This is a genomic window from Nocardia ignorata NBRC 108230 (assembly GCF_001612905.1).
Lineage (GTDB): Bacteria > Actinomycetota > Actinomycetes > Mycobacteriales > Mycobacteriaceae > Nocardia > Nocardia ignorata.
Genome location: NZ_BDBI01000026.1, coordinates 57,672 through 115,158, shown reverse-complemented (window position 1 = coordinate 115,158; position 57,487 = coordinate 57,672). Strand labels below are relative to the sequence as shown.

56 protein-coding genes and 1 pseudogene (2 of these 57 only partly in view) are annotated in these 57,487 nt (G+C 69.3%); 19 read left to right on the top strand and 38 right to left on the bottom strand.

From position 1 onward, the window contains the following. From NI2_RS22190 to NI2_RS22160, 7 genes are all read right to left on the bottom strand, one after another. Window positions 1-497, bottom strand: the 5' portion of a protein-coding gene (locus NI2_RS22190; protein WP_243749798.1) for an RsmB/NOP family class I SAM-dependent RNA methyltransferase. The gene continues 862 nt to the left of window position 1, outside the view; the window shows 497 of its 1,359 coding nt (coding positions 1-497); the start codon lies at window positions 495-497; its stop codon lies off the left edge, out of view. A 527-nt stretch (window positions 498-1,024) separates the two neighbouring features. Beyond that, on the bottom strand, window positions 1,025-1,948 hold the full coding sequence (gene fmt, locus NI2_RS22185; protein WP_067493636.1) for a methionyl-tRNA formyltransferase: 924 nt from the start codon (window positions 1,946-1,948) through the stop codon (window positions 1,025-1,027). Continuing rightward, entirely contained in the window at window positions 1,948-2,487 is a 540-nt protein-coding gene (def, locus tag NI2_RS22180) for a peptide deformylase (protein WP_067493859.1), read from the bottom strand. The genes fmt and def overlap by 1 nt, the downstream gene beginning before the upstream one ends. Window positions 2,488-2,562: 75 nt before the next feature. Further along, the gene (locus tag NI2_RS22175) at window positions 2,563-3,579 is read right to left on the bottom strand and encodes an esterase/lipase family protein (RefSeq protein ID WP_371851996.1); all 1,017 of its coding nucleotides are present in this window, start codon (window positions 3,577-3,579) and stop codon (window positions 2,563-2,565) included. A gap of 62 nt (window positions 3,580-3,641) precedes the next feature. Continuing rightward, a complete protein-coding gene (locus NI2_RS22170) occupies window positions 3,642-4,319 on the bottom strand; it encodes a PadR family transcriptional regulator (RefSeq protein WP_067493635.1) in 678 nt (225 codons plus the stop codon). A gap of 156 nt (window positions 4,320-4,475) precedes the next feature. Then, window positions 4,476-5,273 (bottom strand): thioesterase family protein, encoded by a 798-nt coding sequence (locus NI2_RS22165; protein ID WP_067493855.1) that lies wholly within the window; start codon window positions 5,271-5,273, stop codon window positions 4,476-4,478. A 145-nt stretch (window positions 5,274-5,418) separates the two neighbouring features. Continuing rightward, entirely contained in the window at window positions 5,419-6,009 is a 591-nt protein-coding gene (locus tag NI2_RS22160) for a TetR/AcrR family transcriptional regulator (RefSeq protein WP_067493633.1), read from the bottom strand. A 74-nt stretch (window positions 6,010-6,083) separates the two neighbouring features. On the opposite strand from NI2_RS22160, the gene NI2_RS22155 reads away from it, so the two are divergent. After that, complete coding sequence (locus NI2_RS22155) at window positions 6,084-6,929, top strand: SDR family oxidoreductase (protein ID WP_067493631.1); 846 nt, start codon at window positions 6,084-6,086, stop codon at window positions 6,927-6,929. 56 nt (window positions 6,930-6,985) lie between these two features. Here NI2_RS22155 and NI2_RS22150 read toward each other — a convergent pair whose 3' ends face one another. The 8 genes from NI2_RS22150 to NI2_RS35260 form a co-directional block, all read right to left on the bottom strand. Then, entirely contained in the window at window positions 6,986-9,196 is a 2,211-nt protein-coding gene (locus NI2_RS22150; protein ID WP_067493629.1) for a primosomal protein N', read from the bottom strand. A gap of 14 nt (window positions 9,197-9,210) precedes the next feature. After that, complete coding sequence (metK, locus tag NI2_RS22145; protein ID WP_084476608.1) at window positions 9,211-10,422, bottom strand: methionine adenosyltransferase; 1,212 nt, start codon at window positions 10,420-10,422, stop codon at window positions 9,211-9,213. Window positions 10,423-10,590: 168 nt separating this feature from the next. After that, entirely contained in the window at window positions 10,591-11,808 is a 1,218-nt protein-coding gene (coaBC, locus tag NI2_RS22140) for a bifunctional phosphopantothenoylcysteine decarboxylase/phosphopantothenate--cysteine ligase CoaBC (protein WP_067493625.1), read from the bottom strand. A 28-nt stretch (window positions 11,809-11,836) separates the two neighbouring features. Beyond that, window positions 11,837-12,115, bottom strand: a complete 279-nt coding sequence (gene rpoZ, locus NI2_RS22135) for a DNA-directed RNA polymerase subunit omega (protein WP_067493623.1) — start codon at window positions 12,113-12,115, stop codon at window positions 11,837-11,839. 27 nt (window positions 12,116-12,142) lie between these two features. Beyond that, a complete protein-coding gene (gene gmk / locus NI2_RS22130; protein WP_084476607.1) occupies window positions 12,143-12,736 on the bottom strand; it encodes a guanylate kinase in 594 nt (197 codons plus the stop codon). Then, a complete protein-coding gene (gene mihF / locus NI2_RS22125) occupies window positions 12,736-13,056 on the bottom strand; it encodes an integration host factor, actinobacterial type (RefSeq protein WP_030203531.1) in 321 nt (106 codons plus the stop codon). Before mihF ends, gmk begins: the two co-directional genes overlap by 1 nt. Window positions 13,057-13,404: 348 nt before the next feature. Beyond that, entirely contained in the window at window positions 13,405-13,695 is a 291-nt protein-coding gene (locus NI2_RS35265; RefSeq protein WP_243749681.1) for a hypothetical protein, read from the bottom strand. Next, window positions 13,692-14,000 (bottom strand): TetR/AcrR family transcriptional regulator, encoded by a 309-nt coding sequence (locus tag NI2_RS35260; RefSeq protein WP_243749682.1) that lies wholly within the window; start codon window positions 13,998-14,000, stop codon window positions 13,692-13,694. Before NI2_RS35260 ends, NI2_RS35265 begins: the two co-directional genes overlap by 4 nt. Between NI2_RS35260 and NI2_RS22115 the strand changes: the two genes are divergently transcribed. Further along, window positions 13,881-14,345, top strand: a complete 465-nt coding sequence (locus NI2_RS22115) for a DUF6463 family protein (protein ID WP_307657816.1) — start codon at window positions 13,881-13,883, stop codon at window positions 14,343-14,345. The two genes, NI2_RS35260 and NI2_RS22115, sit on opposite strands and share 120 nt — an antisense overlap. 130 nt (window positions 14,346-14,475) lie before the next feature. Here NI2_RS22115 and pyrF read toward each other — a convergent pair whose 3' ends face one another. The 8 genes from pyrF to NI2_RS22075 all read right to left on the bottom strand — a co-directional run bounded on the left by pyrF (window position 14,476) and on the right by NI2_RS22075 (window position 24,113). After that, on the bottom strand, window positions 14,476-15,297 hold the full coding sequence (gene pyrF / locus NI2_RS22110) for an orotidine-5'-phosphate decarboxylase (protein WP_067493617.1): 822 nt from the start codon (window positions 15,295-15,297) through the stop codon (window positions 14,476-14,478). 1 nt (window position 15,298) lies between these two features. Further along, window positions 15,299-18,661, bottom strand: coding sequence for a carbamoyl-phosphate synthase large subunit (gene carB, locus NI2_RS22105; RefSeq protein ID WP_067493615.1), 3,363 nt, complete (start codon window positions 18,659-18,661; stop codon window positions 15,299-15,301). Beyond that, window positions 18,661-19,776, bottom strand: coding sequence for a glutamine-hydrolyzing carbamoyl-phosphate synthase small subunit (carA, locus tag NI2_RS22100; protein WP_067493613.1), 1,116 nt, complete (start codon window positions 19,774-19,776; stop codon window positions 18,661-18,663). Before carA ends, carB begins: the two co-directional genes overlap by 1 nt. Further along, window positions 19,763-20,281, bottom strand: coding sequence for a PH-like domain-containing protein (locus NI2_RS22095; protein WP_067493611.1), 519 nt, complete (start codon window positions 20,279-20,281; stop codon window positions 19,763-19,765). The genes carA and NI2_RS22095 overlap by 14 nt, the downstream gene beginning before the upstream one ends. A gap of 12 nt (window positions 20,282-20,293) precedes the next feature. Further along, on the bottom strand, window positions 20,294-21,592 hold the full coding sequence (locus NI2_RS22090; RefSeq protein WP_067493608.1) for a dihydroorotase: 1,299 nt from the start codon (window positions 21,590-21,592) through the stop codon (window positions 20,294-20,296). Further along, window positions 21,589-22,542, bottom strand: coding sequence for an aspartate carbamoyltransferase catalytic subunit (locus tag NI2_RS22085; RefSeq protein WP_067493606.1), 954 nt, complete (start codon window positions 22,540-22,542; stop codon window positions 21,589-21,591). The genes NI2_RS22090 and NI2_RS22085 overlap by 4 nt, the downstream gene beginning before the upstream one ends. Continuing rightward, window positions 22,539-23,135, bottom strand: a complete 597-nt coding sequence (pyrR, locus tag NI2_RS22080) for a bifunctional pyr operon transcriptional regulator/uracil phosphoribosyltransferase PyrR (RefSeq protein ID WP_084476606.1) — start codon at window positions 23,133-23,135, stop codon at window positions 22,539-22,541. The genes NI2_RS22085 and pyrR overlap by 4 nt, the downstream gene beginning before the upstream one ends. Before the next feature lie 354 nt (window positions 23,136-23,489). After that, window positions 23,490-24,113, bottom strand: a complete 624-nt coding sequence (locus NI2_RS22075; RefSeq protein WP_243749683.1) for an SAM-dependent methyltransferase — start codon at window positions 24,111-24,113, stop codon at window positions 23,490-23,492. Between the two features lie 56 nt (window positions 24,114-24,169). Here NI2_RS22075 and NI2_RS22070 point away from each other — a divergent pair, with 56 nt between their 5' ends. The 3 genes from NI2_RS22070 to NI2_RS22060 all read left to right on the top strand — a co-directional run bounded on the left by NI2_RS22070 (window position 24,170) and on the right by NI2_RS22060 (window position 25,853). Continuing rightward, window positions 24,170-24,727 (top strand): TetR/AcrR family transcriptional regulator, encoded by a 558-nt coding sequence (locus NI2_RS22070; protein ID WP_067493602.1) that lies wholly within the window; start codon window positions 24,170-24,172, stop codon window positions 24,725-24,727. Window positions 24,728-24,778: 51 nt separating this feature from the next. After that, window positions 24,779-25,333: a GNAT family N-acetyltransferase gene (locus NI2_RS22065; protein ID WP_084476604.1), complete on the top strand. Its 555-nt coding sequence runs from the start codon at window positions 24,779-24,781 to the stop codon at window positions 25,331-25,333. A gap of 142 nt (window positions 25,334-25,475) precedes the next feature. Further along, window positions 25,476-25,853 (top strand): hypothetical protein, encoded by a 378-nt coding sequence (locus NI2_RS22060; protein ID WP_133733776.1) that lies wholly within the window; start codon window positions 25,476-25,478, stop codon window positions 25,851-25,853. A gap of 25 nt (window positions 25,854-25,878) precedes the next feature. Here the strand turns inward: NI2_RS22060 and NI2_RS22055 are convergent, their stop codons facing one another. After that, window positions 25,879-26,679 (bottom strand): MerR family transcriptional regulator, encoded by an 801-nt coding sequence (locus tag NI2_RS22055; protein WP_067493598.1) that lies wholly within the window; start codon window positions 26,677-26,679, stop codon window positions 25,879-25,881. A 7-nt stretch (window positions 26,680-26,686) separates the two neighbouring features. Then, window positions 26,687-27,181, bottom strand: coding sequence for a VOC family protein (locus NI2_RS22050; protein ID WP_067493596.1), 495 nt, complete (start codon window positions 27,179-27,181; stop codon window positions 26,687-26,689). A 160-nt stretch (window positions 27,182-27,341) separates the two neighbouring features. On the opposite strand from NI2_RS22050, the gene NI2_RS22045 reads away from it, so the two are divergent. Both NI2_RS22045 and NI2_RS22040 read left to right on the top strand, forming a co-directional pair. Further along, window positions 27,342-28,145 (top strand): LLM class flavin-dependent oxidoreductase, encoded by an 804-nt coding sequence (locus tag NI2_RS22045; protein ID WP_067493594.1) that lies wholly within the window; start codon window positions 27,342-27,344, stop codon window positions 28,143-28,145. Window positions 28,146-28,240: 95 nt separating this feature from the next. Beyond that, entirely contained in the window at window positions 28,241-28,864 is a 624-nt protein-coding gene (locus NI2_RS22040) for an alpha-ketoglutarate-dependent dioxygenase AlkB (RefSeq protein ID WP_067493846.1), read from the top strand. 18 nt (window positions 28,865-28,882) lie between these two features. Here NI2_RS22040 and NI2_RS22035 read toward each other — a convergent pair whose 3' ends face one another. Continuing rightward, window positions 28,883-29,461 carry a TetR/AcrR family transcriptional regulator gene (locus NI2_RS22035; RefSeq protein ID WP_067493592.1) on the bottom strand — a complete coding sequence of 193 codons (579 nt, stop codon included), beginning with the start codon at window positions 29,459-29,461 and terminating at the stop codon, window positions 28,883-28,885. 121 nt (window positions 29,462-29,582) lie between these two features. Between NI2_RS22035 and NI2_RS22030 the strand changes: the two genes are divergently transcribed. The 4 genes from NI2_RS22030 to NI2_RS22015 all read left to right on the top strand — a co-directional run bounded on the left by NI2_RS22030 (window position 29,583) and on the right by NI2_RS22015 (window position 36,053). Then, entirely contained in the window at window positions 29,583-30,533 is a 951-nt protein-coding gene (locus NI2_RS22030; RefSeq protein WP_067493591.1) for a quinone oxidoreductase family protein, read from the top strand. A 131-nt stretch (window positions 30,534-30,664) separates the two neighbouring features. Then, on the top strand, window positions 30,665-32,638 hold the full coding sequence (locus tag NI2_RS22025) for a UvrD-helicase domain-containing protein (RefSeq protein ID WP_133733777.1): 1,974 nt from the start codon (window positions 30,665-30,667) through the stop codon (window positions 32,636-32,638). Window positions 32,639-32,699: 61 nt separating this feature from the next. After that, on the top strand, window positions 32,700-33,884 hold the full coding sequence (locus NI2_RS22020) for a serpin family protein (RefSeq protein ID WP_067493589.1): 1,185 nt from the start codon (window positions 32,700-32,702) through the stop codon (window positions 33,882-33,884). 108 nt (window positions 33,885-33,992) lie between these two features. Beyond that, on the top strand, window positions 33,993-36,053 hold the full coding sequence (locus NI2_RS22015; RefSeq protein ID WP_166655710.1) for an NERD domain-containing protein: 2,061 nt from the start codon (window positions 33,993-33,995) through the stop codon (window positions 36,051-36,053). A 192-nt stretch (window positions 36,054-36,245) separates the two neighbouring features. Here the strand turns inward: NI2_RS22015 and NI2_RS22010 are convergent, their stop codons facing one another. Genes NI2_RS22010 through NI2_RS21995 form a run of 4 tightly spaced genes read right to left on the bottom strand, consistent with a single transcriptional unit; the run spans window position 36,246 to window position 38,759 of the window. Next, window positions 36,246-36,509: a YciI family protein gene (locus tag NI2_RS22010; protein ID WP_208115305.1), complete on the bottom strand. Its 264-nt coding sequence runs from the start codon at window positions 36,507-36,509 to the stop codon at window positions 36,246-36,248. Between the two features lie 2 nt (window positions 36,510-36,511). After that, complete coding sequence (gene nusB, locus NI2_RS22005; protein ID WP_067493587.1) at window positions 36,512-37,021, bottom strand: transcription antitermination factor NusB; 510 nt, start codon at window positions 37,019-37,021, stop codon at window positions 36,512-36,514. 2 nt (window positions 37,022-37,023) lie between these two features. Continuing rightward, a complete protein-coding gene (gene efp, locus NI2_RS22000; RefSeq protein WP_067493585.1) occupies window positions 37,024-37,587 on the bottom strand; it encodes an elongation factor P in 564 nt (187 codons plus the stop codon). Between the two features lie 50 nt (window positions 37,588-37,637). Continuing rightward, window positions 37,638-38,759: a M24 family metallopeptidase gene (locus NI2_RS21995; protein ID WP_067493583.1), complete on the bottom strand. Its 1,122-nt coding sequence runs from the start codon at window positions 38,757-38,759 to the stop codon at window positions 37,638-37,640. 209 nt (window positions 38,760-38,968) lie between these two features. Between NI2_RS21995 and NI2_RS21990 the strand changes: the two genes are divergently transcribed. From NI2_RS21990 to aroB, 4 genes and pseudogenes are all read left to right on the top strand, one after another. Then, the gene (locus NI2_RS21990; protein ID WP_067493581.1) at window positions 38,969-39,442 is read left to right on the top strand and encodes a prepilin peptidase; all 474 of its coding nucleotides are present in this window, start codon (window positions 38,969-38,971) and stop codon (window positions 39,440-39,442) included. 150 nt (window positions 39,443-39,592) lie between these two features. Next, window positions 39,593-40,801, top strand: a complete 1,209-nt coding sequence (gene aroC / locus NI2_RS21985; RefSeq protein WP_067493841.1) for a chorismate synthase — start codon at window positions 39,593-39,595, stop codon at window positions 40,799-40,801. A 494-nt stretch (window positions 40,802-41,295) separates the two neighbouring features. Continuing rightward, window positions 41,296-41,781 (top strand): annotated as a pseudogene (locus NI2_RS34775) (shikimate kinase); the annotation flags it as partial. A gap of 797 nt (window positions 41,782-42,578) precedes the next feature. Then, window positions 42,579-43,694, top strand: coding sequence for a 3-dehydroquinate synthase (gene aroB, locus NI2_RS21975; protein ID WP_067493579.1), 1,116 nt, complete (start codon window positions 42,579-42,581; stop codon window positions 43,692-43,694). Between the two features lie 167 nt (window positions 43,695-43,861). On the opposite strand, the gene NI2_RS21970 is transcribed toward aroB, so the two are convergent. The 6 genes from NI2_RS21970 to NI2_RS21945 form a co-directional block, all read right to left on the bottom strand. Then, on the bottom strand, window positions 43,862-44,308 hold the full coding sequence (locus NI2_RS21970; RefSeq protein WP_084476602.1) for a B-4DMT family transporter: 447 nt from the start codon (window positions 44,306-44,308) through the stop codon (window positions 43,862-43,864). 68 nt (window positions 44,309-44,376) lie between these two features. Next, on the bottom strand, window positions 44,377-45,186 hold the full coding sequence (locus NI2_RS21965) for a shikimate dehydrogenase (RefSeq protein WP_067493574.1): 810 nt from the start codon (window positions 45,184-45,186) through the stop codon (window positions 44,377-44,379). After that, window positions 45,179-46,654: an endolytic transglycosylase MltG gene (gene mltG, locus NI2_RS21960; RefSeq protein WP_067493572.1), complete on the bottom strand. Its 1,476-nt coding sequence runs from the start codon at window positions 46,652-46,654 to the stop codon at window positions 45,179-45,181. Before mltG ends, NI2_RS21965 begins: the two co-directional genes overlap by 8 nt. Beyond that, entirely contained in the window at window positions 46,651-47,193 is a 543-nt protein-coding gene (ruvX, locus tag NI2_RS21955) for a Holliday junction resolvase RuvX (RefSeq protein ID WP_067493570.1), read from the bottom strand. Before ruvX ends, mltG begins: the two co-directional genes overlap by 4 nt. Next, entirely contained in the window at window positions 47,193-49,859 is a 2,667-nt protein-coding gene (gene alaS, locus NI2_RS21950) for an alanine--tRNA ligase (RefSeq protein WP_067493568.1), read from the bottom strand. The genes ruvX and alaS overlap by 1 nt, the downstream gene beginning before the upstream one ends. 80 nt (window positions 49,860-49,939) lie before the next feature. After that, window positions 49,940-51,286, bottom strand: a complete 1,347-nt coding sequence (locus tag NI2_RS21945; protein WP_133733778.1) for a replication-associated recombination protein A — start codon at window positions 51,284-51,286, stop codon at window positions 49,940-49,942. 116 nt (window positions 51,287-51,402) lie between these two features. On the opposite strand from NI2_RS21945, the gene NI2_RS21940 reads away from it, so the two are divergent. The 3 genes from NI2_RS21940 (at window position 51,403) to NI2_RS21930 (ending at window position 54,795) form a co-directional block, all read left to right on the top strand. Beyond that, window positions 51,403-53,073: an alkaline phosphatase D family protein gene (locus tag NI2_RS21940; protein ID WP_084476601.1), complete on the top strand. Its 1,671-nt coding sequence runs from the start codon at window positions 51,403-51,405 to the stop codon at window positions 53,071-53,073. 127 nt (window positions 53,074-53,200) lie between these two features. Continuing rightward, on the top strand, window positions 53,201-53,554 hold the full coding sequence (locus NI2_RS21935) for a YciI family protein (RefSeq protein ID WP_067493566.1): 354 nt from the start codon (window positions 53,201-53,203) through the stop codon (window positions 53,552-53,554). Continuing rightward, window positions 53,551-54,795, top strand: a complete 1,245-nt coding sequence (locus NI2_RS21930) for an RNA polymerase sigma factor (protein ID WP_067493564.1) — start codon at window positions 53,551-53,553, stop codon at window positions 54,793-54,795. The genes NI2_RS21935 and NI2_RS21930 overlap by 4 nt, the downstream gene beginning before the upstream one ends. Before the next feature lie 56 nt (window positions 54,796-54,851). Here NI2_RS21930 and NI2_RS21925 read toward each other — a convergent pair whose 3' ends face one another. Both NI2_RS21925 and NI2_RS21920 read right to left on the bottom strand, forming a co-directional pair. After that, window positions 54,852-55,676 (bottom strand): siderophore-interacting protein, encoded by an 825-nt coding sequence (locus tag NI2_RS21925; RefSeq protein ID WP_067493562.1) that lies wholly within the window; start codon window positions 55,674-55,676, stop codon window positions 54,852-54,854. Between the two features lie 69 nt (window positions 55,677-55,745). Further along, complete coding sequence (locus NI2_RS21920) at window positions 55,746-56,915, bottom strand: phosphotransferase family protein (RefSeq protein WP_067493560.1); 1,170 nt, start codon at window positions 56,913-56,915, stop codon at window positions 55,746-55,748. A gap of 193 nt (window positions 56,916-57,108) precedes the next feature. On the opposite strand from NI2_RS21920, the gene NI2_RS21915 reads away from it, so the two are divergent. Then, window positions 57,109-57,487, top strand: partial view of a DUF2189 domain-containing protein gene (locus tag NI2_RS21915; RefSeq protein WP_067493558.1) — the 5' end (the start) only. 641 nt of this gene lie beyond the right edge of the window; only the first 379 of its 1,020 coding nucleotides appear in the window; it begins with the start codon at window positions 57,109-57,111; its stop codon lies beyond the right edge, outside the window.

Below are 57,487 nucleotides of genomic sequence, written 5' to 3'. Positions count from 1 at the left end.
ATCCAGGTGGGGTGCGCGTATTCGAAGGCGAGCTTGCCGACCGGATCGGCCGGGGCCAGCTCCGCGATCCACTGCTCGGCGGTCTTCTCCCCCGCCCGGCGCAGCACCGCGTTCACGAAACCGGCACGGCCCTGGCCGAATTCGGCACGGGCCAGGTCGACGGAGGTGTCGACGGCGGCATGCGCGCTGGTCCGCGTGCGCAGCAGCTGGTAGACGCCGAGGCGGAGGATGTCGAGGATCGGCCCGTCGATCTCACCGACGGGACGACCCGCGCACGCCGCGATCACGGCATCGAGCTGCCCCTGCGACCGGCACGCACCATAGGTGAGTTCGGTCGCGAACGCGGCATCACGCCCGCTGATCTTGCGTTCCCGCAACAGCTTCGGCAGTACGAGGTTGGCGTAGGCGTCACGTTCGCGCACCGCCCGCAACACGTCGAGGGCCACCTCCCGCGCCACGTCCACCGGCTCACCCCGCCGCTTGCGCGGACTCGGCACACTCGGATCCGGCCGATCGGCCCGCTGCCGCTCACTCCGCTGCCCGGCCGACTTACCCCCACCCTGGCGCGCGCTACCGGAACGACTGCTGTCACCGGTACGGTCGCTTCGCTTCCCGCCCTGCGAGCCCTGCGGATCCCTGTCGCGTCCGAAACCGCCGTTGTCGCCACCTCGGCCGGTCCGCTGACCGCTGCGCGGTTCCCGCGAATCTCCTTCGCGCACACCGCCGGTACTACGCGCACGACCGGAACCATCGGACCGGCCTGATGAAGCGCTTCCACGCGAATTGCTCTGACGTTCAGCTCTTTCCGACGAACCGCGCCGTTCCGGACCACTGTCTGCTCGCCTGACGGACCGATCGGCCGGGCCATACCCGCGGTCGTCGCGGGCAGCCTTGTTGTCACGGCCCTTGGCGGCGCGGGCGGCCCAGCCGCCGTCGACGTTCTTGCCGGTGATCTTGCGGTCGTCGCGGGGTGCGGCGCCGCTGCGCTGGTCGGCTTCGCGCCGACGCCTGCGGTCGGAGGCACTCATCCGATCACCGTTCCCGGTGCGAGACGGGCGCCGCGCGCCCAGTCGAGGGCGTTCATCATCTTCTTGCCGGGTGGTTGGACCTGGCCGAGGCGGACCGCGGTGGTCGACGTGCCGACGAAGACGCCGGATTTGCGCACCTCGATCTCGCTTTCGGGCAAGGTTTCCTCCACCAGCTCCACCGGGCCGAGTTTGAGGCGGAGCCCGTTCACCTCGGTCCACGCGCCGGGCGCCGGGGTGACGGCGCGGATGTGGCGGTGGATCGCCAGGGCGGGCTCGTCGAACCGGATGCGGCTCGCTTCGACGGTCACCTTCGGGGCGTAGGACACGCCGTCGTTGGACTGCGGAATCGCTTGCAGCGTCCCGTCTTCGACACCGTCCATGGTCTTCTCGAGCAGCACCGCGCCTGCCTCGGCGAGCCGCGCGAGCAGCTCACCCGAGGTGTCGGTGTGGCCGATCTTCTCGGTCATCACGCCGTAGACGGGCCCGGTGTCGAGGCCTGCCTCGATCTGGAAGGTGCTGGCACCGGTGATCTCGTCACCGGCGAGGATGGCGGCCTGCACGGGCGCCGCGCCACGCCACGCGGGCAGCAGCGAGAAGTGCAGGTTGATCCAGCCGTGCGCGGGAATGTCGAGGATCTGCTGGGGCAGCAGGGCACCGTAGGCCACCACCGGACAGCAGTCCGGGGCGAGCGCGGTGAGCGCCTCGACGAACTCCGGTTCCGACGGCTTGCGCGGGGTGAGCACCGGGATGTCGTGTTCGTCGGCCAGCCGACCGACCGGTGAGCGCATGATCTTGCGCCCGCGACCGGCGACCGCGTCGGGCCGGGTGACCACCGCGACCACCTCGTGGCGCTCGCTGTCGAGCAGCCGCCGCAGCGAGGGAACAGCCGGTTCGGGAGTGCCCGCGAAGACGAGACGCATCAGCGGCCACCGCCGACACCGCTGGACTCACGCACGGTGACACCGGCACGGAACCAGTCGGATTCGCGGATGGTCCGCATCGCTTCCTTGCGGTCGGCCGGCTCGAGCCGGTTCACGAACAGCACACCGTCGAGGTGGTCGTGCTCGTGCTGCACGCACCGGGCGAGCAGCCCGTCGGCGTCGAATTCGACCGGCGCACCGGTCTTGTCGACGCCGGTGACGCGCACCCGCAGCGCCCGGCGCACGTCGTAGCGCACGCCGGGGATCGACAGGCAGCCCTCCGGCCCGACCTGCTCGTCCTCGCCGATCGCGGTCCACTCCGGGTTCACCACGTGCCCGGCGGCGTCGCCGGTGTCGTAGACGAACACCCGCAGCCCCACGCCGATCTGCGGCGCCGCCATCCCGACGCCGCCGTCGTCGTGCATGGTCTCGGTGAGATCGGTGACGAGCTGCGCGAGCTCGGCGCCGAACTCGGTGACCTCGTCGGCACGCGAGCGCAGGATGGGATCGCCGAACAGGCGAACGGGCTGAATGGTCACGGCGGCTCCCGGCTGGACGATGTGCGGTCGTCCCATTCTAGAGACCCGCCGGGGTGGTTCCGACCGGCGCGGCCGTCAGGAGTTGCCTGCGATGATGACCTGCGGGATACCCGTCCCCAGCGGCACCGGCGTGCAGACCGGCGCGGGCCGGGCCGGGTCGAGCACCCGCAGCAGCAGTTGCTGCACGAACGGGTCGTAGACGAGGTTGAAATGCCCGGTCAGGTCGTCGGGGCACAGGTCCTGGAGGACGAGGTTCTCCGCGCCCGGCCCGCGCAGGGCGATGTTCTCGAACGGCTGGATCATCTCGTCGACTCGGCTGCCGACAGTGACGTAACGGACACCGGGCACGGTGTCGCCGCCTGCGTTCAGTTCGACCATGATCGGCTCGCCCTGCGCCTGCTGGACGGCGGCGGTGGAGGTCACCTTCGCGTACACGTCCATCATGCCCGGCACCGCCTGACCGACCGGAACGAGGCCGTACATGACGCCGCCGTAGCTCGGGGAGGCGAGCCCCACCCAGGTGTTCACCACGTCGGCGCCGCCGAGCTTGTTGACGTAGTACCGGCTGACATTGGCCCCCTGCGAGAAACCGACGAGGTCGACCTCGGCCGCCCCGGTCGCGGCGCGCACCTGTTCGACGAAGGCGGCGAGCTGGACGAAACTGACGCGCATGTCCTCGGTGCCGTAGGTGTCGGCGCCGGGCGCACCACCGTAGTTCAGCGCGAACACGCAGAAGCCTGCCGCGACGAGTTGCGGGCCGATACCCGACCAGTCGGAGTAGGCACTCGAATCGGTACCGTGGACGAGCACGACCGGGCGCGGGTGCTCGGCGCTCGGCTCACAGCCGAAGTTGTTGACGCCCAGGGGAACCGCGTCGGGATGGTCGCTGATGTAGCGGGCGGCGGCCAGGTGGTCGGGCTGCGCCGGACCCGGTTGGCTCGGGACGATTGCCGGACGGTAGCCCGGCGGTTCGGCGGTGGCGATCGGGGCGAGTGCCACCCCGATCACCGCCGCGCAGGCGAGCGCCGTCCGCGACGCCACCCTTCCCCATTGTGATGATCCCCAACCCCACAGACCTCGCGGTTGTTCCATACCCCAATGATTTACTCCATTGCCTGGGCAAACGCACCTCGAAAGGGGGGTTCACGCCGCCCTCATTTATCGGGGGTTGCGTCACCGGTCGCGGCGATGTCGTCCTCGGCGAGGATCCGGTACAGCGCCCGCCGGGTCTCGGTGAGCACCTCGGCCGCTCGCGCGGCTTGTTCCGGGGTACCGACCTGGGCGACCTGACCGACCGCACCCATCACCTGGCCGACGAGGCCACGCAGATCGAGCGCCTGAGCGCCGACGTCCTGCCGGACCTCCGCCCAGGGATCGCCGAGCTCGTCGCGCTCGGTCTCGACATAGGCCTTGCCCGCCTCGGTGAGTTGCGCGGTTTTGCGCCCGGCCACCTTCTCGATGAGGACCAGTCCCTCGTCCTCGAGCTGGGCCAATGCCGGGTAGATGGAACCCGGGCTCGGACGCCAGATGTCGTCGCTGCGCTCGCGGATCTGCTGGATCAGTTCGTAGCCGTGCATGGGTCGCTCGGCGAGCAGCAACAGGACGGCGGCGCGGACGTCACCGCGCCTGCCCCGGCCGCCGCGACCGCGTCCCCGGCCGAAGCCCGGGCCGAAACCGGGACCGAATCCCGGGCCGAAGCCGGGTCCGAATTCCGGGCCGTGACCGTGGCGGCCACCGCGCCGGAAGTGCCTGCGGTCGGGCCCGAATTCCGGGTGCCCCTGCCCGCGTCCTCGCTCGAAGTGTCCGAATTCTCTTTGTCGATCGTCGTGCATAACAGCCTCCTCGGCGTGTTCTTTTCTAGTTGACGTTATCGACGATATATCGGCAATGCATCTAGCGCAAGGGTGTTCTTGCTGTGCGCCGCCGCACGGCAGCACCGGATCACCCCTCCCCGCGAGTGCGGTGGGGTTGCGGAAAAGGTGAGCGAACTACTCGGCGGCCACCGCGACCGGCTTGCTCTCCGTGGTCGAAGGCGAGCGTCGGCGGTCGTTGCTGATGGCGGTGATCGTGGCGGTACCGAGTTTGCCCCGGCGGTCGTAGAGGACGGCACTGCTCACCGCGACGCCTGCCCGCGAGGTGTGATCGAGGGCTTGCAGACCGAGCTCCACCCCCTCGGGCAGGCGCGAGAGACTGAGGGTCATGTCGGCGTTGATGTAGCCGACACCGTGCGAACCCCAGTGGCAGACGAGATTGGTGAGGTCACCGCTGGCGGCGGCGCGCTGGAAGGGCGAGAAGGGCTGACCGGCGACAAGGGTCGGCAGGTTGTTCCAGGTGACCTTGCGTTCCGCGTCGCGGGCGGTGCGGAAATCGGTGAGCCAGTCGCCCGCACCGGATTTGAACAGCGGTGCGGCGCCGCCCGGCTCGTCGATGCGCTGCTCGGGAACGGGTAGTTCCAGATCGGGCTGCCAGACGGTGCCGGGCGGGTCGTCGGTGGCCGCGAGGAAGGTGACGGTGGCGCGGGAGCGCGTCTGCCCCTGCTGCACGAGCCGGACATCGGCGACCTTGATGCGGTTGCCGTCGCGCACCACTTCGCTGTGCAGCGAGATCGGGTCGGTCGTCACCTGCTGGAACAGGTCGACAGTGAACCTGGCCGGCACGAAACCTTCGCCAGGACTGTGTTTCTCGGCCTCCACCGCGAGCAGGCCGCACACCGCGACACCGTGCAGCTGATTGGGCGACCAGCGGCTGATCGCCACTTCCGTCGGCACGTACTCACCGTCGGACATCCTGAAGAACTCCACCACGGTCCTCTCCGCAGGCCCGCCGCACGTCATCGGGCAGGGTCATCCGGTCATACCACAGCACCGTCGCCGCCCCCGACCTCGGCGGCCACGAACCGGACAGAAACGACCGGTCCGCGCCCGGGTCTGATCAGCCCCGACCGGCGACCTCATCGATCCACCGCTTGAGCCGTTCACCCTCGGTAGCCATCAGGTCAGGATCGCGAAATGTGTTGGTGATCAAGGAAATTCCTTGATAGGCCGCGACAAAGGCCACCGCGAGTTCCGCCGCGTCGGGCCTGCCGAGTTCGGTGAATTGATCGCGCGCCCAATCGATCAGGAGGCTCATCAGCCGCGCCGGTTCACCCCCGAAACCGTCGGGTCGCTTGTCGAGTTCGGCGGCGAGCGAGCCGGTCGGACAACCGAAACGGGCGGCGAGGTCACGCTGGTCCACCCACGAGTCGACCATCGCCTTCAACCGCTCGGCCGGTCCGGGCAACGGCGCGAGCTTCGCGACCACCTCGGCCAGCGTGCTCGCATGAGTCTCGATGACGGCGTGGACGAACTGATCCTTGGTCTTGAAGTAGTAGTAGACGTTGCCGACCGGGACGTCGGCCGCGGTGGCGATATCGGCGATGGTGGTCTTCTCGATGCCCTGCTCGTAGAACACTCGCGCGGCCGCCTCGACGAGACGTTCTCGCTTCCCCGCTCTCGGGGCAACTCGCGTTTTTGAGTCAGTCACGCAACTAACTATAGACACGGTGGCGATCCCGGTGCTACGTTCGTTTTAGTCAGCTAACTAACTCAGGAGTGAGAATGATCGTTGTCACCGGTGCGACCGGCAATATCGGACGTCAGCTTGTCGAGGTACTGCACTCGGCGGGAGAAGCGGTTCGTGCCGTGTCGCGCGGAACCACGCCCGTCGACCTGCCCGCAGGCGTCGAGCATGTCGTCGCCGATCTCGGCGACCTCGACAGCCTCCCCCCCGCTCTCGCCGGTGCGGACGCGCTGTTCCTGCTCATCACGGGTGAGCAGCTGATGAGCGGACCGGAGCCGGAACAGGTGCTGAAGACGGCGTCGGCGGCCGGTGTGCGCCGGGTGGTTTTCGTGTCCTCCCAAGGCGCGGTCACCCGCCCCGATTCCGCCGGGTACGCGCGAACGATCGCCTTCGAGCAGGCCCTCGCGGCCTCCGACCTCGAATGGACCGCCCTGCGGCCGGGCGCGTTCAACTCCAACACCTTCGCCTGGCTGGAATCCGTTCGCACCGCCCGCACGGTCGCGGCTCCCTTCGGCGATGTCGGCCTGCCCTCGGTCGATCCCGCCGATATCGCCGCCGTCGCGGCCGCGGCTCTGCGCGAGGACGGCCACTCCGGAAACGCCTACACCCTCACCGGCCCCGCCGTGGTGAGTCCACGGGAACAGACGGCCGCCCTCGCCGCGTCGATCGAAGAGCCGATCACCTTCCTCGAACTGACACCCGAAGAGGCGAAACAGAACATGCTGCACTTCATGCCCGAACCGGTCGCCGACCACACCCTCACCATCCTCGGCACACCCACTTCCGAGGAGCAGCAGGTCAGCACCGATATCGAACGGGTCCTCGGTCGCCCGGCCACGTCCTACGCCCAGTGGGCGCAGCGGCACGCCGCGATGTTCCGCTGACCCCCTCGCCCGGGCCCCAGCCGACGTCGACCCGACCGACGGGAGGGCCTGGCGGATCAGCCGATGTCGACCGGATCGATCTGGACTCGGAGTGGGGCGTCGGAGCGGTGGGAGCTGCGGACGCCCTGGGCGGCGGTGAGCGCGCGCGCCAGGGGGATTCCGGCGGAGCGGGGCACGCGCAGGAGCATGCGTTCCACTTCGGCGGGTTCGTCGGCGCCGGAGAACGGTTTGCGGGCCGTGGGTGGGAGGGGGACGGGGCCGAGGATCTCCACCTGGTCGGGTAGTCGGGCGGCCTCGAGCAATTCGGCGATCGACTCGGTGGTTCCGTCGACGGCGGCCATGCGAACGGCTGGGGGGAAGCCCACCTCGGCGCGGGCCTCGAGTTCGGCGGCGGCGTGGTTGACCGGGTCCCAGCGGACCAGGGCCTGCACGGTGGGCAGGGACGGTTCGGCCATCACGATCACCTGACCACGGGGGCGGACCATGGCGGCGGCGCCCATCCAGCGGCGCAGGGTGTCCTCGGCGGCACGCAGGTCGGCGCGACCCAGCAGGGCCCAGCCGTCGAGGAGCAGGGCCACGCCGTATCCGCCGCGCACCACGGGCTCGGCGCCGACGGTCGCGACCACCACCTGGGCGCCCGGCTCCACGGTGTCGAGCATGTCGCCGCCCCCGGATGTCCGGATCGGCACACCGGGGAAGGCCCGGCCCAGTTCCTCCGCGGTGCGGGCCGCGCCGATCACCATCGCCCGCAGCGCGCGCGCCCCGCACGCCTGGCAGCGGAACGCGGCCTCCGTGATGCCGCACCATTTGCAGTGCGGACTGGCTGCTTCACCATTGCTCGAATGCGGTAATGCCAAGGGGCCGTTGCAATGCCGACACCGGGCGGGGGTTCGGCATTTGGCACACGCCAACGACGGCACATATCCGCGTCGGGGCACCTGAACCAGTACCGCCGCGTTCTCCTTGATCGCGGCCCGGGCGGCGGTGAAGGCCACGCCGGGGATACGCACGGCCCTGGCCAGCGCGTCACGTTCCAGCGCGAAATCGCTGTCGCCGGGGGCGCTGATGCGTGGCATCACTGCGCGCAAGGTCGCACGCTCGGCGAGAAGGTCATGGGCCCAACCGGTTTCGACCACGGCCTGGATCTCGGCGGTGCGTGCGAAACCGGCGGCCACGAAGGCGGCGCCGGTCTCATGGGCGCGCAGCATCGCGACCTCCCGCGCGTGCGGATACGGTGCGCGCGGTTCGGCGTAGGTGTCGTCACCGTCGTCCCAGATGGCGATCAGTCCGAGGTCACGCACCGGCGCGAACACCGCCGCTCGCGTGCCGACCACGATCCGCGCCTGCCCCCGCAACACCGACAGCCATCGCCGGTACCGCGCCGCTGGGCCCAACCCCGCGGACAACCCGACCGCCGAATCCCCCACCAGCCGAACACATTCCGCGAGCAGCCGATCCAGATCCCGCTGATCCGGCACCATCAACACCACCCCGCGCCCAGCCGCGACCACCGTCGCCGCCAACTCGGCCAACCGAGCCGCCCAGTCCTCCCCCGGCATCGCCTGCCACGCCGCCCGCGGCCCCTTCCCCTGCCGCAACGCCGCCACGAACGCCCCACCGTGCAGATACCGCGCCCAGGCCGACACATCGACATCCACTGCCGGTTCCGCTGTGGCTGAATCGGATTCGGCCACGTCGGCCGTAGCTCCAGTCGTCCCGCCGCCGAAACCTGCCTCTACGCCGGTGAAACCGGCCCCACCAGCGGGGCCCCCAGCCACCACAGAACCAGCTTCGATGCCGGCGGAAGCCTCTGTGTCAGCAGTAGAAGAGTCCGCGTCCTCAGTGCGCGTTTCTTCCTCGCGGGCGGCGGACTTCTTCGGGGTGGTGGCCGAACCGCTCGCTTCGGTGCGGGCGTGGCGGGGTGGGATGGCCAGGCGAAGGACGTCGGCGCGGGTGCCTACGTAGCGGGCGGCGACGGTGGTGGCCAGGCGCAGGATTTCGGGGGTGAGGACGCGTTCCGGGGAGACCACGCGTTCGAGCTTCACCATTTTTCCGGTGTGCTCGGTGGACGAAAGGCGTTGCAGGAGATAGCCGTCGACGAGGCGGCCGGCGAAGCGGACGCGCACGCGTACGCCGGGCTGGGCGATCTCGTCCAGTTCGGGCGGAACGAGGTAGTCGAAGTCGCGGTCCAGGTGCGCGGGCGACAGCAGCGGGAGTACCCGGGCGATCGGGTGTCCCGCTGCTGTCGATGGTTCGTCCGCGGTCACGCGGGCCGTGGGTACTACAGGCCGACGGCCGCGCGCAGCTTGTCGGCGCGGTCCGTGTGCTCCCAGGGCAGGTCGACATCGGTGCGGCCGAAGTGACCGTAGGCCGCGGTCGGCGCGTAGATCGGGCGCAGCAGGTCGAGATCGCGGATGATCGCGCCCGGACGCAGGTCGAACACCTCGGAGATGGCGGTGGAGATGCGGGTCGGGTCGACCTTCTCGGTGCCGAAGGTCTCGACGAACAGACCGACCGGCGCCGCCTTGCCGATGGCGTAGGCGACCTGCACCTCGACACGGTCGGCCAGACCGGCGGCCACCACGTTCTTGGCGACCCAGCGCATGGCGTAGGCGGCCGAACGGTCGACCTTCGACGGGTCCTTGCCGGAGAACGCGCCACCACCGTGGCGGGCCATGCCGCCGTAGGTGTCGACGATGATCTTGCGGCCGGTCAGACCGGCGTCGCCCATCGGGCCACCGAGCACGAACTTGCCGGTCGGGTTGACCAGCAGGCGGATGTCGGAGGTGTCGAGCGACGGGATCTCCAGATCGGCGATGACCGCCTCGACGACCTTCTCGCGGATATCGGGGGCCAGCAGGTTGTCCAGGTCGATGTCGGCGGCGTGCTGGGTGGAGATGACGACCGTGTCGAGGCGGACCGGGCGGTCACCGTCGTATTCGATGGTGACCTGGGTCTTGCCGTCGGGACGCAGGTAGGGCAGCACGCCGGACTTGCGGACCTCGGTGAGCTTGCGCGAGAGCCGGTGCGCGAGCGCGATCGGCAGCGGCATCAGCTCGGGGGTGTCGGTGGTGGCGTAGCCGAACATCAGGCCCTGGTCGCCCGCGCCCTGGCGTTCGATCTCGTCGTCGGACCCGCCGACGCGGGCCTCGTGCGAGGTGTCGACACCCTGGGCGATATCGGGCGACTGGGCGCCGATCGCGATGTTGACACCGCAGGAGTTGCCGTCGAAACCCTTTGCGGAGGAGTCGTATCCGATCTCGAGGACCTTCTCGCGCACGATCCGCGGGATATCGGCGTAGGCCGACGTGGTCACCTCGCCCGCGACATGGACCTGGCCGGTGGTGACCAGGGTTTCCACCGCGACGCGGCTGCCCGGATCCTCGGCGAGCAATGCGTCGAGGATGGAATCGCTGATCGCGTCACAGATCTTGTCCGGATGGCCCTCGGTCACAGACTCACTGGTGAATAGCCGACTACCTGTCGTACGCACAGTTATTCCCTCTCCCTCAACGGGTTACTTCTCTTCAGACTATTCCAAACCACCGACAAGGTGGCGGGTTAGGACAAGCCACACCACGAACACACCCGTGCGCGGTACACTGCGCGAGATCGTTGCGGCGCAACGGTTTTCGCGCACGAAACGGCGGGTTTTACCCGGTCAGCGCAGCAGCGGGACGAGCGCGTCGAGCACCCGGCTGGCCAGCAGCGCCTTGGAACCGTGATCGAGTGCCACCTCGGTGCCGTCGGCCCCGAGCAGCCATCCGTCGTTGGTGTCGACCTCGAACGCCTTGCCCTCACCCACCGCGTTGACCACGAGCAGGTCGCAGCCCTTGCGGGCCAGTTTCGCGCGGGCATGGGTGAGCACGTCACCGTTGTCGTCCCCGGTCTCGGCGGCGAAACCGACGATCGCGGTGCCGTCGAGTCTGCCCTCGGTGCGGGCGTCGACCAGACCGGCGAGGATGTCGGCGTTCTTGGTCAACGGGATCACGTCGGGTTCGTCGGCGCCCTTCTTGATCTTCGCTGCCGCCACGTGGGTCGGACGGAAATCGGCGACCGCGGCGGCCATGACGACCGCATCGGCGCCGACGGCGTGCTTGTCGACGGCCGTCTTGAGCTGTTCGGCGGTGGTGATGTGGACCAGCTCGACCGCGGCGGGCGGGGCGAGCTCGATGGTGTTGCCCGCGATCAGCGTCACCTGGGCGCCACGCTGGGCCGCGACCCTGGCCAGGGCGTAACCCTGCTTACCGGAGCTGCGGTTGCCGAGGAAACGCACCGGGTCGAGGGGTTCCCTCGTCCCACCTGCGGTGATCACCACGCGGCGACCGGTCAGGTCGCGGGGCAGTGCGTCGGCGCGCTCGAGCAGCAGCGAGGCCAGACCGAAGATCTCCTCCGGTTCCGGCAACCGTCCCGGCCCCGTGTCGGTACCGGTGAGCCGGCCCGACGCGGGTTCCATGACGGTGGCGCCGTGCGCGCGCAGCGTCGCGACATTGGCCACCGTCGCCGGATGCTCCCACATCTCGGTGTGCATCGCGGGCGCGAACAACACCGGACATCGGGCCGTCAGCAAGGTGGCGGTGAGCAGATCGTCGGCGCGCCCCTGGGCGGCGCGGGCCATCAGATCCGCGGTGGCGGGGGCGATGACGACGAGATCGGCCTCCTGGCCGATCCGCACATGCGGCACCTCGGGCACGTCGGTGAACACGTCCGTGTGCACCGGCTGACCGGACAGCGCCTCGAAGGTCGCCTTGCCGACGAACTGCAGCGCGGCCTCGGTGGGAATGACCCGCACCTGATGCCCGGTCTCGGTGAAACGGCGAACGAGGGCACACGCCTTGTAAGCGGCGATGCCCCCGCCGACCCCGACGACGATCCGCATGGTCTTTACGCCTCCCGGCTGGGGATTGTCACTCGCCCTCGGTGTGTTCGAGCAGGTCGGAGTGGATTTCGCGCATGGCGACCGACAGCGGCTTCTCCTGCAGGCCCGGCTCGACGAGCGGGCCGACGTACTCGAGGATGCCGTCACCGAGCTGGTTGTAGTAGTCGTTGATCTGCCGGGCGCGCTTGGCCGCGTAGATCACGAGGGCGTACTTGGACGAGGTGCGCTCGAGCAGCTCATCGATCGGCGGGTTGGTCAGGCCGATGGGAGTGTCGTACGCGGGTGCAGCGGTGATGTCCGTGCTCACTAGGGGAGGCTCCTGCGGTTTAGTGGGTCAAGAACTCGAATTTGTGCTAACGAACAAGGATACCAACTGCTCGCAGGCGGTCGTCACCTCGGCGTTCACAATGACCGTGTCGAACTCGTCACGTGCGGCCAATTCGACCCGGGCGGTCTCGAGCCTGCGCTCGATCACCTCGGGGGTCTCGGTACCGCGTGAACGCAGCCGCGAGACCAGTTCTTCCCAGCTCGGCGGGGCGAGAAACACCAGCAGCGCTTCCGGCATCGCCTGCCGGACCGACCGCGCACCGGCCAGGTCGACTTCGAGCAGTACCGATCGTCCGGCGTCCAGCGCCTCACGCACCGGCGCCGCGGGGGTGCCCGATCGCTGCAACCCCCCATGGATGTCCGCCCATTCGAGCAGTTCGCCCGCCTCGATCATGGCGTCGAAATCGGCTCGGGAAACGAAGCGGTAGTCGCGTCCGTCGACCTCGCCGGGGCGCGGGGCCCTGGTGGTGGCCGAGACGCTGAAAACCAGCTCGGGCAGACGTTCCCGCACGCACCGCACGACCGTGGACTTGCCGACGGCCGAGGGGCCGACCAGTACAACCAGTCGGCCCTTCCGCGTGTGTTGTTCGACCACCTGGATCAGGAGTCGAAGTCGAAGCGAGCCAGCAGCGCCTTGCGCTGACGGTCGCCCAGGCCACGGAGACGCCGGGTGGGGGCGATCTCCAGCTCGGTCATGATCTCGGCGGCCTTGACCTTGCCCACCTTCGGCAGAGCCTCGAGCAGCGCCGACACCTTCATCTTGCCGAGGATCTCGTCGGATTCGGCGTCGGTGAGGACCTGCTTCAGGTTGGTGCCGCCTCGCTTCAGGCGCTCCTTGAGCTCTGCCCGAGCGCGGCGAGCGGCAGCCGCCTTCTCCAGAGCAGCGGCGCGCTGCTCGTCAGTCAGCTGGGGAAGGGCCACGGGTTCCTCCGTCTCATCGTTCATTGCTAGATCTACCGCCGGTTACCCGGACGGTCTGTGCGACCGTACCCACGGTGCCCGCCGATTGCGAACCCGACCCCCAGGTCAGGGGCGGATTACGGATGCCGTATGGCGCGCGCGGGCATGATGCGGCGAGGTCGGATTCCCGCCATCCGATCGTACCGCCGAATTTCGTAAACACGTCTGGACCTGCGGTTATACCGTTTTGGGCGATGTTAGCCACCGGGTAGCGTGAGCACGGTCGGCCGGTCCGGCAAACCCGGTGCGGCGCGACCAGCGACTTTCCCGAATTTGTGCGCGTGTCGCACGTTTTCGTACCGCGTGTCGTCACTTGCGGGCGCGAAACCGGTCCAGCACGGCTCCCGCGGCGGTCGCGGTCACGTCGTCGATCCAGCCCGGAATCGGGGCGGCTCGGGCGATGTAATCGCGAACCAATCCGTACGGAATCGCCTTCACCGCCGCTTCGGCGATCGCCCGGGACTCGTCGTCGACTACCCCGAATTCGGTCGATACGGCGGCCAGCAGCGCGGCCTGCATCTCGTCGTTGACGCCCGCGATCGCTGTCCGCAACTCCTCGGGCCCCACATCGAGCAATTCTTCCCGATGGAACATCTTCATCGCCCTGGCCTCGGTGGGGTGCTCACGGCAGTAGCGAGGCAGGAAGACGGCCGCCGACAGCAGCGGCTGCGGCCCGCGCAGCGCGGCGACGAAACGAAACCCTCGTGGAAGCGCCGGATCGAACGCAGCCACAACCGGGCGAGGAGTTCGTCACGTGAGGCGAAACGCACGTAGATGGAGCCGGAGTGCACGCTCGCGGCCTTGCCGATGGCGGCGATCGACGGCCGGGCGACCGCCGGGTCGGCAAGCAGGTCACGGGCGGCGTCGAGCACCTGATCGTCGGTGAAGAGACGGGGTCTTGCCACCGCGTCAGCCTAGTGGGGGGTCGGCTCGCCGGAGCGTCGTTGATCTTCATCGCGGGGGTGCACACGGTCATGGGCATCGCACTGCTGGCGGCGGGCGATCAGGACACGGAGCTGTCGTTCTGGTTCACCCTGTTCGGCGTGGTCGGCGTCGGCCTCGGCTTGGCCATGATCGACCTGGAGCGCGCGCACGGGTTCGTGCCCGCGCCGGTGCTCGGCACGCTGGCGCTGGTGACGGCGTGCGGGCTGATCTACCAACCGCTGTCGGGGTTCGTCACCTTGCTCGTCCCGGTCGGGGTCGGCGCGTTCGGTTGGTGGCGGGCCAGGAACGCCCTCGTCGCCACCTGAGCGTGTCGATCCACCCGGACCACCCGGAACTCGAAAACAATTGCGCCAGAGGCCATTTCGGCACCCTTACGGGGTACGACAACGGAGCCGGAGCGGCTCGCACGCCACTCCGGCTCCGTCACAGCAGATATCAGGCCTGCAGGAAGGCGAACTCCTCCTGCAGCTGAGCGGTCTTGTCGCACAGCGCCGTCACCGACGGGCCCGCGTTGAGCACCTCACGCGACACATTCGGGACCACCGCCGACAGGTTCGCCCCGGGGACGAGCGCGCGGATCGAGTCCGCTCCCCCGCCCTGGGCGCCCACTCCCGGCATGAGGATGGGCCCGTTGAACTTCGACAGGTCGGGCGCCTCGGTGAGCGTGGCGCCGACGACCACACCGACGGAGCCGAATCCGTCGCCCGTGTTGCGTGCGGCGGCCTCGTCGACCATCGTCTGCGCGATCGTTCGCCCGTCGGCCGCGGTGATCCGCTGCAGCTGCGCCCCTTCGGGATTCGAGGTCGCCGCCAGGACGAACACGCCACGATTGTTGGCCTCGGCCAGGCTAAGTGCCGGGTCGAGCGACCCGAAACCGAGGTACGGCGAGACCGTCACTGCGTCGGAACCGAGCGGCCCGTCACCGAGCCAGGCGTGCGCGTAGGCGTCCATGGTGGAGCCGATGTCGCCCCGCTTGGCGTCGGCGAGCACCAGGGTGCCCGAGGCGCGCAGCACCGAGATGGTGCGTTCCAGGACCGCGATGCCGCCGGAGCCGTAGGTCTCGAAGAACGCGACCTGCGGCTTCACCAGGGCGACGCGACCGTCGAAGGCCTCGACACAGATCTCGGCGAACGCCTCGAGCCCGTCGACGTCCTCGGTGAGCCCCCACGCCCGCAGCAGGGCGGGGTGGGGGTCGATGCCGACGCACACCGGACCGAACTGCCGCATGGCGTGCTGCAACCGGTGACCGAATGCCATGTCAGCCACGCAGTTTCGAGTGCAGTTCCTGCAGCGAACGCACCCCGAGACCACCGTTGATGCCCGCCTCGATGCCCTGCACCGCGGCCGCCGCGCCCTGCACGGTGGTGATGCACGGGATGTTCGCGCCCACCGCGGCGGTGCGGATCTCGTAGCCGTCCACCCGGGGGCCCGAGTTGCCGTAGGGGGTGTTGAACACGATGTCGATCTCGCCGTCGCGGATCTGCTCCACGATGGAGGCCTCCGGCATTCCGGTGACCGGATCGGTGGTCGCCGGGTCGGAGTGCTTGCGCACCTGTTCGCACGGAATGCCGTTGCGACGCAGGGTTTCCGCAGTGCCCGCCGTGGCGAGGATACGGAAGCCGAAGTCGTGCAGGCGCTTGATCGGGAACACCATGGCGCGCTTGTCGCGGTTGGCGACCGACACGAACACCGTGCCCTCGGTGGGCAACGAGCCGTAGGCGGCGGCCTGGCTCTTGGCGAAGGCGGTGCCGAAGTCGGCGTCGATGCCCATCACCTCGCCGGTGGACTTCATCTCCGGGGAGAGCAGCGAGTCCACGCCGGAGCCGTCGGCGCGACGGAACCGGTGGAAGGGCAGCACGGCTTCCTTCACCGCGACCGGCGCGTCGAGCGGCACGTGACCGCCGTCGCCCTCGGGCGGCAGCATGCCTTCCTTGCGTAGCTCGGCGATGGTGGCGCCGAGCATCACCCGGGCGCACGCCTTGGCCAGCGGCACCGCGGTGGCCTTGGACACGAACGGGACCGTCCGGCTGGCGCGCGGGTTGGCCTCGAGGACGTAGAGCACGTCGTCCTTGAGGGCGTACTGCACATTGAGCAGGCCCTTCACGCCGATGCCCTTTGCCAGCGCGACGGTGGAGCGGCGCACGGCCTCGATGTCACTGCGGCCCAAGGTGATCGGGGGCAGCGCGCAGGCGGAGTCACCGGAGTGGATGCCCGCTTCCTCGATGTGTTCCATCACGCCGCCGAGGTAGACCTCCTCGCCGTCGCACAGGGCGTCGACGTCGATCTCGATGGCGTCTTCCAGGAACCGGTCGACAAGCACCGGGTGGTCCGGGTTGAGTTCGGTGGCGCGGGAGATGTAACCCTCGAGCGACTTCTCGTCGTAGACGATCTCCATGCCGCGCCCGCCGAGCACGTAGGACGGGCGGACCAGCACCGGGTAGCCGATCTCGGCGGCGATCTTCTTGGCCTGCTCGACCGTGGTGGCGGTGCCGTACTTGGGGGCGGGCAGGCCGGCGGCGACGAGCACGTCACCGAACTCGCCGCGGTCCTCGGCCAGGTCGATCGCGGCCGCGGACGTGCCGACCACCGGGACACCGGCATCGGTGAGCCGCTGCGCCAGACCGAGGGGGGTCTGGCCGCCGAGCTGCACGATGACACCGGCGACGGTGCCCGATTCCGACTCCGCGTGGTACACCTCGAGCACGTCTTCGAAGGTCAGCGGCTCGAAGTAGAGGCGGTCGGCGGTGTCGTAGTCGGTGGAGACGGTCTCGGGGTTGCAGTTGACCATCACGGTCTCGTACCCGGCGGCCGAGAGTGTCTGCGCCGCATGGACACACGAGTAGTCGAACTCGATGCCCTGACCGATGCGGTTCGGGCCGGAGCCGAGGATGATGACCTTGTCGCGCTCACGCTGCGGCGCGACCTCGGACTCCGCGCCGGGATCCAGCTCGTAGGAGCTGTAGTGGTACGGGGTCTTGGCCTCGAACTCGGCGGCGCAGGTGTCGACGGTCTTGTACACCGGACGCACACCGAGGCGGTGACGCAGCGAGCGCACGCCCGCTTCACCGGCGAGCTCGGGTCGCAGGGCGGCGAGCTGGCGGTCCGACAGGCCGTAGTGCTTGGCCTGACGCAGCAGGTCTTCGTCGAGAACGGGCGCGTCGAGCACCTTTTGGCGCAGCTCGACCAGGGCGGCGACCTCGGCGACGAACCAGGGGTCCACACCGGAGGCGGCGGCGACTTCCTCGATCGAGGCGCCGTAGCGCAAGGCCCGTTCCACCTGGTAGATGCGGCCTTCGGTAGGCACGCGCAGGTCGGCGAGGATGGCGTCGATGGCCTCACGCACCGAGGCCGGATCGCTGGGATCCTTGGTCGCCCACTGCCCGTCCTCGGCGGTCCAGAAGCTGGCCGCCTTGGTCTCGAGCGAGCGCAGCACCTTGCCGAGCGCCTCGGAGAAGTTGCGGCCCATCGACATCGCCTCGCCCACCGACTTCATGGTGGTGGTCAGCGTGGCGTCGGCGCCGGGGAACTTCTCGAACGCGAACCGCGGCGCCTTCACGACGACGTAGTCCAGGGTCGGCTCGAAGCAGGCCGGGGTCTCGCCGGTGATGTCGTTGACGATCTCGTCGAGGGTATAGCCGATGGCCAGCTTGGCGGCGATCTTGGCGATCGGGAAGCCGGTGGCCTTCGACGCCAGCGCCGAGGAGCGCGAGACGCGGGGGTTCATCTCGATGACGATCAGGCGACCGTCCTTCGGGTCCACCGCGAACTGGATGTTGCAGCCGCCGGTGTCGACGCCGACCTCACGCAGGATGGCGATACCCAGATCGCGCATCTTCTGGTACTCGCGGTCGGTGAGCGTCATCGCGGGGGCGACGGTCATCGAGTCGCCCGTGTGCACGCCCATCGGGTCGACGTTCTCGATCGAGCAGACGATGACCACGTTGTCGCGGCCGTCGCGCATGAGCTCGAGCTCGAATTCCTTCCAGCCGAGGATGGACTCCTCGATCAGGACGTTCGCCGTCGGCGAGGCCGACAGGCCGCCACCGGCGATGCGGTCGAGGTCTTGCTCGTTGTAGGCCATGCCCGAGCCGAGGCCACCCATGGTGAAAGAGGGGCGAACGACCACCGGGTAGCCGAGTTCGGCGACGGTGGCGCGCACCTCGTCCATCGTGTAACAGACGGCGCTGCGGGCACTCTCACCGCCGACCTTGGCGACGATGTCCTTGAACTTCTGCCGGTCCTCGCCGCGCTGGATGGCGTCGAAGTCGGCGCCGATCAGCTCGACGTTGTACTTGGCCAGCACCCCGTTCTCGTGCAGCGCGACCGCGGTGTTGAGCGCGGTCTGCCCGCCGAGGGTGGCCAGGATCGCGTCGGGGCGTTCCTTCTCGATGACCTTCTCGACGAATTCCGGGGTGATCGGCTCCACGTAGGTGGAGTCGGCGAACTCGGGGTCGGTCATGATGGTCGCCGGGTTGGAGTTCACCAGCGACACGCGCAGTCCCTCGGACCGCAGCACCCGGCACGCCTGGGTACCGGAGTAGTCGAATTCGCACGCCTGGCCGATCACGATCGGGCCAGAGCCGATCACCAGGATGTGCTTCAGATCCTCGCGGCGAGGCATCAGGCTCCTTCCATGAGACCGGCGAAACGGTCGAACAGATATGCGGCGTCGTGCGGGCCTGCGGCGGCCTCGGGGTGGTACTGCACCGAGAAGGCGCGACCGTCGATCAGTCGCACACCCTCGACGGTGCCGTCGTTGGCGCAGACGTGGGAGACCTCGGCCTTGCCGAAGGGCGTGTCGAACTGCTCGCCCTTCTCGCCCTCCAGGGCGAAGCCGTGGTTCTGCGCGGTGATGGAGATGCGGCCGGTGCCCGCTTCGACGACCGGGATGTTGATACCCCGGTGGCCGAACTTCATCTTGTAGGTCTCGCGGCCCAGTGCCCGGCCCAGGATCTGGTTGCCGAAGCAGATGCCGAACAGCGGGATTCCGCGCTCGAGCACACCCTGGGTGAGCGCGATCGCGCCGGTCTGGGTGGCCGGGTCGCCGGGGCCGTTCGAGAGGAACACACCGTTGGGGTTCAGCGCGAGGATGTCGTCGAGGGAGGTGTTCGACGGCACCACGTGGGTGCGCACACCGCGCTCGGCGAACATGCGCGGGGTGTTGGTCTTGATGCCGAGGTCGACCGCGACGACGGTGAAGCGGTGGTCGCCCACCGGCTCGATGGTGTACATGCCGTCGGTGCTGACCTCTTCGGCCAGGTCCGCGCCGAGCATGGACGGCTGACCGTTCACGCGGGCGAGCAGTTCCTCGTCGCCGGCGAGGGCGGCACCGGAGAAGATGCCCGCCTTCATCGACCCGCGGGTGCGCAGGTGGCGCACGACCGCGCGGGTGTCGATGCCTGCGATGCCGACCACGTTCTGCTTGTCGAGCTGATCCTGCAGCGTGCCGGTGGCGCGCCAGTTCGACGAGATCGTCGAGGGGTCGCGCACGGCGTAGCCGGCGACCCAGATCTTGCCGGACTCGTCGTCCTCGTCGTTCCAGCCCGTGTTGCCGATCTGCGGGGCGGTGGCCACCACGATCTGGCGGTCGTAGCTGGGATCGGTGAGGGTCTCCTGGTACCCGGTCATCGCGGTGCAGAACACCGCTTCACCCAGGGTCTGCCCCTCGGCGCCGAAGGCCGTACCGCGGAACACGCGGCCGTCCTCCAGCACAAGGGCTGCCTTAACTTTCGTCATTCGTCTCGTCTCCCGTCGTCACCCTGGTCGCATCCGCGGTCCATGCCGGGTACACCGTCTTGTCGTCGCCCCGGAATCCGGTATCGATCTCGGTTCCGGTCGGCAGTGTCCAGCGAATTACCAGCACACCATTGTCCGTCATCACTTTGCCCGCGTGTCCGCGCTCGGTGCGCACGGCCGTCACGGATTCCTGCGGAATCCAGATCGGCGTCGCCCCGTCACGTTCGAGCAGGATCCCGCGTTCGAACCGCGTCAGTTCGGCGGTCGCGCGGAACCCCAGGTCACCGACCGCGATCCGGTTCTGCCAGCTGGGTGCGAAGGTGCTGCCCAGGTACAGACCGGTGGTCGGCTCCAGCAGTTGCGCACCCAGTTCGGCGGGCACGGTCGGCAGGTCACCGATCTGCGACTGCTGGCTCGCGGCTTTCTTCTGCCAGGCCCGGTACATCAGCCACAGGCACAGTACGAATACCGCCAGCAGCCCGACTACCCACAGCGTTCTCTCCACGTCCTGGCCTCCCTAGATCCCGACCGCCTTGCCCTCGCGGGCAGTTACCCGGCCGCGCAGCACGGTGGCTGTGACCTCGGCCGGGAACGTCATGTCCTCGAACGGCGTGTTGTTCGAGATGCTCGCCAGTTCGGCGCCGCGCACCGTCCACTCGGCGTCGGGGTCGATGAGTGTGAGGTTGGCGGGTTCGCCGACGGCGATCGGGCGGCCGTGGTCGTCGAGTCCGACGATCGCGGCGGGCTTCTCGCTCATCACCTTCGCGACACCGCGCCAGTCGAGCAGACCCGGCTGCACCATCGTCTGCACGATGATCGACAGGGCCGTCTCGAGGCCGAGCATGCCGGGGCGCGCCACCGCGAACTCGCAGCACTTGTCCTGTTCGGCGTGCGGGGCGTGATCGGTGGCGACACAGTCGATGATTCCGTCGGCCAGGGCCTGACGCAGCGCGGCGGCGTCGGAGGCCTCGCGCAGCGGCGGATTCACCTTGTTGACCGCGTCGTAGGTCTCGAGGCGCGAGTCGTCGAGCAGCAGGTGGTGCGGGGTCACCTCGGCGGTGATCGAGATCCCCTGGGACTTGGCCCATTTCACCAGCTCGACGGTGCCCGCGGTGGAGGCGTGGCAGATGTGCACGCGGGCACCGGCGTCGCGAGCGAGCAGGGCGTCACGCGCGACGATCGACTCCTCGGCGGCCCGCGGCCAGCCGGCCAGACCGAGCCGGGCGGCGTTCGGACCCTCGTGCGCGACGGCGCCCTTGGTCAGGCGCGGCTCCTCGGCATGCTGGGCGATCAGGACACCGAGCGAATTCGCGTACTCGAGCGCGCGCCGCATGATGAGCGGGTCGTAGACGCAGTGCCCGTCGTCGGAGAACATCCGGACCTGGCCGACACCGGCGGCCATGGTGCCCATCTCCGCGAGCTGCTTGCCTTCCAGGCCGACCGTCACCGCGCCGACGGGGAACACATCGACCAGGCCGACCTCCTGGCCGCGTCGCCACACGTGATCGGTGATGACATGCGAATCCGCGACCGGACTGGTGTTGGCCATGGCGAACACGGCGGTATACCCGCCGAGAGCGGCCGCGGCGGAACCGGTTTCGATGGTCTCGGTGTCTTCGCGGCCGGGTTCGCGCAGGTGGGTGTGCAGGTCGACGAAGCCGGGCAGCAGGATCTGGCCGTTGCCCTCGATGATCTCGGCGTCGTCGGCGGCCGTGAGACCGGAACCGATCTCGGCGATGACGGTGCCGCGCACGAGCACGTCGACCGCTTCACCCTCACCGTAGGGCTTGACGTTCTTGATGAGCAGCTCTGTCATACCGTTTCCTCCTGGCCGACGAGCAGCCGGAACAGCACGGCCATCCGCATGTGCACACCATTGGAAACCTGCTGCAGCACAGCGGCTTTCGGTGAGTCCGCGACGGCCGAGGCGATTTCCATGCCGCGCAGCATCGGACCGGGGTGCAGGACCACCGCGTCGTCGTCGAGCAGCGCGAGCCTGCGCTCGGACAATCCGTAGTTGATCGAGTATTCGCGGGCCGACGGGAAGAACCCGCCGTTCATCCGCTCCGCCTGCACGCGCAGCATCATCACCGCGTCGGCGCCGGGCAGTTCGGCATCGAGGGAAGTCGCGACCCGGCAGGGCCAGGCGTCGACCCCGACCGGCAGCAGCGTGCGCGGCGCGACCAGCACCACTTCGGCGCCGAGAGTGTTGAGCAGCACGACGTTGGACCGGGCGACCCGGCTGTGCAGGATGTCGCCGACCAGCACCACCCGCTTGCCCTCGATGTCGCCGAGGCGCTGACGCAGGGTCAGCGCGTCGAGCAGCGCCTGGGTGGGGTGCTGGTGGGTACCGTCGCCCGCGTTGATGATCGACGGGGCCTGCCGGTTCTCCTCGCGGGCCCACTGTTCCATCCAGCGCGCGATCTGGTGCGCCGCGCCCGAGGCGGGGTGGCGCACGATCAGCGCGTCGGCGCCCGCCGCGTGCAGGGTGAGCGCGGTGTCGCGCAGCGATTCGCCCTTGGAGACCGACGAACTCGACGCGCTCACATTGATCACGTCGGCGCTCATCCACTTACCGGCGACCTCGAAGGAGACGCGGGTGCGGGTGGAGTTCTCGTAGAACACCGTCATCACGGTGCGCCCGCGCAGGGTCGGCAGCTTCTTCACTTCGCGGCCGAGCAGGGCCTGTTCGAAGCGTTCGGCTTCGTCGAGCAGTTCGGTGGCGGCGGCGCGATCCAGGTCGGCGACGGTCAGCAGGTGCTTCATTTCGCCTCCTGATGCAGGTAGACGCCGTCGTGGCCGTCGTGTTCGGTGAGCAGGACCGAGATGTCCTCGGCGCGCGAGGTCGGCACGTTCTTGCCCACGTAGTCGGCGCGGATCGGCAGTTCGCGGTGTCCTCGGTCGATGAGGACCGCCAGCTGCACGGCGCGGGGGCGACCGAGGTCGCGCAGGCCGTCGAGGGCGCTGCGGACGGTGCGCCCGGAGAACAGCACGTCGTCGACGAGGACGACGAGGGCGTTCTCGATGCCGCCGTCGGGCACCGAGGTGCGTTCCAGCGGACGGTGCGGACGGCTGCGCAGGTCGTCGCGGTAGAGGGTGATGTCGAGCGAGCCGAGCGCCGGCCGGACGCCGGAGAACTCCTCGATCTTGTCCGCCAGCCGGTTGGCCAGGGTGGTGCCGCGCGTAGGGATTCCCATGAGAACCACCCGCGGTGCGTCGGCGTCGCCGGAATCCAGGGCGGTCTTCTCGATGATCTGGTGCGCGATGCGCGCTACGGTGCGTTGCACATCCGACGGCGACAACAGCTCCCGCCCGGCCGCCACCCATTCCGGGGTGTGCCGCTGCGATGTTTCGCTCACCAGTCCACCTCGCTGGCGCTCGGCGGCCAGGTGCGCGATGCGCGCTGCGTTGTTGGTTCGCTCGCACGCTCGCTCACGCCGGTTTTGGCCGCCCGTTCGGGCACAGCCATGCCGACCTCCTTCCCCGCCTCACCGGACGGTCCGTTAAAGGATGTCTCACTCGCCCGTCAGCCTATCAGCGCCCGCCGCCCCCTTTGACCAGGTAGGGCCGCCTGTGAGCACGGCCACGACCGGCCACCGCGGCGCACTGCTGCGCCGACGATCACAGCGGCGCCGAAAGTCCTGCGAGCGAGGGCGTTTCGTGGTGCGTGACCTGGGTGCATGTCGGTCCGTTATCCGTGTCACGCGGGAGCGCTACTCCCGCACGGCGTGGACGACGCCGACGTGTGGGTCGTGCACCGCGACCTCTCGTCCGAGCGGAGCGATCATGTCGTCCCAGGCACGGAACTCGGTTCGCCATCCGTGGTCGACGAGCCACTGCGGGCCGGGCCGGTCGCCGTCGGACAGTGGAGCCGCGGCGTCCTCGTCACCGGACACGAGTCTGCGCAGTTCGACGTAGTGCGGTGCGTCGTCGTCGACGGTGAATCGGCTGAGACCGAATCTGCTGCCCGGCGCCGAGAGGCCCGTGAGCGTTGCGACGGCTCGCCGATGATCGGCCGCGGGAAGATAGGGAAGCGCGCCCTCATCGATCCACACTGTCGGCTGGTCGGGCCGAAAGCCTGTGTCCCGCAACCGTGATGCCCACGCTTCGCGTAGATCGATCGGGAGGATGTGCCGGCGGGTCGTCGGTATGGCGCCCGTCGCGCGCAGTACAGCTTCTTTGAAGGAGAACAGCGCGGGAAGGTCGAGTTCGTACACGGTGACATCGGCGCGCAGCCCCAGGTGATAGGCCCGGGTGTCCAGACCGGCGCCGAGCAGGACGAGCTGGCGGCATCCGGCGGCGACCGCGTCGGCGACCTGATCGTCGACGAGACGCACGCCGATACCTGGCGACGGTAGGCTCCTCCTAGCCGGTCGTCAAGCAAAGGAATTCCGTGGACGGACGTCGTAGCGACACCAAGGACCGCATCCGCGCTGTGGCGATGGAGTTGTTCGCCGAGCGCGGCTACGAGAAGACCTCGCTGCGGGAGATCGCCGAGCGGCTCGGTGTCACGAAAGCCGCGCTGTACTACCACTTCCGGACCAAGGAAGACATCGTCGTCAGCCTCTCCGACGACCTGCGACGCGGCATCGACGACATCGTGGGCTGGGCCGAACAAGCCCCGGCCGGCCAGGAACGGGCTGAGCAGATTCTGCGCCGCTACAGTGCCCTGCTGCACAGTCTCGGCCGCGATATGGTGCGGTTCTGGCACGAGAATCAGCCCGCGTTCCGCGATCTCGGGTTCGGCGCGGGCCTGCGCTACCAATTCCGCGTGCTCGCCGACCTCATGACGGACCCCGATCGGGCACCGCTGGATGTCTACTACGCCCGGCAGGCGCTCCTGGCGATCAGCTGGAGTGTGTCGATGATGGGTGATCTGGATCTGCCCGACGACCAGATGGCTGCTGCCGCCACCGATATCGCCCTCGGAATCCTCCACCGCCTCTCCTGACCTCGGCGAAAACGCTTTGACGTGGCGCTCCGGGTCCGGCGATTATCGACTATGGGAATCGACGTCGCGGCGACGCCGCCGGAGCGTATCGACATGGGTGATCTGGTCGTGCGCCGGTGGCGACTGGAGGACGTTGACAGCCGGTTGGCCGCGCTCATCGATTCGCACGAGCACCTGCACCGGTGGATGGCGTGGGCGGCGGAACCACCCACGCGGGAGGATCAGCGGCTTTCCATCGAGATCTCGAGTACACGGTGGCCGACTCCGGGCGGCGGGTATCTGTACGGAATCTTCGCTGCGCCAGGCGAAGTCGCCGGTGGTATCGGGCTGCACGACCGGGTGGCGGCCGGAGCACTGGAAATCGGGTATTGGTGTCACGTCGCCCATACCGGTCGCGGCGTGATCACGCGGGCGGCGCGCGCGCTCACCGCCGCCGCTCTCGCGCTCCCCCACATCGAGCGCGTCGAAATCCGTTGCGACGCGGCCAATGTCCGCAGCGCGGCAGTGCCTCGCAGGCTCGGTTATCACCTGGTCGAGACCGGTCTGCGCGCGGCCGAGGCTCCGGGGGATTCCGGTCGCTATCAGGTCTGGGTGACCACCGCATAGGGCTCGTGACGCGCGTTCTCGACGAAACTGCGCGCCACGGCCGAAGCCGTCCGCCGGAATACGACACGTTTACGGAAGTGGTCGTCCGCCAGTACCGGACATGCTTGCACGACTTCAGGTAGGCGAAACGGAGGAGCGCAAGGTGGGCGCAGGCATCGTCGCGACGCTGCTGGTCGGCGTCGGAATTCTGCACATCGTGCCGGGTGTGGTCGCGTTGTCGCCGCGACGGGCGAGCATCGCCTATGGCACCGAGGTCACAGACAAGGATCTGGAGCTTCTCCTGCGTCATCGCGCGGTGTTGCTCGCGACGGTGGGGTTCGGATTGATCATCGGCGCTGTGGTTCCTGCCGCCAGGACTGTCACGCTCACGGCCGCAATCGTCAGCACCGCTAAGTTTCTCGTGCTCACCGTGGTGATCGGGCCGGGCGAACTCAACGCTCGAACCCTTCGGGTGGCCCGTGCCGACGTGATCGCACTGGTGGCGCTGATAGGCGCCGGTCTGGTCGTCCTCGCGAATTGAACACACCGCCCTGTGAAGACGGCAGTCAACTCCAGGTCGCGGTGGCTGGGTCGATGCCGTTGGCTCGGGCGTTGGCGTCGATGACGGCGCACAGCCAGCGGGTCAGGCCGGGTGCGAGGGAGTCGTAGAAGCCGGTGTAGCCGGGATCGGTGCGGTAGGTGCGGGCCAGGCAGACGTGCATGGCGTGGGTGCAGTCGAAATAGACCGCGAGGGAGTCGCGGTGGCGTTCGGCGAGGGTGGCGGCTTCCGGGCTGCCCGGTGTGACACCGTGGCGCAGCGCCGCGGCGAGGTCGGTGTGCAGGGCGGACAGGTCGTCGGAGATCTTGCGCCAGTCCTCGGGCGTGCGGTCGGCGACGCGTTCGGCGTACTGCGCCCACTGCGGGGTCTCGCCCCAGCGGTCGCGGGCCTGCTCGACCCACGCCGGTTCCCATCCGTCGCCGAAGATCGCGACCTGGTCCTCGGCGGGGAGCAGGATGCCCGACTCGCGTGCCTCGATCAGCCGATCCACCGCATCGGCCATCCCGCGTAGCCGATGGATGCGGGCCTCGAGTTCGGCGCGCTGCTCGCGCAGGGTGCTGAGAGCGTCGGCGGTCCGTGCGTCCAGCAGGCCCGCGATGTCGTCGAGGGGTACGCCGAGTTCGCGGTAGACCAGCACACGGTGGGCGCGCGCCACCTCGGCCGCGCTGTAGAGCCGGTACCCGCCGGGGCTGCGCTCCGACGGGCAGACCAACCCGATCGCATCCCAGTGATGCAGGGTGCGGGTGGTGACACCGAGCAGCCGCGCCGTGGCGCCGACGGTGTGTGGCGAGGTGGTCACGACCACCATTGTGCCGTCAGGGCCCCTCGATCCCCATCGACCGCAGGTGCTCGGCCGCCGGGCTGTCCGGGTCGTACGGGCGGGCCGCGGTCATCACCACACGCGTGTGCTCCGGAGTCACCACCTCGAGTTCCATCGAATTCCACGGCATCACCCGTGGGCCGACCGTGCACCCCGGCACCGCGCGCTCGCACGCCGCGGCGATGCCGTCGATCTCATCGAGCACGCAGGAGAAACTCACCGTGAGCCCACCCGGTCCTTCCGCCTGCGCCCCCGGCACGAGAAGCACATCCTGAAACGCCCACCGCCGCAGGTGCGTCACCTGCCCCGGCGCGGTGAAGAAGTCGAAGAACCCGAGCCCCTCCACCCAGAATTCCACCGACTTCGCGATATCGGCACACGGCACGATCACGAACATCGGCATCCCGTAGATGCCGCGGAACGGCTGCGGCGCAACAGCATCTGGACCGGGAACGGGCACCGGACTCATCTCGAAAGCTGGAAAGTTCATACGAGCGATCGTCGAGCCTGACGTTACGTGAGGGTCAAGTCTGCCGCGTCGAGCCCACCGAAGTCCCCGGTCGGACAGTCGCACGAGCGGGTCGGCGATGAATTTCGGGCGGGCTCGTCGTCGGAACATCTGTCAGATGTCGACAGAGAGGTGTTCGCCGATGGTCAGGAAGTTTCGGTTCGGGGTCGTCGCTCCGCTCAGGAGTGAGGCGCAGGTGTGGCGGGAGCGAGTTCGGCGGATCGCCGGGCTCGGGTATTCGACCCTGTTGGTGGCCGATTTCCCGCTCACGCAACCGGCACCGGCGCCCATGCTCGCCACCGCTGCCGCACTGACAGACCTGCGCGTTGGGACCTGGGTGTATGCCTCTCCCCTGCGCCCGCCGTGGATGACGGCCTGGGAAGCGCATTCGCTGTCGCTCCTGACGGACGGCCGGTTCGAGATGGGAATCGGCACCGGCCGCGGTGGCATCGAGGACGAGTTGCGGGACAAGGGCCTGCCGATCGTTCCGCCGGGTGAACGGCTGGTCCACATCCGGGAAACCGTCGACCGGCTGCGCGAACTCGACGGCCCGGACCGGCACACCCCGGTGGCGATGGCGGTGTACGGACCGAAGGCGCGGGCCCTGGCGGCCGAGATCGCCGACACGGTCACCTTCCCGCTCGACGATCGACCCCGGAACCAGGTCGAGCGGCTGACCCGCGAATTCCGCACCGGCAACGGCCCCGAGCTGGCCCTGGCCGTCCCGGTGATCGGCGACACCGTCGCCCCGCACATGGCCCACCCCGCGACCGATCCCGCCGCACTCCGCGCCGCCGACGCCCTGACCGTCCTCCCCGACGACCCCGCCGCCGCCATCGACGAAATCCAGCGCCGCCGCGAGGAAGCCGGCTTCTCCTACATCGTCGTCGGCGCCGACTTCGCCGAACGGTTCGCCCCGGTGGTCGCCGCACTCGCCGGGACTTAGAACCTCGCGGGAGTGCCGATCACCCGCACTAGCGTACGGAGTCCCGGTCGACCGGAATACGAACATACGTTCGAATGCGCGCTAGAATGGCGGTCATGTCGATGCCCCTGCAGGGTTCACTGTTCGACGGTGAAGCGATTGCGCTGGGTTCGCTGGACGCTCTCCGGCGAACCCAGCTCGACGCCACCGCCTGGGTCGATGTCGCGCCCGGATGGCTGAGCGGGGCGAGCGAGGTGTTCGATCGACTCGCCGAGCGGGTGCCCTGGCACGCCGAACGCAGGCCGATGTACGACCGGGTGGTCGACGTGCCGCGCCTGATCTCCTTCTTCGGCGAACACGATCCCCTGCCGGATCGGGTGCTGGCCGAGGCCCGCGACGCCCTCACCGAGCACTATCTGCCCGAACTGGGCGAACCCTTCCGGACCGCGGGGCTGTGCTTCTACCGCGACGGTCGCGACAGCGTCGCCTGGCACGGCGACACCATCGGCCGTGGCGCCACCCACGACACCATGGTGGCGATCGTCTCCGTCGGCGCCCCGCGCGCCCTGCTCCTACGGCCCCGAGGTGGCGGCGCCAGCGTCCGCTTCACCGCAGGTCACGGCGATCTGCTCGTCATGGGCGGCGCGTGTCAGCGCACCTGGGAACACGCCGTTCCCAAGACCGCACGTCCGGTCGGTCCACGCATCAGCATCCAGTTCCGCCCCCGCGGCGTCCGCTGAACCGCCGCCGACGGCTCGTCACCGGGGCGTGTTCAGCACCGAGCGGACCATGTCCTGAACGGCCGTCCGTAGCCGCGACACCTCCCCGGCCCTGGCCATCCGCTGGGCGAGGTCGCCACCGATCGACGAAAGCAGCAGCGCACCAACGGTTTCGGCGTCGAGATCAGGCCTGACCTCTCGGAGGAGCGCGCTGATGTGCTCGGCCCAGAACGCGTGGAACTCCTCGGTGCGCGGATGCGGCGGCATCGCGCGGTACGCGGCGATCAGCTCGACATGATCGGTCACCAGGCAGGTCATCGCATCGAAGAACGCGAGCAACCGATCGCCGGCGGGTGCGCCGGGTCCCAGCGGCGGCGGGCCGTCGAGCACTCGCGTCATGAGCTCGGTCGCCCCCTCCGCGATGAGTTCGTAGAGCAGGCCCGAGCGGCTGCCGAAGCGATGGAAGATGGTGCCCTTCCCGACCCCCGCCGCCGCCGCGACCCGGTCCATGGTCACCCCGGCGGCGCCGTGTTCGTCGAGCAGCGCCATGGTCGCCTCGAGAATTGCCCGCCGGTTGCGCGCGGCATCGGCTCGTTCGACCCGACGGCCCTCGCCCATCGCACTCATTTCCTCGGCACATGCCGATCCGTTGACAAAGTTGACCGACGGTCCATATCGTCTCTCACCGAGAGAACTGGACCGTCAGTCAACTTATGGAGTTCCGTTGCAAGCAATCGTAATGACCACCGCCGGCGCGCCCGAAGTCCTGGTCGTCGAGGAAGTCGACACCCCACGACCAGCGGCGGGTGAGGTGCTCGTCCGGATCGAAGCCATCCCGGTGCTCTACCCGGAGACCCTGATGCGGTCGGGAGCCTTCCCGTTTCCCGCGCGACTTCCCGCGGTGTTCGGGTTCCAAGCAGCGGGCACCGTGGTCGAGGTCGGCGCCGACGTAGATCAAGGGCTTGTCGGCTCACGGGTCGTCGTGTCCACACCCGGATTCGGGTCGTATGCCGAATATGTCGCGGTGTCGGCGGGGTCGGTCGATGCCGTCCCGGCCGGTCTCGAACTGGACGCCGCCGCGGCGATCCTGATGGCCGGTTCGGTGGCGACCGCGCTGTTCGACACCGCGGCGCCCAGCGCAGGGGAGACCGTGCTCGTCGAGGCAGCGGCGACCGGAGTGGGTGCGAGCCTCACCCGATTGTGCGCCGCGGCGGGACTGCGGGTGATCGCCACCGCGGGCGGCCCCGCGAAAGCCGAACTGGCCCGCGCCAACGGTGCGCACGAGGTCGTCGACCACAACGCACCGGACTGGGCGCGGCGACTACCGGCACTGCTCGGCGACGACACCCTGGGCGTCGTCTTCGATTCGATCGGCGGCGACTCGCTGACACCGGTGCTCGACCTCGTCACCCCGCTGCGCGGCCGAATCCTCAGCTACGGGTGGCTCGCCGGAGCCCCGGCGCAGGTCACGGCCGCGGAGCTGATACTGCGTGGGCTCACGCTCACCGGGTGCGCGGGTCCGGCGTGGTTGGGCACGGTAGCCGCAAAGGGCGCGGCGGCGCTGGACGCCGCGGCGCAGGGGCGGCTGGTTCCGGTGGTGGACGCGGTACTCCCGATGACCGACGCCGCGAAGGCGCATCGGATGCTCGAGGATCGTGTCGCGATGGGCAGTGTGTTGTTGCGTCCGTGAATCAGCGGTCGCCAATCCGACCGGTCGGGTGTGGGTCCACGGTCACCTCTTGATCCGAAATACGTTCTGTTGCTTGGGTATCGGACGATACTGGAGGGGCGTTGGAGTGCGCGGAACAGTGGGGTGGCGTGATGGTTTCCAGTAATGATCATGAGGTTCTGCGGGTGCGGGCCGAGGAGGCGCTGGCCGAGACCGTCGAGGAAATGCCGGGGCGGTCGCGTGGCGTCTACACGTCGGTACTGCTGGCGGGACGGCACAGGTGGCGGCTGCTGCTGCATCGTCGGCAGCCCGCGCCCGCGGGGCGGTGTGATGCGGTGATCGTCGGGCCCGGTGGGGTTTTCGCGGTCAACGTGGTGGACGAGCTGCCCGGTGAGGCGCAGATCCGGCGGTTGCGCGCACAAGCCGAACAGATGTTCACCGGTGTGAAGATCGGGCCGAACGGCAACGAATTCGTGCGCGAGACCGTCGAATTGGTGTTCGTACTGCCACCGGGCAGGCACACCGGCGCGGACGGACGGTTCGTGGTGTGCACCGATGCCACGGTTCGGTCGTTGCTGAGTCGCAAGCCCGTGATGCCCGCCCGGCTGGCCGGTGCGCTCGCCGAACACACCGCGCGACGCAACTCCGATTACCGGGCGGTCCCCCGCGTGGAACCGGAGCAGGCACCCGCCGAGTCCGACGGCCTGCTCGACGTGGAGTCGCTGCGCACCGACCATCTGACCGGTGCGCTGCGTAAACCGTTCCCGACCTGGCTGTCGTTCCTCGATCCCGCTCAGCTCGCCCTGGTGACCCGCAACCACAACGGGCCTGCCCGCATCGTCGGCCCGGCCGGATCGGGCAAAACAGTGCTGGCGCTGCACCGGATGGCGCACCGGGCGCGCCGCAGCACGGGACCGCTGCTGTTCACCACACTGGTGAAGAACCTGCCGCCGTGCCAGGAATCCGCGTTCGCCCGCCTGCTGCCGACGGTGGGTCGCGCGGAATTCACCAACTTGCACTCCTGGGCGCAGGACTTCCTCGCCGAACGCGGTATCCACCGCAAGATGGAACTGCGCCGCACCGAGACCGCGTTCAATCGCGCGTGGGCCAAGGTCGGCCGCTCGAGCCCGCTCACGAACGCGGCCCCAGATCCCCGTTACTGGCGCGAGGAGATCGATCGGGTGATCAAAGGCCGTGGCCTGCCACCCACCGAGGCGGGTTTCGACGCATACGACGGGCTGGACCGCCGGGGCAGGCGCGTCGCGTTGCGCACCAGCCAGCGCGTACACGTGTGGAATCTGTACGTGGAATACGAGCGGATCCGCACCGAACGCCAGTGCTACGACGGCAACGACGTCATCACCGCCGCACTCGACGAACTGCGCACCAACCCGCTGCCGCGACCGTACGCGATGGTCGTTGTCGACGAAATGCAGGACATGACCCTGCAGGGAGTGCGTTTGGTGCACGCGCTCACCGGCGACGAACCGAATTCGCTGCTGTTCGTCGGCGACCGCCAGCAGCAGATCTACGCGGGCGGTTGGCGTTTCATCGATGCCGACATCAATATCGTCGGTCGCAGCGAGAAGCTCACCAAGAACTACCGCAACCGGCACGCGATCCTGAAACTGGCCGCGAGCCTGGACGGCGCCTGCCCGGTCGACGATATCGACACCCCGGACCGGCACAGCCTCGACCTCACCGATGCCGCCCTGCCCGACGGATACGCCGAACAGATCACCTGCACCAGCGCCGAACTGCCCGACCACCTGCGGCGCCAGCTCGATCGCATTGTCGCCGAGGGGATCTCGCTGTCGGACACCGCCGTCATCACGATCACCAACGCCGAGGCCGACGCCGTCCTGCGCACGCTGCGCGAATGGGGCATCGCGGCACAGGAGCTCGTCGACTACCGCTGCGCCGATACCGACAGCGGCGTCAAGGTGGGCACCGTGTACCGGGCGAAGGGCTTGGACTTCCGTGCGGTGATCCACCCGTTCACCCAACCCACCCCACCACCGCGCACCGATGCCGAGCAGGAACGCTACGACCTGCTGATGCGTCAACAGTTCGTCGCGGTGACCCGGGCCAGGGACTATGTCTGGCTGGGGATCGTGCGCGACTGATCGGCTGTGCCGCCGTGGGAAGACGGCGAGATGTCGGTGGTTGGTCGTAAGATCGGCGCCCATGGGGAGTTTGCTGATGCCACACGTCCGCTCGGCCAACGAGCTCACGGCGCGGTGGTGCACCACCTTCGGGGGCGCGAACACGGCGGTGTCGGCGGCCGGGCTGTGGCCGTTGCTCGCCGTACTCGCGGGTGCGGCGCAGGGACCGACCAGGACCGAATTGGCCGCTGCCCTGGGGATTCCGCCCGACGAGGCGCATGCGGCCGGGCTGGCGATGCTGAAATCACTCGACGATTCCCGGGAGGTGTCGACGGCGATCGGCGCATGGGCGAAGGCGGGTCTGCCTGTGCGCCCGGAGTGGATCGCGAGTATGCCGGCCGGAACTGTGGGCGAACTGGGTGATCCTGCGGCACTGGATGCTTGGGCGCGGGAGCAGACCGGCGGGTTGATCGGGAAATTTCCGGTGCCGATCTCGCCTTCGACCGTATTCGCGCTGGCCACAGCCCTGTTGGCGCGGACCAAATGGGTCACACCGTTCGACGAGATTCTGTGGACGCCCGCAACCGGTCCCTGGCAGGGGCATCGCGGCACCGGGCTGTACCGGAGCAGCTATCCCGACGGCAGTGTGTCCGTTCTCGGTTCGGACGTCACCAGGGTGATCGTCGCCGGTCGTGGCGAGCTGGACGTTCATCTCCTGATCGGCGCCGACCCTCGCCATGCCGTGGAGGCGGGTATCGCGGCACTCGACGGATCCCTGCCCGCGACGTCGGACCTCCCGGTGGGAACGACCGGCCCCTGTCTGACCGTCGAACGGCGTGAGACCGTCGACGGCGACTCTGTTGTCCTGACGCTCCCGCCCTTCGACATCGCCGCACACCACGATCTCCTCGACCACGCCGCGCTGTTCGGCCTCTGCGCCGCGCGTGACTCTTCGCGAGGGCATTTCCCGGGCATCAGCTCGTTCCCGCTCGCCGTCGAAGCCGCGGCGCAGAATGTGATCGCGCGGTTCGACGCCGCGGGTTTCGAGGCGGCCGCGGTGACCGCGGTCGCCGTGAGCCTCGGCGGCCTTCCGCAATGGAACTGGGCGACGATCACTTCGGTGAACATCGATCGGCCTTTCGGATTCCTCGCCGTCGACCGGCCGACCGGGTTGGTGCTCGTCGCGGGCCAGGTCACCACACCCCCACTCATCTGGGAACGTCCGGCGGGCGACGACCCACGGCCACCCGGAAGCGCGCCGTGGTGAAATGGGTAATCATTCTTACCGAACACGTTGCTCGGCAACAGGATTCGGAACGGCACGGGGAGGCCGTATTCTGGTAGGGGTCCGCAGTCGGGTGCTCAGGGGGTCGTGGTGATCGTCGTTGTCGCGGACGAGACCGAACTCGAAGGCGCGGAACAGATCGTCGGTGCGGCGATCCGCGACGAGGCATTCCGGGCCGGTGGCGTCGCGGTCTTCCGTTGCCATGTGCCGGAGAACCGGGGCGGGTCGGTCGAGGTCGACGCGCTGGTATGCACCCCGCAGACCGTGACCATCCTGGAGGTCAAGGGTTTCACCACCCGCCAGGAAGGCACCCTCGCCACCCCACCGAACGGACCGTGGACCATCGACGGCGCCCCGGCGGCGCTGTATCACGCCGCGCGCGTGCCGAACCCGTTCGTGCAGGTGCGCAGGCAGGTGTTCGCGGCGAAAAGCCTGCTGCAGCAGTCCGGGATCTTCGGCTGGGTGAACGCGGTCATCGCACTGGTCCCCCAGCCGGGCGCCCAGATGACCATCGAAGAGACACGCATCGCCGACGGGTACCGCGCGGTGATCGTCGACCGCGACGACTTCACCGCGTTGCACGACTATTTCGAAGCCGAGATCGGGCGAACCGTTCGGCTCAGCGTCGAGGACGTCGCGCGGGTGTTCACGGCCCTCAATCTCGGCCACCTGCTGCCCTCGACCGACGACCTGACGGCGCAGGGGTTCCCGGACGAACTCGAAGCGGCAGCCACCAGCAAGCCCGCGGCGCCCGCGTCACCGGCGGAGCTCGGTCCAATGTCCGGTTCGGCGGCAACGCATTCCGAGGACGAGAAGGTCGAGGCGACTCGTCATGATCCGGTGGTGGCGGGTCAGTCGCCTACGCCCGCGTTCTTGGCGGCGATCGACCGGCTGGCGAACCGGCCGCATCGGTCGGCGCCCGCATCGACCTCCGCTGCGACCGGGACCACCCCTGCCGAACAGGAATCGGCACCGGTTGGTGCGGGGCCGCCCGATGACGTGGTGACGAGCACTCAGGTTCCGAATCCGGCTGAGGTATCGGCTGATCCGGTGTCCCCGGACCACACCACGGCACGCTCCAGTGCACCGCCGCTTCGCGGCGACACCGAAGATCCGGCTGACGGGCGGTGGGATGACGATCTCGACGTTCGCGATTCCGGCCACGTCATCTCGCTGAGCAAGAGCGACAGCGGTGCACCGGAGCGCCTTCCTCCCGCGCCCGAGCCGATGCAGGATTCGAGCACGGCCGCGGAACCTGATGAGCGACACGATGATCCCCGCACAGCCGATTCCCGGACGCCGCGCGGCGAACGCTGGTCGACCGGTGCGGCTGCCGCTTCTTGGAGCACCCCGTCGAGCACCGATACGCACTCGTCGAATTCGGGCAACTGGACCGATTGGGTCGGCCACGAGCAACCCGCGCGGCGTCCGTCGCTGCGCCGGCGCTGGCGCGACTTCCGGCGCACCGGATCGCTCCAGCGGACCGGGCCGAGCGGACCGTCACTGCGTGAGCGCTGGCAGAACCGCCCTGTCCGCGAGCGTGCGGAGCGCGGCAGGAGTCTGCCGAAGATCGGTGCGGGGCTCGGCTTGATCCTGTTCATCTTCTTGTTCGGGGCCGCGTTCTTCGCCATCACGGCGGTGCAGGCGAGCCGGTTCGAGATGTCGGACTACGACCGCATGTGCGGGCCGGACAAGAAACCGTTCCCGAACGCCGCCCCCTACCAGCGTGGCGATGTGGCGCCGATCTATCTCTCCGGCCATCTCACGAGCATGGTCCGACCGGAGGACTCGAGCGCGTGGCGCCCGACCGACCCGTCATCGGTGCAGCTCATCGCCTGCATGAAGCAGCTGGAACTGCGCGACCTCGTCCAGACCTGCCAGTACGCGCCCTCGCCCGGCGCACCGGTGGGCCGCACGGTCAACCTGTTCCGCGCCACCTACGAGGTGACCGTCTACGAGCTGCGCACCGGACGCGAAGTCGCCAAGGCGACCATGCTCGGCGAGCGCTACTCCACCGACCCGGCCAACACCGACCCCGACCGCTGCCGCGCGGCGGGCGACGCACCCGACTACCTGGGCAGGCGTCTCGGTCAACCGTCGGGCGCACAGATCGAAAGCTTCCTGGCACCCCTCGTCCACGCCCGCCGCTGACCCTCTTGACCTCGAGCCCACTCGAGGTTGCAGGATCATCGGGTGCCCACGCACACCCGACACCGCGCTACCCGGCGCGGCCGCGCCTCCGCCGGTTTCCTCGTACACCCACCGGCGGAGGCCGTCGGACCACGGCCCGAACAGCGAACAGCCGCACGCTCGATCGAGCGCGCGGCTGTCGGCGGAACGGGATCACGCGGAGACGGTGATCGTCCATTCGTGAATGGTCAGTTCCGAAGCACCCATGGTGTGCAGTGGATCGGAGTGCACGAGTGCGGTTGCGGCGTCGAGGTTTTCGGCCAGCACCACATAGGCGCCGCCGGTGCCGTCGCTGAATCCGCCGCTCTCCTGCAGCCGGCCTTTCGCGAGCAGGTCACGCAGGAATTCGCGGTGCGGCTCGATGACCGAGGCATCGAACCCGGGCGTGCGCCGGGCCATCACCAGGTACTTGGCCACGCTCAGGCCTCCGGTTCCTGCCGAGGTACCCGTGTCGCGGCCGCGGCGGCCCGCACCTGCGGCGCCACCTGCACGACCTGCCCGAGCACACCGTTCACGAACGACGGGGAATCGTCGGTGGACAGCTCCTTGGCCAGCTCCACGGCCTCGTCGACCGCGACGACCGGGGGCACGTCGGTGGCGTGGAACAGCTCCCACACCGCGATCCGCAGGATGGCCCGGTCCACGGCGGGCAGCCGCGTCAGGGTCCAGTCCTGCAGGTAGGACTCGATGGTGCCGTCCACCCGGTCGAGGTCGTCGGCGACGCCTTCGACGAGGGTGTTGGTGTACGGGTGCACAGGGGCCACGCTCTGATCGCGGGTCGCGAGCTCGGCCCGCTCGGCCAGCAGATCGGAGACGTCGACGTCACGCGCCTCCGCCTCGAACAGCATGTCCACGGCACGGCGACGCGCCTTGTGGCGCGCACCGAGCTTCTTGTACGAGCCCTTCTTGTCTGCCGGGGAGTCCGCCACGATCAGGCGTTGACGCGGCCGAGGTAGCTGCCGTCGCGCGAGTCGATTTTCAGCTTGTCACCGGTGTTGATGAACAGCGGGACCTGCACCTCGGCACCGGTTTCCAGGGTGGCGGGCTTGGTGCCGCCGGTGGAGCGGTCGCCCTGCAGACCGATGTCGGTGTGCTGCACCAGCAGCTCGATGGTCACCGGGAGCTCCACGAACAGCGGCGCGTCCTCGTGCACGGCGACCTGCACGCCCATGTTCTCCAGCAGGAAGCGCGCACCCTGGCCGATGGTGGCCTCCGGGATGGAGATCTGGTCGTAGGTCTCGCCGTCCATGAAGATGTAGTCGGAGCCGTCGTGGTACAGGTAGGTCATGTCGCGACGGTCGACCGTGGCGGTCTCGACCTTGACACCCGCGTTGAAGGTCTTGTCGACGACCTTGCCGGACACGACGTTCTTCAGCTTGGTCCGCACGAAGGCGGGGCCCTTACCCGGCTTCACGTGCTGGAATTCGACGATCTGCTGAAGCTGACCGTCGATCTTCAGCACAAGGCCGTTCTTGAAGTCGCTGGTGTCCGCCACTGTCTTCGGATCTCCTCGTTCGTTACTGCGTGTCTCTGGGGGCGCCGTCGTCACTCGACGACGGTCAGGTTCTTGCTGGTGAGGGTGAGCAGTTCCGGGCCCCCTTCGCGCACCACGAGCGTGTCCTCGATCCGGACCCCGCCGCGGCCGGGAAGGTACACACCTGGTTCGACGGTCACCGCCACGCCTGCCAGAAGTGTACCGGTACTCGTTTTGGCAACTCCGGGCGCTTCGTGGATCTGCAGCCCGACGCCGTGTCCGAGGCCGTGTACGAACTGCGCGCCGTAGCCCGCGTCCTCGATGACCACGCGGGCGGCGGCATCGACCTCGGCGGTCTTGGCACCGGGTTTGAGCGCTTCCCGTCCCGCCTGCTGGGAGCGGGCGACCAGCTCGTAGATCTCGCGCTGCCAGCCGGCGGGTTCACCGAGGACGAGCGTGCGCGTCATGTCGGAGTGGTAGCCGTCGACGACCGCGCCGAAGTCGAGCTTCACGAAGTCACCCGTGGCCAGGACCGCGCCTGTGGGCCGGTGGTGCGGCACGGCCGAATTGACGCCCGCGGCCACGATTGTCTCGAACGAGACGGCCTCGGCGCCGTGCTCGAACATGGCCCATTCGAGGTCGCGCGCCACCTGGCGCTCGGTGCGCCCGGGCCGCAGCAGGCCACGCTCGAGCAGGGACGCCAGCCCGGCGTCGGCGGCGGCGCACGCGGCCCGCAACTGCTCGACCTCGTAGTCGTCCTTGACCATGCGCAGCTGCTCGACCAGGCCGGAGGTCGGCACGAGCTGTAGACCGGTGCGCAGCTCCCCGTAGGACTCGTGCTCGGCGACGGTGACCACGTGGCTTTCGAAGCCGACACGGCCGAGTTGCCACTCGCCTGCCAGCTCGAGGATGCGCCGGGCGGTGGCGCGCGAGATCTCGGCACGGAGATCCGGGGTCTGCTCGGCCACCTGGGCGGCGTAGCGGCCGTCGGTGCCGATGACGGTGCGGTCCTCGGCGCCGCGCATGTCCCACGAGTGCACGAGCAGGACGGCGTTGGAGCCGGTGAAGCCGGTGAGATAGCGGATATTGACCAGATCGGTCACGAGCAGCGCGTCGACGCCGTTCTCCACCAGCAGGCTCCGCAGGGCGCCGCGCCGTGCCGCGTGGTCGGGACCCGTGTAGTCAGCACACATGAGTCAACGCTACCGCCGAACCACGGACACGTGGGCATCGAGTGCGCCATCTTCGGTTCCGGGCGTGGCACCGGCTTTTCCCGCGCCGACCTCGGCGGAGTGCATGTGCGACAGCAGTTCTGGAGATCGGGCTGTCCACATGTGCGAAAGTTGTCCACATTCGGCGGAGAGATATCGATCGCCGCCGCTCGGGCCAGCACGATCGACACATGACTACTGCCGCGTTCTGCCTGCTCATCGCCTGGTGTCTGCTCCTCGGCGTGATCGATGTCCATGCCCGCCGCCTGCCCAACGCGCTCACCGGCGCTGGTGCGGTCGCCGTCTTCGGGTTCGCCTGGTACACCGGGCAATTGACCACGGCACTGATCGGTGCCGCCCTGCTGACCATGCCCTACCTGGTGACCCATCTGATCGCGCCCGCCGCGCTCGGCGCCGGTGATGTGAAGCTGGCGGTCGCACTGGGCGCCGCGGCCGCGCTGGCGGGCCCACCCGCGTGGACGTGGGCGGCCGTCGCGGCGCCACTGCTCACCGCGGTGGCGGCGGCTGTTGTGCTGGGTAGGCACTGGTTGCGGTCGGTATCGGGATGCGCCGTGGAGAACGCGCGGCAGGTGACTACACGCAGGGTGGTACCTCACGGTCCGGCGATGTGCCTGGCCACGGTGACGGCGATGGCGTTGGCATGACAGCGACCCCGACGCGCCGAATCGCGACACCGTCCGCACCCGCCGGCACGACGGTCCGGTGGGCGTGCGAGCAGGCACACCGCCGACGTGCCGCTCGTCACTGCGGACCACGTGCCCGACCGCGGGCGCCGACATGGGAAGATGGTCGGCGTGTTGCGCTGGATAACTGCCGGAGAATCCCATGGTCCCGCTCTCGTCGCCCTCCTGGAAGGGATGGTCGCCGGAGTCGAGGTGACATCGGACGATGTCTCCGCACAGCTCGCGCGCCGTCGGCTCGGCTACGGGCGCGGCGCCCGGATGAAGTTCGAGGCCGACAAGGTCACCCTGGTCGGTGGCGTGCGCCACGGGCGGACCATGGGTGGTCCGGTCGCGATCGAGGTCGCCAATTCCGAGTGGCCCAAGTGGACCGAGGTGATGTCGGCCGATCCCGTCGACGCGGCGGCGCTGGAAGGCATGGCGCGCAACGCTCCCCTCACCCGTCCACGCCCCGGACACGCCGACTACTCCGGCATGCTGAAGTACGGCTTCGACGACGCGCGGCCGGTGCTCGAGCGGGCCAGCGCCCGGGAGACCGCCGCTCGCGTGGCGGCGGGCACCGTTGCCCGTAACTTCCTGCGCCAGGCCTTCGGCGTCGAGGTGATCTCGCACGTCGTGTCGATCGGTGCCGCCGCGAATACCACCGGCGTCGTGCCCGGCCCCCAGGATCTCGATGCCGTCGACGCCAGCCCGGTGCGCGCGTTCGACGCCGACGCCGAGGCGGCGATGATCGCCGAGATCGAGGCGGCCAAGAAGGACGGCGACACCCTCGGTGGGGTCGTCGAGGTGATCGTCGACGGGCTGCCCATCGGACTCGGCTCGTTCACCAGTGGGGAGCAGCGGCTCGACTCGCGACTCGCCGCCGCGCTCATGGGTATTCAGGCGATCAAGGGTGTCGAGGTCGGCGACGGTTTCGAGACCGCGCGCCGGCGCGGCAGCCAGGCCCACGACGAGATGCGTCCCGGTCCCGACGGTGTGCTGCGTTCGACCAACCGCGCGGGCGGTCTGGAAGGCGGCATGACCAACGGTGAGGCGCTGCGCGTGCGTGCGGCGATGAAGCCGATCTCGACGGTGCCGCGGGCGCTGTCGACCGTCGACATGTCCACCGGTGAGGAAGCTGTCGCCATCCACCAGCGCTCCGATGTGTGCGCGGTGCCCGCCGCCGCCGTCGTCGCCGAATCGATGGTGGCGCTGGTCGTGGCGCAGGCCGCGCTGGAGAAGTTCGGTGGCGATTCACTGGCCGAGACCGTCGACAACATCACCAGCTACATCAAGCGGATCAGCAGCCGTCCCCACGTGCCCGCGGACAGCCGCACGTCGTGACCACGCCGGGCCAGGAGGGGACCGCGCGCCACACCGACGCGGGCCCCTCATCGACGACCGTCGCACCCGGCACGGAGACCAGCGACGACAACCCGATCACGACCCCCACCGCAGCAGGCGGGGACGACCCGACCACAGCAGACGCCGGGGACGCGACCCTGACCACGCCTCCCACTGCGGACACCGAGGCCGACCACGCCACGGCTTTCGCCGCAGCGGCAGAGGACGACAATCCGGCCACGGCACCCGGCCACGGTGCAGGGACGGGGGACGCCGACTCGACCACGGCAGCCGATCCGGAGGCGGGGGACGACGCCTTGGCCCTTACCCCCAGCGCGAAGGCCGGGGGGAACACTGCGCATACTGCCGCGGGTACGCCCTCCGGTGGCGAAAACGCGCCCGCAGCAGCGGGTGCGGACACGGTTGGCGACAATGTGCGCACGGCACCGAGTGCGGAGGACGGCGGCGAGGACGGGGTCGTCGCGCGTGCTCGGGTGGTGTTGGTCGGGCCGCCCGGTTCGGGGAAGTCGACGATCGGTCGCAAGCTGGCCAGGGAACTGGGTGTCGAGCTGTTCGACACCGATGCGGGGATCGAGGCGGAGACCGGGCGGAGCATTCCCGAGATCTTCGCCGAAGACGGTGAGCCGGAGTTCCGCCGTATCGAGGAGCAGGTGGTGCGGCGGGCCGTGCTCGAGCACGAGGGCGTGGTGTCGCTCGGCGGCGGGTCGGTGCTGTCGGCGCGCACGCGCGAGGTGCTACGCGGTGCCACCGTGGTGTACCTGGAAATCAGTGTGGGCGAAGGACTTCGGCGCACCGGGTCGAGCAATGCCCGTCCCCTGCTGAACGGTGCCGACCCCGTCGCGAAGTACCGCGAGCTGATGAAGCAGCGCCGCCCTCTCTACCGAGAAGTGGCCACGGTGCGCGTGCGCACCGACGGTCGCAGCCCTGGCCGGGTGGTGCGGATGATCTTGGCACGGTTGGGACTCGAATCGGTGCGAACCGACATCGTGCGTACCGCCGACACCACGAAGCCCGCTCCCCCTTCACCTTCCACACGGGGCTCCGGCAGCAATCGTTCCAAAGCGCGCAGACGGTCCCGCGCGAGGGCAGCAGCCGCCCGGCGCGGCGAGATCGTTCCCGCACCCACAGCCCAGGCCGACAACGACGGAAGCACTTCCGCCGCAGCACGACCCGCGCCGGGCCGATCCGCCTCCGGTGAAACCCCGCCCGGTGAGGGCAGACGCTCGCGCCGCAACCGCTTGCGCCGCCGCGGCAGCCGGTCCCGTGCCGGCAGCGCGACCGACTCCACCCGGACCGGCGAGCCGACCGCCGACGCGGCCTCACCTGCCGTCGAAGCACGCGCCGAAACTCCGGCCGGACCCGCCGAAAACGCCAGGACCACGCGCCCGAACCGACGCGGCCGCAAGTCCCAGCCGAGCACCCGTTCCGGCACCGCCCAAGGCTCTCCTGCCGACAGCGCCGACGACTCCCCGACGGCCACCGGTCGCAGATCCGGCGGCACGGAATCGTCCGGTAACCGCAGCAGACGTGGCACCCGAGGTAGGCGTAGCGGCGCGAAACAAGCAGCGGGTGGACGTCGGAGTTCGGCGACCGATCCCGGTGCCGAAACACCCGCAGGCCCGACCGACCAGCGTGGGACTCAGCAGCCCGCTGATCGAGGGCCAGGGGAACCGGCGCCGGGTTCCTGGCGGGCGCGGCCGCGACGGCGCGCGACAAGACGTATGACCAACGACCCGAGAGAATCGGAGCAGCGCACGTGACAGAGCCGACCACCATCCAGGTCCGTACCGCCGATCCCTACCCGGTGATCATCGGTCGCGGGTTGCTCGGCGACCTCGTCGAGGCGGTGACCGCGGGCAATGCGGTGCGGACCGTGGCGATCTTCCACCAGCCGCCGCTGGCCGAGACCGCCGAAGCGGTACGAAAGGCGCTGGCCGACACCGGGATCGACGCGCACCGCATCGAGATCCCCGATGCCGAGGACGGCAAGGACCTGGCCGTGGCCGGGTTCTGCTGGGAGGTACTCGGCCGCATCGGGCTCACCCGCAACGACGCCGTGGTGAGCCTCGGCGGCGGCGCGGCCACCGACCTCGCGGGCTTCGTGGCGGCCACCTGGATGCGCGGGGTGCGCATCGTGCACGTGCCGACCACACTGCTGGCCATGGTCGACGCCGCGGTCGGCGGCAAGACCGGCATCAACACCGAGGCGGGCAAGAACCTGGTCGGCAGCTTCCACGAGCCGAGCGCCGTCCTCGTCGACCTGGTGACCCTGGAAACGGTGCCGCGCAACGAGATCGTCGCGGGCATGGCCGAGATCATCAAGGCCGGTTTCATCGCCGACCCGGTGATCCTCGACCTCATCGAGGCCGACCCGGAGGCCGCGCTCGACCCGACCGGCGAGGTGCTGCCGGAACTGGTCCGCCGCGCCATCCAGGTGAAGGCCGACGTGGTCGCCGCCGACCTCAAGGAATCGAGCCTGCGCGAAATCCTCAACTACGGCCATACCCTCGGCCACGCGGTGGAGCGACGCGAGCGGTACCGCTGGCGTCACGGTGCCGCCGTGTCCGTCGGCCTCGTGTTCGCCGCCGAACTGGGCCGCCTCGCCGGCCGCCTGGACGACGCCACCGCCGACCGTCACCGCACCATCCTGGAAAGCGTCGGCCTGCCGGTGAGCTACGACGCCGACGCCCTGCCGCAGCTGATGGACGCGATGCAGACCGACAAGAAGACCCGCTCCGGCGTGCTCCGCTTCGTGGTGCTCGACGGCCTGGCCAAGCCCGGCCGCCTCGAAGGCCCGGACCCGAGCCTGCTCGCGGCGGCCTACTCGGCCATCGCCCGCGAGACCCCGACGAGCGGCGCGATCCTGCTCTGAGCACGGGCCGCACTTCCACCACGCGTAGACGAGCGACGCGCTCGGAGACGCCGCCTGCTTACGCCGTGTAGGCAGGCGGCACGCCCTGCGGCGAGTCGACGCAGCCGCCCACAGCGCACAGGCGGCGTCGACCGCTGGACCCACGCCTCCAGCTGTACGCCGTCCGTCTATCCCGCGTAAGCGGGGACCGGCTCCGGGGCGGCTTGGGGCTTCGCGGCTGATCTGCGCGCCCGGGCACGACCGAAGCCCACGCCGATCATCGCGGGCAGGAACACCAGCAGCATGATGAACGACGCCGCGGAGGTGAGTTCGAACAGCGCGCCCGCGTCGCCGAGCTCGACCGACGGGATCTGGTCGAGAATCCAGCACACCGCGCCGCTGACGAGCCCGGCGACCATGCCTGCCAGCAGCCAGCGGACGGTCAGGTCGGTGCCGTCGGCGGAGCGGGCGTCGCGCGCGCCCCAGGCGATGGCGGCGCCGACGATCACGATCAGGCAGGCAGCCCGCCAGAGGATGCCGTAGGTCGGCAGGGCCGCCATGGCGAATCCGAGCAGAACCCGCAGGGCGACCACTGTCGCCCCGAGTGCGATGGCACGCAACAGCCAAGTGGTCATGGGCATCACCCTAATCGGACAAAACTAGAACCGGTACCAATTCGTGGATCAGCGCGGCAACGGATCGATCAGAGGTCGAGCGCCGCCGCCATCGCCGCGCGGGGCGCGGGCTGCCCGGTGAACAGCTCGACCTGACCGTAGGCCTGGTTCAGCAGCATCCGCAGCCCGCTGACCACCGTGTGCCCGGCCTCCTCGACGGCTGTCGCCAGCGGTGTCGGCCACGGGTTGTAGATCGCGTCGAGCACCACCGGCGCCGTCGCCACCGATCCCGCGACCGCGGCCGCCGCCTCCGCGGGCACCGTGCTCACCACCGCGGCGGCCCGCGCACAGATCGCGGCCAGGGATTCGGCATCGAACGACGCGGTGGCAGCCGACATCCCGAGCCGCTCGGCCAGGTCGAGCGCACCACGCGCCCGGCCCGCGTCGCGGACGACGATCGTCACCGATCGAGCGCCGAGCCGCGACAGCGCGAGCAGAGCGGGCCGCGCGGTACCGCCCGCGCCGAGCACCACCGCCTCCTCGACCCGGTCGACACCGCCGTCGCGGAGCGCGCCGAACACGCCGTCGACATCGGTACAGTCGGCCAACCAGCCGTCGTCGGTGCGGAGCAGGGTGTTGGCCGAGCCGACCAGTTCCGCCCGGTCGGTGCGCCGGTCCGCGTACGCGAGCGCCGCTTCCTTGCCCGGCATCGTCACCGACAGTCCCACCCACTCGGGGCCGAGTCCGTCGACCAGACCGGGCAGTTGCTCGGCGGAGCATTCGATGCGTTCGTAGGTCCAGGGCAGACCGAGCGCACGGTAGGCGGCTGTGTGCAGTTGCGGCGATCGTGAATGCCCGATCGGCTGCCCGAGCACCGCCGCCTTGCGCGGCTCAGCCACCGGTCCGCGAGCTGTCGAGAATGCCGCTGCGCTGTGCCTGGGTGACCAGCCGCAGGTGCTCCTGGTAGGAGTCGGTGAACTTCGTCGTGCCCTGCTTGTCGACGGTCACGAAGTACAGCCACGGTCCCGGCTCAGGCTTCTCGACGGCCCGCAACGCGGCCACCGAGGGTGCGGCGATCGGCGTCTTGGGCAGGCCCTCCATCGCGTAGGTGTTCCAGGCGGTCACGGCGGCGCGGTCGGCGTCGGTCGTGGCGACCTCGGTGGTCTCGAGGGTGTAGTTCACCGTGGAGTCGAACTGCAGCATCTGGCCGACCTCGAGACGGTTCACGATCACCCGGGCCACCTTGCCCATGTCCTCGGGCTTGGCCTCGCGTTCCACCAGCGACGCGGCGATCAACATCTCGTAGGGCGACAGTTTCGTGTCGGCCCCGGACTGCAGCAGTCCGGTGGCCTCGTAGGCCTGCACGCTCGCGGTGATCAGTTGCTTCAGGATCTGCTGCGGGGTGCCGCTGGGATCGAAGTCCCAGGTGCCTGCCGCGATGAGTCCTTCGAGCTGCCTGGCCCGGTCAGGGCAGTCCATGACCGCCTGCATCGCCCACTGCGGGACACCGAGGGCGGCCAGGTCGAGGCTCGCACCCGCCGCGTCGAGCTGCTCGTAGGTCACGCACTTGCGTTCGGGGCCCACGCAACTGGCGTCGGCGATCTTGCGGTAGATGCCGTCGTAGCGGCCACCGGTGCTCACGTCGTGCTTGTCGTGCAGCAACCTGCCCTCGGACACGACCACATTGCCCACGCGGGACTTACCACCGACCAGCGCGGCGACGGCGTCGGCGGCGGGGCTGCGCTCACCGATCGCGTAGAAGCCGGGCTGCACGCTGTTCATCCCGGCGTTCTGCACGGCCGCCTCGTAGAAGGCCTCGGAACTGGCGACGATGCCACGCTCGTGCATCGCTTCGGCGATCTCGGTAGCGGTGTCGCCCGGATGCACCTGGACGACAACAGGTTTGCCTGCCGGGCCCGCGAAATCCTCCGCGGGAGCGAGGCTTCCCATCAATTTGTAGCCCGCGAAGCCCGCCGCCGAGACGAACAGCAGCGCGAAGACGGCGGCCACCACCCACATGTTGCGGCGGCGGCGCTTGCGTTCGGCCGCCTTGCGGGAGGCGATCCGCGACCGTTTGCCGCGTCCCGCACCGGATCTGGCGCGGCCGCGTCCGGCGGGTGTGGCGCGCGGTGGGCGCTGACCCACCCGGCGCGGCGGTTCGGGTTCCGGTTCGGGCTCCGGCTCGGGGAACTCGTCCTCGTAGCGTGGGATGACGTTCGTGTCGTCGTCGAAGTCGTCCCATTCGGGGACCTCGGGCTCCTCGCGCGACGCACGGGGGTCCAGACCCCAGTCGTCGCGGCGCGGGTAACGCCGGTCCGCCTCACGCGCCCGGTACCGCTCCTCTGCCCTGGCCCATCGGTCGGTCATGCATCATCTCCGACCGCTGTGTCTGCTGCGTCCTTCACCATCGAACTCCGCTCGTCCAACCATCCTTGCAGAATCGACACCGCTGCCGCCTGGTCGATCATCTGCCGCTGGCCACGTGCGCGAACTCCACTCTCGCGCAACGCACGTGCAGCAGACACCGTAGTCAAACGTTCGTCGGAAAGGCGCACCGGAATCGGGTCGATCACCCGGCGCAACTGCTTGGCAAACTTGCGGGCGATGCCCGCGGCGGTGCCGTTTTCGCCGCGCAGCGTCCGGGGCAGGCCGACGATCACCTCGACGGCTTCGTACTCCCGCACAATCTCGGCAATTCTTGCGATGTCGGCGGGTGGACCGCCCTGACGGCTGGATTTGGCGCGTGGGACGGTCTCCACCGGCGTGGCGAGCACCCCGTCGGGGTCACAGGACGCCACGCCGATGCGGACACTGCCGACATCGACCGCGATCCGGCGGCCGCGACCGGGGTCGGTCGCCGGATCGGGTCGATCGGCCGGGGCCTCGTCCGAGGCGGGGGTGCTCATCAGCCGGCGAGTTCGGCCACCCGGGCGCGGACCGAGGTCAAACCGTTCGGGATACCCGACGGGTCCGAGCCGGAGCCCTGCGCCATCTCCGGCTTGCCGCCGCCGCGTCCGGCGATGCTCGGACCGAAGCTGGCGACGAGATCGCCCGCCTTGAAGCCGAGGTCCTGGGCGGCCTTGTTGACGGTCACCACGAACGGCGCCTTGCCGTCGACGTTGCCGAGCAGCACGACGATCGCCGGATCGGTGCCGAGGCGGCCACGGATATCGGTGGCCAGGGTGCGCAGATCACCGGCCGAAGCGCCCTCGGGCGCGGCGGCGGCGACCAGGCGCACGGAACCGACACGCTCGGCCTGCTCGGCGAACGTGCCCGCCGAGGCGAGCACAGCGGCGATCTTGGTGCGCTCGAGTTCCTTCTCGGCCACCTTGAGCCGCTCCACGAGCTGCTCGACGCGGCCGGGTACCTCCTCCGACGGCACCTTCAGCGACGACGCGACACCGGCGAGCAGGGCACGTTCCTTGGCCAGGTACTTGTAGGAGTCCAGGCCGACGAACGCCTCCACGCGCCGCACACCCGAACCGACCGACGACTCACCGAGGACGGTGATCGGGCCGATCTGCGAGGAGTGCTCCACATGGGTGCCACCGCACAGCTCCATCGAGAACGGGCCGCCGATCTCGACGACGCGCACCTCGTCGCCGTAGTTCTCGCCGAACAACGCCATCGCGCCCATGGCCTTGGCCTTGGGTAGATCGGTGACGAAGGTGTTCACCGGGAAGTCGGCGCCGACCGCGTCGTTGGACACGGCCTCGATATCGGCCTTCTGCTGCTCGGACAGCGCACCCTGCCAATTGAAGTCGAAACGCAGGTAGCCGGGCTTGTTCAGCGAACCGGCCTGCACGGCGTTGGGGCCGAGCACCTGGCGCAGCGCGGCGTGCACCATGTGCGTGCCGGAGTGGCCCTGGGTGGCGCCGCGACGCCAGGACGGATCCGCCTGGGCGAGAACCACATCGCCCTCGGTGATCTGGCCCTGCTCCACGGTGGCCTTGTGCACCCACAGCTTCTTGGCGATCTTCTGCACGTCGTTGACGCGCAGCTTCAGCCCCGAGGCGGTGATCGCGCCGCGGTCGGCGATCTGACCACCCGACTCGGCGTACATCGGGCTGCGATCGAGGATCACCTCGACGTCCGCACCGGCCTGGGCGGCGGGCACCCGCACACCACCGGAGATCAGGGCGAGCACGTTGGCCTCGGAGGTGAGTTCGTCGAAACCGGTGAACTCGGTGGCGCCGCGGTCGACCAGTTCCTTGTAGACGGTCAGGTCGGCGTGAGCGTGCTTGCGGGCCTGGGCGTCGTCCTTGGCGCGCTGACGCTGCTCGGCCATCAGCGAACGGAACCCCGCCTCGTCCACGGAAAGGCCCGCCTCGGCGGCCATTTCGAGGGTGAGGTCGATCGGGAAACCGTAGGTGTCGTGCAGGGCGAAGGCGTCCGAACCGGCGATCTGCTTGCCGCCCTTGGACTTCACCGCGGACGCGGCGTTCTCGAACAGAGTCTCGCCGGTGTTCAGGGTCTTGAGGAAGGCGGTTTCCTCACCGACCGCGACGGTCTCGATGCGGGAGAAGTCGGTGGCCAGTTCCGGGTAGGACGGCGACATCAGTTCGGAGACGACCTTCATCAGCTCGGCCATCACCGGCTTCTCGGCGCCGAGCAGGCGGGCCGAGCGCACGATGCGGCGCAGCAGGCGGCGCAGCACGTAGCCGCGGCCGTCGTTGCCGGGGTTCACGCCGTCGGCGATGAGCATGGCCGAGCTGCGCACATGATCGGCGATCACGCGGAAGCGCACGTCGTCGGCGTGCTCGACACCGTAGGCGCGGCCGGTGAGCTGCTCGGCCTTGTCGATGATGGGGCGCAGCAGGTCGGTCTCGTAGACGTTCTCCACGCCTTGGAGCAGCATGGCGACGCGCTCGACGCCCATGCCGGTGTCGATGTTCTTGCGCGGCAGCGACCCGACCGGCGGGAAGCCCAGCTTCGGGCTGTCCTCACCGCGGATGTCCTGCATGAACACCAGGTTCCAGATCTCGAGGTAGCGGTCCTCGTCGGCGACCGGGCCGCCTTCCTTGCCGTAGGCGGGGCCGCGGTCGTAGTAGATCTCCGAGCAGGGACCGCCGGGACCGGGCACGCCCATGTCCCAGTAGTTGTCCTTGCCGTCGCGGAACTGGATGCGCTCCTTCGGGATTCCGGCGACGCGCTCCCAGATCTCGGCCGCTTCCGGGTCGGACTCGTAGGCGGTGACCCAGATGCGTTCGGGGTCGAAACCGAAACCGCCGTCCTCCTGGGACTTGGAGATCAGCTCCCAAGCCAGGGTGATGGCGCCTTCCTTGAAGTAGTCGCCGAAGGAGAAGTTGCCGGCCATCTGGAAGAAGGTGTTGTGCCGGGTGGTGACGCCGACCTCGTCGATGTCACCGGTGCGCACGCACTTCTGCACGCTGGTAGCTCGCGCGTACGGCGCCGCTTCCTGACCCAGGAAATACGGCTTGAACTGGACCATGCCCGCATTGACGAACAGCAGGTTGGGGTCGGCCAGGATCAGCGAGGCACTGGGTACCTCGGTGTGTCCGGCACGGACGAAATGGTCCAGGAAACGCCGTCTAATCTCGTGGGTCTGCACAGCTGACCAGCCTACCGTCTGCGATCCACCGGTTTTCCGCCGGAGTCGGTGGTCTCGGCGACAATCCGGACGTGGCTTGCTCAGCTGCCCCGGATGATGCGACGCAACTTGCTCACGCGGGAACCGACCTCGCGTTCGAAGCCGTGGTCGGTGGGTTCGTAGTAGTCGGTGCCGACGATCTCGTCGGGCGGGTATTGCTGGGCGACCACACCGCCGCGGTGGTTGTGCGGGAATTTGTAGCCCTCGGCATTGCCCAGGGCCTTGGCGCCCGCGTAGTGCCCGTCGCGTAGGTGCGGTGGCACCGCGCCCGCCTTGCCCGCGGTGATGTCGGACATGGCCGCGGCCAGCGCCGAGGTGACCGCACCGGATTTCGGCGCGGTGGCCAGGTGGATGGTCGCCTGCGCCAGCGCCAGTTTCGCTTCCGGCAGACCGACGAGCTGCACGACCTGAGCGGCGGCGGTCGCGGTCTGCAGCGCCATCGGGTCGGCCATGCCGACGTCCTCGCTGGCGTGGATCATCAGGCGCCGGGCGATGAAGCGCGGGTCCTCGCCCGCGGTGAGCATGCGGGCCAGATAGTGCAGGGCCGCGTCCACATCGGAGCCGCGGATGGATTTGATGAAGGCGCTGATGACGTCGTAGTGCTGGTCGCCCGCGCGGTCGTAGCGCACGGCGGCCTTGTCGACGCTCGCCTCGACCAGTTCGAGGTCGACGGTGCCGTCGAGCGAGGATTCGGCCGAGGCCTCGAGCGCGGTGAGTGCCCGGCGCGCATCCCCGCCTGCGACCCGCACGATGTGGTCGAGCGCCTCCTCGGTGACGGTGTACTCCCCCGCCAGCCCCCGCTCGTCGGCGATCGCGCGTTCCAGCACCGCCCGGATGTCGTCGGTGGTGAGCGACTGCAACTGCAGCACCAGCGAGCGCGACAGCAAGGGCGACACCACGGAGAACGACGGATTCTCGGTGGTCGCGCCGACGAGCAGCACGATCCGGTTCTCCACCGCCGCGAGCAGCGCGTCCTGCTGAGTCTTGGAGAACCGGTGCACCTCGTCGATGAACAGCACGGTCTGTTCGCCCACGGCCAGCCGTTTGCGCGCGAGGTCGATGACCGCGCGCACCTCCTTGACACCCGCCGACAGTGCCGACAACGCCTCGAACCGGCGCCCGGTGGCCTGCGACAACAACGAGGCGAGGGTGGTCTTGCCGGTGCCGGGCGGGCCGTAGAGCAGCACCGATGCGGCGCCGGACCCCTCGACGAGCCTGCGCAGCGGCGAACCGGGGCCGAGCAGATGCTGCTGACCGATCACTTCGTCCAGCGAGCGCGGCCGCATCCGGACCGCCAGCGGCGCCCCGGGATCGCGCCGCACCACCGCGTCGAGTCCACGCTCGGGCTCGGCGGGTTCGCCCGGCACGTCGAACAGCTGATCACTCACGTCGTGCAGGGTACCGAGACCCTCGGACACATCCGGTCGATCGCCCGGCACGGGCAGCGAACCTGAACAGATGACCAAATTCTGCGTGTCCGACTTGCGCGCCGGGCCGCGCTGGGATGAGATCGCTGATCGTGGTCGAAAACACCGAGGTCGTGCCCGCGGGGCTGTTCGCCCGCCGCACCCTGTTCAAAGGCAGCACAGCGGCCGCGGCGGCGGTGCTGATCGGTTCGGCGCAGGCTCACGCGACCGGAGCGGTGTTCCGGCACGGCGTGGCCTCGGGCGATCCGCTGCCCGACGCGGTGATCCTGTGGACGCGCGTGAGCGTCGACGACGACGCGACCCCCGGCTCGGGCCTCGGCGACGCGACCTCGGTGCGCTGGGAGATCGCCACCGACGAGACCTTCACACAGGTGGCCGCCTCCGGCACCGTGACAGCGACCGCCGACACCGACCACACCGTGAAAATCGACGCGAAAGGCCTGTCGGCGGGCACCGGCTACTGCTACCGCTTCCACGCGCTCGGTCAGACCTCCCCGATCGGGCGCACCAGCACCGCGCCCGCGGCCGACAGCTCCGTCGACCGGCTGCGCCTGGGCCTGGTGTCGTGCTCGAACTGGGAAGCGGGCTGGTTCGGCGCCTACCGGCACCTGGCCGCGCGCGGCGACCTCGACGCCATCGTCCACCTCGGCGACTACATCTACGAATACGGTCGCGGGGAGTACGTCGGCCGCGCCGGAGCGGTGCGCGCGCACGATCCGGCGCACGAGATCGTCACCCTCGCCGACTACCGGATCCGCCACGGCCAGTACAAGACCGATCCGGATCTGATGGCGTTGCACGCCGTGCTGCCCTTCATCTGCACCTGGGACGACCACGAGTCGGCCGACAATTCCTGGCGCGAGGGCTCCGAGGACCACGATCCCGCCACCCAGGGCGCCTGGGCCGACCGTCGGGCGGCCTCGGCCAAGGCCTACCTCGAGTGGATGCCGGTGCGCGCCACCCGTGCCGACGGGGCGGTACAGATCTACCGGCGGCTGCGGTTCGGCACCCTGGCCGAGCTGTCGATGCTCGACCTGCGCAGCTACCGCGACGAGGAGGCGGGCCCGGTCGCGGGTTGGCGGCACGCCGACGACCCGGCGCGCACCATCACCGGCCGGGCCCAGATGGATTGGCTCACAGCGGGATTGGTCTCGTCGCCGACCCAGTGGAAGCTCGTCGGCAATTCGGTGATGATCGCGCCGCTGGTGTTCCCGCCGCTGGAACCGGCGACCACCGAGGCCATCACCGCCGCGCTCGGCATCCCGCAGGGCGGCATCACCGTCAACGGCGACCAGTGGGACGGCTACACCGCCGACCGCCGCACCCTGTTCGAGACCATCGCGGGCGATCAGGTCGGCGATGTCGTGTTCCTGACCGGCGACATCCACACCTCCTGGGCCGCCGACCTGCCGCTGAACGCCGCGAACTACCCGGGCGGACCGACGGTCGGCGCGGAGTTCGTCATCCCGTCGGTCACCTCGGCCAGCGTCACCGACATGACGAAAACTCCGCCGCGCACCACCTCGATCGCCGCCGAGGAAGCCATCAAGGCGGCCAACCACCACCTGCGATACGTGGAACTGGACTCACACGGTTTCGGTGTCCTCGACGTGACCCCCGAGGCAACCCAGATGGACTGGTTCTACGCCTTCGACGTCACCGACCCCGCCACCGGAATCCGCCACGGCACCTCGTTCGCCGTGCGCTCCGGCGGCCGCCTCGAACCCCGAACCACACCGGTGCACTGATCTCAGCGCGGCTTCTCGGGAATCGGCGCAGAATTCTCACCAGCGGCTGTCGATCACCACCGCGGTCGTTCGTCGGATGAGTACGGCCACCCGACGAACGGGCGACCACGATCCGAAGGAGCCCCCCATGAGCCAGTACCTGGTCCTGATCTACGGCGACGAGGCGACCTATGCCGCCATGTCCCCCGCCGAACTCGACGACATGCTCACCGCGCATCGCACCTTCCAGCAGCTCACCGGCGCGGCCAACCTCGGCGGTCACGCGTTGCAGCCCACCGCGACCGCCACATCGATCCGCCACGACGCGTCGGGTGAGGTGGTGGTGACGGACGGCCCGTTCGCCGAGGCGAAGGAGGCGCTCGGCGGCTACTACCTGATCGAGGCGCCCGATCTCGACGCCGCGATCGCGATCGCCGCGCAGGTGCCTGCCCCGACGGGTGGGGTGGAAGTGCGCCCGATCAAGGTCTTCCCGCAGCCGTGACGACGGCGGCCGCGGCCGTCGAGCAGGCGCACCGTCGCGAATGGGCCTTCGTGCTCGCCGCGACGGTGCGGCTGGTCCGGGATTTCGATCTGGCCGAAGAATGCGTGCAGGACGCCTACGCGACCGCGCTGACCGTGTGGGCGGCCGATGGTGTCCCGGCCCGGCCGGGTGCCTGGCTGACGACCGTCGCCAGGCGGCGCGGCCTCGACCTGATGCGCCGCGACACCATCTTCCGCCGGTCGCTGCCCGAGTTGGTCGTCGACGAACCTGTGCCCGACACCGCCGACCTGGCCCTGGCCGAGTGCGACGATCCGGTGATCCCGGACGACCGGCTCCGGCTGATCAGCACCTGCTGCCATCCGGCGCTGTCCCCGCAGGCGCAGGTCGCCCTGACCCTGCGGTTGGTCTGCGGGGTCACCACCGCCGAGGTGGCGCGGGCGTTCCTGGTGAGCGAGTCGACCATGGCGGCGCGCATCACCCGGGCGAAGAAGAAGATCGCCGTGGCGGGCATCCCGTATCGGGTTCCGTCGATCCGTGAGCTGCCGCAGCGGCTCGACGCGATCTGCGCGGTGATCCACCTGCTGTTCACCACCGGTCACACCGCGCCCGCCGGTGACGATCTCGTCCGCGCGGATCTGGTCGATCGCGCTCTCCAGCTCGCCAGGATGATGCACGCGCTGGTACCCGGTGATCCGTCGGTGACCGGCCTGCTGGCACTGATCGTGCTCACCGACGCACGGCGAGCCGCCCGCGTGGACGCGGCGGGCGAGCTGTGCACGCTCGAACACCAGGACCGCACCCGCTGGGATCACGCGGCGATCTCCGAGGGCATCAGCCTGGTGAAACAGGCTCTGCCACACACCGATCGGTACACCCTGCAGGCGGCGATCGCCGCCGTCCACGACGAGGCGCCCAGCTGGGCCGACACCGATTGGCCCGAAATCATCGGCCTGTACCGGTTGTTGCTGCGGGTCTGGCCGTCACCGGTCGCCCAGCTCAATCACGCCGTGGCGGTGGGTTTGGCGGGTGATCCGGCACGGGCGCTGGAATTGCTGCGTCCGCTCGGCGCGGAACCGGCTCTGGCCACATACGGCTATCTGCACGCCGCCCGGGCGGCCTTCCTCGCCGAGCTCGGTCGAGTCGAGGAGGCGGTCGCCGCCTACGAGGACGCGCTGCTGCTCACCGACAACGCGGTGGAACGAGCGCATCTTCGAGGCAAGCTGACCGCGCTCTCCGGATGACGGACCGGCCGGTCAGGCGACGACCGCCGTCTGGATTGCGGCGGATTCGGCCGCGCTCAGGCGTTCTCGGCGGCGAGCTCGCGCTTCCATTCGCGGAAGCCCTCCTCGGTGCGGCCGCGGCGCCAGTAGCCCGAGACAGACAGCCATTTCGGTGCGACGTCGCGTTCCTTGCGCAGGTAGGGGCGGAGGTTGCGCATGACGGCCTCCGCTTCTCCGTGCACGAATGCCTGAACCTGGCCGGGTAGCCAGTCGGCCGCGCGCACCGCGGCGACCAGCGGCGCGTTCGCGCCGGCGAGTTCGTCGGGCACAGCGTCCGAGGACACGCCGCGATGTACCCAGTGCACCTGGACGTCGGCGGCCGAGGCCAGCGAGATCTCGTCCTCGGCGCCGCCGACCTCGACGAACACCTGGGCCGGTGCGCCCGCGGGCAATGCCTCGACGGCGGCGGCGATGGCGGGCAGCGCAGATTCGTCGCCGACCAGGAGGTACCAGTCGGCAGCGGGGTCGGGGGCGAAGGCACCGCCGGGGCCGAACAGGCGGAATTCTTCGCCCGGTTCGACCGCGGCCGCCCACGGGCCTGCGATGCCCTCGTCGCCGTGGACGACGAAGTCGATGCTGATCTCGCGACGTGACGCGTCGTAGGCGCGCACGGTGTAGGTACGCAGTACGGGCTGACTGGCGGCATCCATCGTCTCGCGCACCGTGTCCAGATCGAACGGCTCGGGGTAGTCGACGCCGGGCACGGGGAAGATCAATTTCACGTAGGCGTCGGTGAAGGCGTTCGGGGTGAACGCACCGTCGGCGACAGTGCTGACGACGCGCACCAGGTGCGGTGTCAGCCACTGCTTGCCGACGACGGTGACGGTGATCGACTGCGGCACGTCTGCTCCCAACTCTCGGATCCCCGCCGACGCTACTCCGCGTCGGGGACCATGTGGGGAGCTACGTTCTCACTCCGACCAGCGTTCCTCGAGCATCGCCGACACCTGTTCGGCGAAGTCGCCGACCGCGTCGTCGCCGGTGACCCGCGCGTCCTCGGCCAGCGCCGACCAGCGGTTGATCAGCGCTTCCGATCGCGGCACGGACAGACCGTGCTCGCGGGCCGTGGCGATGCGGGTGTGGTCGGCGGGCAGGAACCAGTAGGTCGACAACCACACCCAGATCAGGCGGGCCTCGAGGATCCGTTCGGCCAGCACCCTGTCGTCGGCCAGCGAGGGCCACACGCCGACCACGGCCGAACGCCACGCCTCGACCATCTCCTTGGCCCGGCCGCGCGACAGTTCGAAGTCACACAGGCACCCGGGGAACGACACCAGCGCGTACGCGATGTCGAGGGTCGCGTCGCGGAAACCGCCCCACTCGTAGTCGAGGAACCGGGCGCCCTCGTCGTTCATGATGACGTTGTCCGGGCACAGATCCGACGGGCTGAACGCGCGGTAGCGGCCCGCGGTGAACAACCGGTTGCCGTGCACGATGCGTTCGGCGATCTCACCGGGCACCTCGATGCCGAGTTCCGCCTCGAGCAGACCCGGCACCTCGGCGATCGCGGCCTGCGCCTGCTGGGCGATGCCGTCGACGCGGTGTGCCGAGTCGACCCGCCGCATCAGCGCGATGAAGTCCGGTTCGCGGCCGACGGTCGCGGCGTGCATGCGACCGAGTGCCTGCGCGAACGCCATCAGCGCGTTGCGGGTGCCCGGTTCGGCGCGCGCGGCGAGCACCGAGGTGAGCAGCGCGTTGTCGCCGAGGTCCGAGAGCACGAGGATGCGGTCGGGCACGCTGTGCGCGATGAGATAGGCGCCGGGGCGATGTTCGCGGCTCAGGGCGGTGGTGAACTGGTAGGACACCGCCTCGCGCAGGAATGCCGCGTCGATGCTGGCGACGCCCGGTGCCATACCACCGGTGACGCGGTCCTGCGCGGAGCCACGCACCTGCTTCACGATCAGCGTGCGCGGGAGCGAGAAAGCGTTCTCCGCGACACGCACCCGCAGGACAGTGGTCCTGCCACTACCACTGAGCTCCACTGGATCACTCAGCTTCACCGCAGCACCCATTCGCTTTGTGAGCAACTGTTGTGCTGCGGACACGACGTCGGCGGCGCGTTCGGCCAATAGTGCGGTCATCGCCTCTCAAGCTACTCGTACCTGGTCACTTCTAGCGAGCGGTTACGCAACCTTTCCGCGTCGCCCGGCGTGTTGGCACCGCGGTTGCGCGAGTGTGCCTGTTCGCTTGACACATCTGTCGCTCGTCGGGTTTTCTCGACGTCAACTGCAGTGCGCCACACCGCAAACCGGTTGAGTCGAAAGGTCTACCACAGTGACCGACACACCGTCCGCCGCATCGAGCGATTCACCGGGTGGGTCGCCTGCGCCCGGCGGTAGCGGGCAATTCGCCCACGGCACCGGACGCCACGAAGGACCCGATCGGCCCCCCGCCCCGAGTTCCGGGACGGGCAGGCACGGAATGGCCGGTGGCGCAGGCTATCCGCAGTTCGAAGGACCGGGTGCCGCCCAGTACGGCAGCGAACCGGTCGAACCCCCGCCGTCGGTTGCCGGATCGGGAATGGGCGCACCGCACTACGGTCAGCCGGGCACCGGCCCGGGTTATGCGGTGCCACAGGAGAAACCGGAAACCTCGGGTTTCGCCACGGCCCCCGCCGGTGGCGTGTCGCCGGGGCAGCCCGGGCAGCCGTCGG

Bases quoted from the DNA above. Each gene is read 5' to 3' on its own strand.
- fmt (WP_067493636.1), bottom strand. From the start codon at position 1,948: ATGCGTCTCGTCTTCGCGGGCACTCCCGAACCGGCTGTTCCCTCGCTG.
- NI2_RS22175 (WP_371851996.1), bottom strand. From the start codon at position 3,579: ATGGAACAACCGCGAGGTCTGTGGGGTTGGGGATCATCACAATGGGGA.
- NI2_RS22170 (WP_067493635.1), bottom strand. From the start codon at position 4,319: ATGCACGACGATCGACAAAGAGAATTCGGACACTTCGAGCGAGGACGC.
- NI2_RS22165 (WP_067493855.1), bottom strand. From the start codon at position 5,273: ATGTCCGACGGTGAGTACGTGCCGACGGAAGTGGCGATCAGCCGCTGG.
- NI2_RS22155 (WP_067493631.1), top strand. From the start codon at position 6,084: ATGATCGTTGTCACCGGTGCGACCGGCAATATCGGACGTCAGCTTGTC.
- coaBC (WP_067493625.1), bottom strand. From the start codon at position 11,808: ATGCGGATCGTCGTCGGGGTCGGCGGGGGCATCGCCGCTTACAAGGCG.
- NI2_RS35265 (WP_243749681.1), bottom strand. From the start codon at position 13,695: ATGAAGATGTTCCATCGGGAAGAATTGCTCGATGTGGGGCCCGAGGAG.
- pyrF (WP_067493617.1), bottom strand. From the start codon at position 15,297: ATGGCATTCGGTCACCGGTTGCAGCACGCCATGCGGCAGTTCGGTCCG.
- carB (WP_067493615.1), bottom strand. From the start codon at position 18,661: ATGCCTCGCCGCGAGGATCTGAAGCACATCCTGGTGATCGGCTCTGGC.
- carA (WP_067493613.1), bottom strand. From the start codon at position 19,776: ATGACGAAAGTTAAGGCAGCCCTTGTGCTGGAGGACGGCCGCGTGTTC.
- NI2_RS22090 (WP_067493608.1), bottom strand. From the start codon at position 21,592: ATGACAGAGCTGCTCATCAAGAACGTCAAGCCCTACGGTGAGGGTGAA.
- NI2_RS22085 (WP_067493606.1), bottom strand. From the start codon at position 22,542: ATGAAGCACCTGCTGACCGTCGCCGACCTGGATCGCGCCGCCGCCACC.
- NI2_RS22065 (WP_084476604.1), top strand. From the start codon at position 24,779: ATGGGAATCGACGTCGCGGCGACGCCGCCGGAGCGTATCGACATGGGT.
- NI2_RS22055 (WP_067493598.1), bottom strand. From the start codon at position 26,679: ATGGTGGTCGTGACCACCTCGCCACACACCGTCGGCGCCACGGCGCGG.
- NI2_RS22050 (WP_067493596.1), bottom strand. From the start codon at position 27,181: ATGAACTTTCCAGCTTTCGAGATGAGTCCGGTGCCCGTTCCCGGTCCA.
- NI2_RS22045 (WP_067493594.1), top strand. From the start codon at position 27,342: ATGGTCAGGAAGTTTCGGTTCGGGGTCGTCGCTCCGCTCAGGAGTGAG.
- NI2_RS22040 (WP_067493846.1), top strand. From the start codon at position 28,241: ATGTCGATGCCCCTGCAGGGTTCACTGTTCGACGGTGAAGCGATTGCG.
- NI2_RS22035 (WP_067493592.1), bottom strand. From the start codon at position 29,461: ATGGGCGAGGGCCGTCGGGTCGAACGAGCCGATGCCGCGCGCAACCGG.
- NI2_RS22030 (WP_067493591.1), top strand. From the start codon at position 29,583: ATGACCACCGCCGGCGCGCCCGAAGTCCTGGTCGTCGAGGAAGTCGAC.
- NI2_RS22025 (WP_133733777.1), top strand. From the start codon at position 30,665: ATGGTTTCCAGTAATGATCATGAGGTTCTGCGGGTGCGGGCCGAGGAG.
- NI2_RS22020 (WP_067493589.1), top strand. From the start codon at position 32,700: ATGGGGAGTTTGCTGATGCCACACGTCCGCTCGGCCAACGAGCTCACG.
- NI2_RS21995 (WP_067493583.1), bottom strand. From the start codon at position 38,759: ATGTGTGCTGACTACACGGGTCCCGACCACGCGGCACGGCGCGGCGCC.
- NI2_RS21990 (WP_067493581.1), top strand. From the start codon at position 38,969: ATGACTACTGCCGCGTTCTGCCTGCTCATCGCCTGGTGTCTGCTCCTC.
- NI2_RS21970 (WP_084476602.1), bottom strand. From the start codon at position 44,308: ATGACCACTTGGCTGTTGCGTGCCATCGCACTCGGGGCGACAGTGGTC.
- mltG (WP_067493572.1), bottom strand. From the start codon at position 46,654: ATGACCGACCGATGGGCCAGGGCAGAGGAGCGGTACCGGGCGCGTGAG.
- ruvX (WP_067493570.1), bottom strand. From the start codon at position 47,193: ATGAGCACCCCCGCCTCGGACGAGGCCCCGGCCGATCGACCCGATCCG.
- NI2_RS21940 (WP_084476601.1), top strand. From the start codon at position 51,403: ATGAGATCGCTGATCGTGGTCGAAAACACCGAGGTCGTGCCCGCGGGG.
- NI2_RS21935 (WP_067493566.1), top strand. From the start codon at position 53,201: ATGAGCCAGTACCTGGTCCTGATCTACGGCGACGAGGCGACCTATGCC.
- NI2_RS21920 (WP_067493560.1), bottom strand. From the start codon at position 56,915: ATGACCGCACTATTGGCCGAACGCGCCGCCGACGTCGTGTCCGCAGCA.